This is a genomic window from Lactiplantibacillus sp. 30.2.29, assembly GCF_018991255.1.
Classification (GTDB): domain Bacteria; phylum Bacillota; class Bacilli; order Lactobacillales; family Lactobacillaceae; genus Lactiplantibacillus; species Lactiplantibacillus pentosus.
The window spans coordinates 1-53,605 of record NZ_JAGYGU010000022.1 but is presented as its reverse complement, the minus strand read 5'-3'; the positions used below and the strand labels follow the sequence as shown (position 1 = coordinate 53,605).

Here is a 53,605-nt window from a genome sequence, read left to right as displayed (position 1 = left end):
AGTCATCGTGTTTAATTCTTTAGCGATGTCTGGAGCCCAACGGAAGTCTTGCTTAGCTAACTTCTTGTTGAACATTGGGGTTTGACGTAATAATTGCATCAATTGCGTTACTGATAATTCAGCAATCGCATTTGGTGAGTATGCAGGTACGTTAGAAATGTTTAAGCCACGTGCTTTAACAGTAGGAACGTCCAAGTTATCAACACCAACGTTACGAAGAGAGATGTTCTTAACCCCTTCGTCGGCTAACTTGTTTAATACTTCAGCAGTATAGTCCTTTTGTTGGTATACATCGGCACCGTCGAAACCTTTAGCTAAGTCAACGTTGTCTTCAGTAAGTAATTCTGGAACTAATTTTACTTCAACATCTGGGTTTTCTTTCATCCAAGTATCGAAGAATGGACGTTCGTCATCACGTACAGCATATGCAATAATTTTCATTACAAAAATTCCTCCTATATATTGATACATTAAACATTATAACAGTAAATGCCAGAAATAAAATCATAAATTGTGAAAACTTTGCTAAATTTTTACATCGTGTGCTGACAAGTATTTTAGCTTGGCAGCTCTCGATTGATGTTTGAAGGCATATTCGGCCTTTAAGGCACTTGATTTATCATTGAAAGTTTCATGGTAGATCATTTTAACGGGCCGTCGTGATTTGACCCGCGTATACTTGGCACCCTTCCCGGCATTGTGGGTTGCTAGCCGCCGTTCCAGATTGTCTGTAAAGCCGCCATAGAGGGTCGCGTCAGCACAGAGTAGCACGTAAAAGTAATACTGCTTGACAGTCACTTGGTCAGCAGGATGTGTATCAGCAGTCTGTTCGGCCATTGACTCTGTGGAAGATTGTGAATCGACTGTCGCCGCGTTGGCCTTCAGCTTTTTTTGTTTCGACTTTGGCTTTACCGGCTTCAATTTTTGGGACTTCGACTTTGGTTGTGTCGACTGCGACTTTTTTGACCGCGGCTTTAGTGAGACCTGCTTACCTTTCGTCCGTCGCTTAGAAGCCGTAGTAGCTGGCGTCGTTGGTTCAGATTCAACTGGTTTATGCTTTTGTTTCGCCATAAAGTAACGTGTGCACCTCTTTTCCATAGGTGCCATCGGCGTGGTAAACGACTAACGGCGGTAAAATTCGAACGCCGTTTGGTTTGCCGTCCTTGATCATTTCGATCAGGACCATGTTCGCTTCCCGGTCAGCCTTGGGATGCACGAATCGCAGCCGTTTTGGTGCTAAACGGTGAGCCTGCATTAAGGTGAATAATTCATCTAGACGTTCTGGACGATGAACAAAGTAGGCTTTGCCATTCATTTTAAGTAAATCACTTGTCACCGCTAAAATCTGATCCAAGTTGGCCGAAAGTTCATGGCGTGCGATGGCCAGGTGCGGATTGGGATTTTTGACGCTCTGTGGCTGGTCCTTAAAATAAGGTGGATTACACAGCACCGTATCCACGGAATCTTTGGGTAGTTGCTGGGTAATTTTTAATAAGTCTTCATTAAGTATCGTCATCTGCGCCGTCAAATCATTCAAAATAATGCTCCGTTCAGCCATATCCGCAAGACGCGGTTGGATTTCGACAGCGGTGATGTGGCCGCGCGTCTTGGCACTGACAAACAACCCAACGGCACCATTGCCAGCACACAGGTCGACAATCTGACTCTTGGCCCCCTTCGCAACCTGGGCGAAGTCCCCCAATAAGACCGCGTCCAATGAGAAGGCAAAGACTTGGGAACTCTGAATAATTTGAACTTGTTTACTATATAGTTGGTCGATCCGCTCATCGGCGTGTAACGTGACATCTGCCATGTTCGGCCACCTCTCTTCTGAATTCACTGCAACGTTATCATACAATTAACTTGCAGAATTTATCAAATTTCGTCATACTGTGAGCAGTTAGTAATTGAAAGGAAGATCGTCATGTTTTATTCATTCATGCGCGGGCTCGTCCGGCTCATCATCACGGCAATCAACGGTCGCCCTCGCTATCAAGGACGCGAAAACCTTCCCGAAGGCGCTTATATCTTGGTTGGACCGCACCGTACTTGGTTCGATCCGCTGTACTACGCCCTCGCCGGCAGTCCAATGAAATTCAGTTTTATGGCTAAGGAAGAATTATTTAAAAATCCAGTCTTGCGGTTCATCCTGGTTCATGCCAATGCGTTTCCAGTCAACCGGAAACACCCCGGGCCGTCCGCCATCAAGACGCCCGTCAAATTTTTGCGAAGCGGCAAATTATCACTGATTATGTACCCTTCAGGAACGCGCCACTCGCAAGAATTAAAAGGCGGTGCGACCGTGATTGCCAAGATGGCGGGTGTGCCACTCGTTCCAACCGTTTATCAAGGCCCATTGACCTTCAAGCAACTGTTTAGTCGCCAACAAGTCACCGTACGCTTCGGCGAACCAATTTACGTTGACCGTAAGCTCAAACTCGATGATGCCGGTCAAAAACAAATTGAAACACAAATGTTAACGGCGTTTGATGACTTGGATCGGCAAATTGATCCATCCTTCAAATACGTTGATCCTGCTAGTACCAAGAAATAGGTCTAGCCATCAAAAAAGTGTCGGTTGCAACTTGCGACCGGCACTTTTTTGAATGCTTACTTTTTATCGTTTTTAGAAGCAGCCTTCATCGAGTTCAACATCTGATGAAGCTTCTTTTCGGATGGGCGCTGACCCATTTGCATCATCATGCTCCGAAGCATTTCTTCGCTAATCGGCGGGTTTTGCTTCAAGTAGTTTTGCATATAGTGTCGCGCACCAAAGAAACCACCGGTTAAACCGACCAATACACCGATCACGACGATTAAAATCCAAATTCCAGTAGACACAGTCATTCCCCTCCCTTATTACAGTCTTCATTAAACTAGTCTACACAAATTAATAATAAAAGAAAAGGAAAATTTGTCAGTTGGCAAATTTTCCTGAAATCGGTTAATCATCCCGGAGACCGCGATCACGTTGAACCTGGCGGACCTTTTCTGGGGTAACTTCCTTACCGTCCTTATCATAGACCTGAAGCATTTCGACTTGTTGCCGAAACCCAGCCCGGAATTCTTTTAAATATTTTTCGCGTAACTCTTGTCGTTCCGCTTCTTCTAACTCGGTGAGCCCTTCAGCTTTCGCCTTATGAGCCAACTCATTGATCCGAGCGATTAATTCTTTTGAAATCAAAGCAGCAGCTCCCTTCATCAAAGCAATATACACGAAAATGGACACTAAATCAATTAATTGTGTTTGTCAACCGAACATTTGTTTGAAAGCTGGCAAACGCTATGCTACAATTGGTTTAACCATTAATGACAAAAAAATGAGGTGCCAAGATGAGTAAAACATCGGAAAGCAAACAAATGGCCGTTCTCCGTTTTATTTATGAACGCGTCAATGAAAAAGGATATCCGCCAACCGTACGTGAAATTGGCGAAGCCGTTGACTTATCTTCGACTTCCACCGTTCACGGACATATTTCACGGCTTGAAAAGAAAGGGTTAATTCAAAAGGACCCGACTAAGCCGCGAGCAATCGAAGTCACGCCCGCTGGTTTTGAAGCCCTCGGAGTCGAAACAACGCCCCACCAGATTCCAGTGCTTGGAACCGTTACTGCCGGCCAGCCAATTCTCGCAGTCCAAGAAGCAACCGACTATTTTCCAATTCCAAAGGAACTCGAATCATTCGGCGGCGATCTGTTTATGCTGACGATTCGCGGTGAAAGTATGATCAACATTGGCATCATGAACGGTGACCAAGTCATCGTTCGCCGTCAAAGCTCGGCTGACAACGGGGACATCATCATTGCGATGACCGACGAGAACGAAGCCACTTGCAAGCGATTCTTCAAAGAAGCGAACCATTACCGCCTACAACCAGAAAATGATACGATGGCGCCAATTATTTTAAATAACGTCTCCGTATTAGGTAAAGTTGTGGGACTCTACCGCGATATGCTCTATCAATAAACACTAATTTAAGGTGGCCTTGTGCCACCTTTTTTATTTTTCAGTCAAACAATCACCACTTCGGAGACGTTTAATTGTAGGTCGTGCCAATTAATCTGGGCGATACGGCTGATTCCACTTTCCGGCCCCGCTACAAACCAGTACAAGTCATGGGTCATGTGATGATTTTGGCATTGCACTGGCTGCCAAAGATAAAATATTTGAATTCCACCGGAACTGGCCGATAGTTCAATGGTATAATGATTATACTATTTCAAACATTGGGAGTTGGTTACATGTTGTTCCTAGCCATTATGGGCTTGATTGTTTTTCTATTAGCATTATTTTCCGTGATTTACGCACGTCAAACCGGTGGTGGTTGGAAGTTTCTGACAGTCGTAACGGTTCTGAGCGCGGTGGTCACCATCTATGCGGTGATCAAATTGCCATACTGGCCTTATAACCAGTCACACGCCGCAACCACCAGCCAAACTGCTTCGAGTTCGACAAGCAGTTCAAGCACGAGTAAGTCTAAAACGACGAGTTTAAGTTCCTCACAAGTTGTTTTCAACGAAGGTAGCGCCAAGCGTGAGGCTGCCACGACTAAGTTGAATGAAGAAAACATTCTCAAACAGTTGCAGGAAAATTATAAGTCAATTGGTACCGTCGCCTTCACGAAAGCCACTAAGACATATACGATTACTCCAACTGGTAAAAAATACGTCAAATCGTTAAAAACGATCAAATCGTATCCTGATGAAAACCAGAAGGCCATCACGACAATCACTTCCAATTTCAAGTCCCTATCCAAGTCGCTTAAAAAGAATTTAGCTGCTGGCTATACGATTCAACTTTTGCAGCCAGATACGACGGATAAGACCTTGTTGAGTGTCAAAGATGGTGTCATTATCGCTAATAATTTCAAATAACAAAAAGCACTTGTCCTAGCCATCTTGCTAGTAACAAGTGCTTTTTTGTTAGGCCTCACGATCCAAGTACTGGCGTTGCTCATCCTTCTGACCAGTCAAGACGAATCGATGAGGATCATCGGCCACATCGATGGTCTGGTCATCCGCGCGCCAAGCTAACTGTCCCTTGAACAGCTTTTCGTACTCGGACACGCTGACCCGTTGTCGGCGTGCTAACCGTTGTGGTAACCCAACATCCAAGCCGGCTTCGTAATCTGGTTGCAACTCACCCGTGAAGAATTCGCCTTCAGCCCCGGAACCATAGCTGAATAAGCCTAGGCGGTCACCGGCCTTTAATTTGTCATCAGTCAGCAATTGTGACAACAAACTCAAATACAGTGAGCCGGTGTATAAGTTACCCACCTGTCGATTTAGTTGCCGAGCGTGCTCGAAATGGGCAAGCCAGCTCGCCTGCTTCGCATTATCAACTAATGGCAAGGCGCTTCGAAGTGCTTTAAGTCCCATTTTTGTATATGGCAAATGAAAGACGAGCGCTGCTAAATCTTCTGGCTGCATGCCTGTTTTCTGCAAGTATCCCTTGAAGACATCTTGAAAATAATCGATATAGATGTTTGATGAGTATTTGCCGTCCACCAAAGCAGTTGTATGATACAACGGTCGCCAAAAATCCATGACATCTTCACTTAGCACACATGATTCGGTCCCCAGCGCTAAGACTTGAGGATCAGCACTGACTAACATGGCGACTGCACCGCCGCCCTGAGTGGGTTCGCCAGGTGTGTTGAGTCCGTAGCGTGCAATGTCGCTACCAATAACGAGTGCTTTCTTATCAGGATGAACGCGGACGTGGTCTTGCGCCAATTGCAATCCTGCCGTAGCCGCATAACAGGCTTCCTTCATTTCAATGGTACGGACCCGGCGATTCAATCCTAACAGCCGGGCTACATAGATGGCACTGGCCTTTGAGTTATCAATGCCTGACTCCGTTCCAACAATCAGCAAGTCGATTGCTTCAATGTCAGCGGCTGTTAACATCGGCGCAGCAGCGTTTGCGGCTAAGGTCACCGTATCCTGGCTCGGTGGGATGACCGCCATCCGTGACTGACCGATCCCAATCAAATATTTGTCAGGTTCTTCCTGACGTGCCGTTGCCAATTCTGCCATATCGACGTATAGATGCGAGGTTGCAAAATGCAACTTGTCAATTCCAACTTTCACGTTCGTTCCTCCAATTTATTCAGACTGAAGCTAGCCTTAATGTGCCCGGCCTAGTGGTCCCAAATAATGAAAATCTGGGTCCTTGCCCACGCGGTAACAACTGAATGCCTGACTAATCTCATTATGAAAGGTTACCACAATTGCCGGTGTTGCCCAAGTGGAGGCCGCCCAGAAGACCGTATCATCAAATTCACGGTTATCATTTGGATAACGATGGTAACCCGTTGTACTGTCCCAAATCGTGCCATGCGTATTGAGCCAATCTTCTGCGAGTCCGGCTTCCACTTGAGCCATCACATCCTGGTTATCGCGAATCAGCCGTGCGAGTTTGTCCCAATCTAGCTGCCACGCATGTACTTTTGGCAACTGATTGCGCGTGCCAAGCGGCGTATGTCCTAAGGCAATCGGTGTTAAATCCACAAAATCCATGCAACCACCCTTTCAGACCATGTTCATTAACTATCCGAAGATTTCTCAACTATTATATCATGTTGCCACACATTTATGATTGCCCTAGCTTGACCTGAAACGGGTCCCATAAGTTATGCTTGGCATGAAAAGTTGAAGTAACCGTTAATCATTTAGTAAGGAGCGAGCAATCATGGGGTTATTCCGTCGTCAATATCAAATTCGTCTGTACCAACCCGTTACCGGTTCCGCCAGGACCATCCAGTCATTGCCATCGGTAGCGCATCAAACGCCATTGATGCGCATTCAGCCAAATGATAGAATCATCAGTGCGCCCCTCGATGGCGAGATTATCGCTCTTTCACCGCGGCATTTGACGATTACTGCATTGAATGGTCAACAGTTTGTCCTCCAAATCGAGACGACTGATTATCATGCCATGGTTGATTGGCAAGTGCGTATCGGGGATTCCGTCTCACCACTGACCATTTTAGGCCTTTTAGAGGGCTCGCTGACGGCGACCTCACTGGTGGTTTCCCGCGTGCATGCTGTGAGTCAGCTGACCAAAGCGGTGGTCGCGAATAGTTAAGATTTTTATACATTTCTTTTGCATCATTAGGTGACCAATCGAGTCAGTTTCGCGACCACAGATGGTGGATCAAGGCTAGCATCCGCGATTCAAAATTCATATTCCAACAAAAGGACCCACGTCGCAATTAAGCGTTGTGAGGCCTTGTTTTCGCGTGTTAATGATTGCGCTAGTGATCGTTCAATTTGTTAATCAGATCAATCGTCCGGGTCAGCTAGTTCCATTATTATTCGTTATTACAATTTTTGTCGTTTGAGAACTGATTGCTTTATGACTGAATTCAGGCTATGATATTCATACTGGTTGAAACTATCTGGCTCGTTTACCATTAGCGTGCAAACGTGGCCCACATTTTCAACTGACGACACGGCGTCGCACCTTTTACCCCGTGTGGTCATTGACTAAACTAATAATAATGCAAAGGTCGGATTCAATAATTATGAAAACCATGAGTCTAGTTGTTCCCTGCTACAACGAGGAACCTACGATTGAAATTTTCTACAACACCGTCGAAAAGGTGCTGGCCGATAATCCGGAAGCTTTTAATGACATCACCACGGAATACGTTTTCGTCAACGACGGCTCTTCCGATGATACACTAACCGTTCTTCGGAATTTAAACGCCGCCCATCCTGATACGGTTCATTACGTGTCATTTTCACGAAACTTCGGCAAGGAAGCCGGCTTGTTAGCTGGGTTGCAGCACACGATTGGCGATTACGTCGCAGTCATGGATGTCGACTTACAAGATCCACCGTCGCTCCTACCAAAGATGTTAGCAATGATTGAAACCGGCGATTATGATTGTATCGGTACAATGCGGGAAAACCGCGCGGGCGAACCATTCATCCGTTCCTTCTTGTCTCGGTCCTTCTACTCGGTCGTCAACAAGATCTCAAAAGTCCAAATTATTCCGAACGCCCGTGACTACCGGCTGATGACCCGGCAAATGGTCGATGCCATTTTGGAGCTTCCGGAATACAACCGGTTCTCAAAGGGAATCTTCAACTGGGTCGGCTTTCGAACAACTTATTTAAAGTTCGAAAATCAGCCCCGTTCCGCTGGCGAAACCCACTGGTCAATGTTGCAACTCTTTAGCTATTCAGTAGATGCAATCGTTGACTTCTCCGACGTGCCACTAAAAATTGCAACTCTGACGGGTGGTCTCTTATCCGCCGCTTCAATTATTAGTATCTTTGTCGTTATTATTCGCAAACTCTTGTTTAATAACAGTGTCGGTGGTTGGGCTTCATTAGTCACGATCTTCCTTTTCATCGGCGGAATTCAGTTATTCTGCTTGGGAATCATCGGCAATTATATCGGTAAGATTTATATCGAGTCGAAGCATCGGCCACATTATATTGTGCAGGAAAAGAAGTAAAACCTGTTTTTGATATAAATTGAATTTAGAAGGAAAGCTGCTGTCGGATGATGGCGGCTTTTTTTGGTGTGACGCAAAAAACCTAACAGTGCAGAAAACACCGTCAGGCCTATATTTCTTAAATGACACCTTACATCGACACAATCACAATATCTCGCCATTGGTCCCTGATTCGTTGGCCGTCAATCACATAATTCAACACTTCATCCGGATTATCGGTCTCAAACATATGCATAAAGTCACCATTATTCTTTGAAATCAATCGCTTACCCTGTAGCGGACCAATGTACCATTCAGTATCATGAATTTTAATCTGAATATCCATACCAATCTCGATGGTCACTCGCAATTGCTGTAATGACTGAAGCTTGTCCGAATATGGATCAATATGATCTAGTATCATTAATATTCACAATTCTTTCTGCGGGAGGCAACTTACTCACCGTATGATAGCATTAAACCAGCCTCTTGTAATCTTCTCATCTTTGTTATATATCCGCTGGGGACAATTTAGGCATAAAAATATCACTCACTCAAATTTGGTGATTGTTATTTTTATGGTTGAATTAAAGTCCAAATATTTGTTTAGCTTGTTCCATGGCTTTTTGAATATTTGCTTGTACAACAGGGTCATTATCCAGCTTACGTGTCTTTTCCATATCTTCCTTGGATAACGGCAAACTATCTGTATCATCACATACCAGATAGAGTTTTTCTTCTTTTGACATACCTAACTACCTCCCAATTATAAGCGGGACCAATCACGTTCAAATTAGCTTCTGACGTATGTTACATCTGTGCTGGAATAGATGATACCAATAACGATAGGGCCTTACCACTGTACGTTATGTTACACATGGCAGCTACCCTTAATCTGAGCTAACATGTTTGAATATGGGCTCTCATTCTATATTGTTACTGTTATAAGGCTGTTTTAGGATCTGTCACATCGATGACCGTTCAAAAACAAAAATGTTGCATTCGCTAATCAAGACTATATGTGCTTAATAGAACTATATCGACGCTTAAAATGGCAACAAAAGTAAAGCGCCTCATAAATTGTTATTTAATTAAAGACCAAATTTCCGTTTGAATTCTTCGATCTCTTTACGAATTTTAGCTTGTAAAATTGGGTCATTATCAAGTCTTCGATCATTTTCAATTTCTTCTTTCGTGCGCGGCTCACCAGGTGAATCGTCGCACACCAAATAAAGCTTTTCGTCTTCTGACATATCTAAGCGCCTCCAACTAATAAATACCGACATTTAGTTTCCAATTGGGCTTTCACCCATAAAAATCTTTCTTCTCGAAGTCATTGTATCAGAATCCATAACGTTTTACTACAGAATGCTATTTTCACTGGACGTAACCCCTTGACCCAGCTACCAAGATTGCTGGGTCGTCCTCACCTATATCTTCACTGCATCAAGGTGTCCATTTCTAATGGATAATCAAATCTGTACTACCAAGGCTTCTGAATCATGTTTGACTGATTACGACAAAATGAATTCAATTTGTCTGCTATTCCAACAACCAGTGCTACTGACATTTAGACTGCCTACTCGTCTATAGTTCACTCTAGGTTTGCGATTCTATCCTTGAGTAATGCATTACAACCACCAATTAATTAGTGTAGATATTATGATTATTTTCCAGAATAATTGTCAGAATTTTTGAATAAATATTTGTTATGGCCTCAAATTATGCTATACTAATTGAGTACCACATGGAGAGTTGGCAGAGTGGTAATGCACCGGACTCGAAATCCGGCGAACCGGCTAATACCGGCGCGCAGGTTCAAATCCTGTACTCTCCTTAAATTGATTATCAGTACCAACCTTGAGCGTCGTCAATCGTTGAATTGACGGCACTTTTTATTTTTCATAATCGCTTTAAAACTGTATAAATAGATATAATGGTGCACTTTTTGGTGCACTCTTGCTAAAAAATACTAAATTATGCTGACTTTCTGCACTTAAAAGTGCACCAAAAACATTTAAACGTGCCTTGACACCTTATTCCATAAGGGCTTTAGGCTCAAGCAAAAAGCACACTTACACCTAGGCGGGTAATACATAAAAAAATCCCCCACGCCGAAGCGCAGGGGAAATGTTGCAGAGTGATCAAGCTCCACAATGAATGAAACTCTATATCAAGTTATAGCCAACAATCATTATAGCACTATTTTGCTGCTTGTGAGGCGGATTCTGACGCCGTTTCAGTGTCAGATGATGCAGAACTATTCACTACAGCGACTGTAGACGTGGGTGCTTGTAATTCGTCAGCGGCCTGATTAGCGGTCGCTTCAATCTGACTTTCCTCATCGTTATCAGTCGTTGGTGCCGTTACTGTTTGAACGTCAGTAATAACGCCCAGCATACCAAGGATTGTTAATACCGTGTTGATAACAGCGACAATGGCTGACCAGTCACCAGTAAACTTAATACCAAACATGGCAAAGATTTGTTGAATCAAAACGATCAGCAACGAAATAATACCAGCAATCAACTTACCATTCAAACTTCCGTCAGCATTTTTAAAACTAATTTTTTTAATCATTATTTTCCCTCCTAAAGGAACTTTTCTGCGATATAAATAACTAACGTGACGAGCACGCCACTAACCAAGACACCGATCAACCAATTTTGAATGGTCGTCACACGGTCAATTTGATGGCTCCCTTCAATGGACTTGGCCAGTGCCTTGTCAGCTTTGTCACCAATATCGTCAACTTGATTCAGCTTTTCTTCGATGTTCTCAACTTTCGTTTTGGTGGCGGCCACATCCTTTTGAATATCCATTAATAACTTAGTTGTATCGTCGTATTGTGCCATTACTGCACCACCAATCGCTGGCCGGGATAGATAGTGGTGTAAATTGTCTTGCCGTTCTGGCTAGCTAACGTAGTCATGCTTAGGCCGTTGCGTTGTGCGATTGACCACCAGCTGTCGCCGGACTTGACTGTGTAATACGTATGACTAACCAGCTGACCAGTAGCTCGCTTCCCGTAGGCTGGCCCATTAGTTACGCCTAGCTTAATGAAGCCATACAGGCCATTTGAACGGGTGTAACGTGCCCATACATAGTCGTGTTCAATAATGACCGCATTGTAAATCACACTCTCATCCTTGTAATAGGTAGCTACTTGTCGTACTTTGTCTGAATCCGTGTAGCGAACAGCTAGTGTCCGGTTAGGGTAGAACACCCCTCGTTGGTCATATTTAACGACCTTAAAGGTGGCCTTCTTAGCTGCCTGTTTATGAGCCTGCTTAACGTCGGCCTGTGCTTTAGCCTTGCTAGCAGTCGTATAGCCTGATTTAGTAATGCCTGTTAGGTCAACGTTGCCATCTAATCCGCCGGCCTTATACATGCTAGTAAATTGGAAGATAGCCACGCCGTCCATGCTAGGGAACCAGTTATAATCAGGGCTAGTTCTAACCAAGTAGTCCGGATATTCAGCTAGCCATAGACAGCTACCATAGGCTTTAACAATGGCGCTCACATTAACATGAGCATTGAGGTAAGCTTTACCGGAATACAACATAGGGGTATAACCAGCCGCTTTAATGAGGGCCATTTGAGCTAGAATGACATTAGTGTTAGCTGTCACGCTATTAGAAGCCCCATCCTCATAGTCTAGTGCGACAATACTACCCTTGGGCGTCCTAACACGTGGCAAGTAATAGGCCATCATCGCCTTGGCATTGGTCATATTGCCACCAACACCGTCCCACAAATAGGTGTGCACTCGTTTACCAGCTTTCATAGCTGATTTAACTTGGCTAGCATAAGTGGTTTGAGGAATGTTAGTCCCACCATAAAAGCCACCCGCCTGTGAGAATACGAACTTATCGGTACTATAGCCGAATGTCCCACTATTACCGTTATACTTAGACCAATCAACCCCTTGGTCACGACTAGTTGCCGCCTGACTGGTAACATTGACCATTAAAAAGGCCATAAAAATAGCCCCCACCATTAAGATGAGTGCCTTTAGCTTGTGCTTATTCAATTGTCTGCCTCCTATTTTAATGTGTTTTCCGGCGCAGACGTCTGATTTTCCTCTTGCTGCTGTGCCTTATCTGCTGATACCTGCGCAGCTTTGTATGCTGTAATCGCATCGGATACCTTAGACTCCCCCAATTTTTTCCAAGCAGTTTTACCGGCTTTAATAGCAGCGGCAGAATCTGCTCTATAGTATGCACCACTATAAAAAGTTAGGAGCAATTGAGCCATCCAGTCGCTATCTTTATTTGGCCCAAACACTGAAAGAATGGCCCCTTGGTCGCTTCCAGGTATCGGGCTGTTTTTAATTTGTTTAAGCCACAGATTGTAAACACCAGGTGTTGCTAACTGGTTAAGGTCAGTACCATTCGGCAATCCGGTTGTCGTTAATCCGCTTAGTCCTTGTGGGCCAGTGTCACCTTTATCACCCTTGGCAATCGTGCTTGCGGCTTTATTCATTGCTGCCACAAAGTCATCAAAAGCAATTGTTGTAATAACTGAGCCATTGGCACTTTGAATGTTATTAGTAATGGTAAAACCAGTTGACCCATCACTAGGGTAAATTGACGTCCCGGTAGGATCAACCACCCACACTTCAATGGCATAGCTACCAGCGGGTAAACTAGTCATCAAGTCAGCGTTAAAGGTAACGGTAACTTGACCAGTCGTTGGGTCGGTTAAACTAGCTGGGTCAACTGTGGCCGATTTAAGATAGCCACTAGCATTACCCAGTTTAACAGTAATTGAAGTGGCCTTAGTTAAGTCCGTTGCCACATTATCATTACCACAAATTAACGAAAAACTAGTGGTGGTATCGCCAATCTTAACCGTTTGTGGTGAAGTATCAGTAAAACTAAGCGTTTTCGCCATCTTTATCTGCCTCCTTCTCAGCCAACTTGGCATTGAGCTGGTCAATTTGAACTTGAGCCATTGCTAATTGCTGGTCTTTAACGGCAATTGCTTGGGCATAGTTACTCGTTAGCTTGTTAATTAAAGCTTGTGCATCGATATTCATAATTTAAGCCTCCTGTGTGTTTGCTGTTCTAGTATTCTGTAGAAAGGTACGAGATACAATGTTCTTCTGGATACTCTGGTTGTATCTAAAAATTCTTGTTCTTTACGTGGCTGAATCTTTAGACCTTGACCGCTCTTAATTGGATTACCGTCATCATCACGGGCAACAACAGCTTCAATAAGTTCCTGAGTAGATTCTGAATAATCTTTGAGCGGATTCTCTAATACCTTAAGCATTCTTGTACGAGCAATAGATTGCATTCCTGATAATGGCGCTCTCCTAATAATTATTCTGCTTTAACTGTAACACTATCATCAGTAGTACCTACAGAATCTATAGAAGGTGACCCTTTTGATAGTTCTGAGACAATTTTATTGCTAACGTAGTCTGGTAAGTCTCGCATCCTCATATTGTTCATTTCATCTTGAGATACATATACAAAACCCTCAATATGAAGGTTGTCATCATAGGTTGCACTATAGCTTACCTTCCATGTCCCATCTGCTTGTGGATTGTTTCCTGTAATTTGAATTGCATTCATATTTTAGCTACCTTCCTTGTTTTAATTCTTCAATTTCAGATCCTAGCTTAGCTATTGTCATTTTATTTTGAATCTGGTCGTTAGACAATTGGCGTATCTTTGGAATAAGAGTAATCCATAGGCGGTCATATTCAATACCTTCTGCTTGACCCTTGTCTCCTTTAATCACAAACTCATCTAGTCCGGCTTTAATAAGGTCTTCTGCAATTAGACCATAGTGTCTATTAACATTTATTTCTGGCTCTGATAGCTCAGTACCATTTGTTTTTGAGTCTGCCAGTAACTCGGCTGAGCTCTTGTCAATCCAGCTAGACATATCAATAGAAAGAAGCCTATTGGCTGGTGATATACTAGTTTCTTTGGTGATGTCTAGTTTGTACTTACTTGCAGATGTGATACGTCCTAAAGTCCCACAACTTGTGACATTTACACTTGAACCACTAGAATATGTCCTGTTATAAATAGAAGCAGATACAACCTGAGCACTTCTGCCATCTTTTCTAAATATCATTTGACCCGTGCTACCACTAGTTCCATTATCATCGCCATGAATAAATAGAGCGTGACCGTTACTAGAGGTGAACCCACCTATCTCATCGACAAATAGTGGCCGATAAAAGTTAATTGTACCTTTGTCACCTGTATCAATACCAAAGCGTGCCGTAACTCCGCCACCTGAATTACTGTTACCTGCTTTAGACACTTGCCAGTAAGCAGATGAACTCTTACCGACAATGTTTCCGTAAGGGTTCATGTACATACCGGCGAAATCAATGTTGGAATTGGGACCGCTCAACATCAACCCACCGCTGGGCGTTAAACTGATATAGGAGCTACCTGTTCGTTTAGCGTTAAAAGTGCTGTCTTTGGTGTCTGTGTGGCCAGATTCAATGGTTACCCCTTGACCGTTAATCACGGTATTAGAATAAATATATTTTCCATTATCGTTTGGAAGCATAGAACGATAATCATAAATGATGGCACCTGATTGTACTGACGCCCTTAATGCTATTACATTGTTAATAGTGGTTGAATTATAGGTTCCTGAGGAGTCAATGCTCATTGGATAATATTTAGCGGTGTTATTGGAATTGCTAATAATGTCGCCACCGTGGAACGTTGTCCCGTTGATAGTTGAACCATTAATCGTACTAGCATTGATTGTTGGCGAGGTTAATGTGCCACCAATAAGTGTCATATTTTTAGCTGTTATGGCACCATTCTTATCAACGGTGAAAGTTTCGTTATTGGTACTAAATGTGTTGGCCGAAATGTCTGCCGCCCTTAGTTTCTTGCCAACAAGGAGTGAGTCAATGTTTGCACTAGGAATTATTACGGGGTTAGCCGTATCAAAGTAGATAGTTTTACCAGATAATGTCAGTTGACCACTAGATGAAATTAAGGAATTACCGGCTTGAAGGTTAATTTCATCAATTAAGTCCTTTTTGATTACTCTAAGGTCAATATCATTAGCTGTTTGCGTTTTATAAGTTGAAAAATCGCTATTAGCTACCTTGCTAGTAATTGCGTCAGCAGTCTGCTGTTTATACGTGTTAAAATCACTAGATTCAACCTTGCTCTCAATTGCCTTGGCAGTTGTAGCTTGATAGGCTGAGAAAGCACTAGTAGACACCTTCTCGGAAATCAAGTCAGCAGTAGTTTGTTTATAAGCCGAGAAAGCTCCGTTAGTAACTAGCTCCCCTATCTGACTGGCCGTCTGATCCTTGTAACTAGCATAGTCTGAGTTTGCAACCTTAGTTCCTAACCCATTTGCTAGTTCAGCAATCGTCATAGTTGAACCGTCTTTTAGGTCGGTCACTGCTTGACTAGTGGCGTTACCAGTATCAATAGCTGTTTTTGCTTGGCTAAAAGCATTATCGGCAGCGCTTTGAGCCTTAGCAGTAGCTGTAGATTGTACGGCTATCTCTGAATTGGCATAAGCGTAATTACTATCTGCGGCTGATTTAGCAGCATTAGCTGTTGATGCTGCCTGACTTGTAGCGCTTGCGGCGCTATTAAATTTATTGTTTGCGTTATTTTGCAAAGCACTTTGAATCTTTGCTAATTCTTCATTGTAAGCGTCCTGATATTTCTTATATGCTACACGATCAACGTCACTGGCGTGGTTAGGGTCTGCCAGAACGTCAGCCATGAACTTGTTTAAGTCATTGTAAGCTGTAGTTACAGCAGTTGTGTCAATCCCGTCATCTTTAGCGTTCTGTACAAGAACGTTATATTGAGATGTTAAACCAGCAAATTGCGTGATATTGTTTTGCTTTTCAATGACGTTCATTAAATTTGGATCGTTTAAATTGGTAACACCACCAACGGCATTATCGGCTGTATTTTGAGCCTTGATAATTTTAATGCCGTCATCAGTTAAGATGACTTGAGTTGCATTAGATTCAGCCATTTAATTCACCTCCTTTCTTTAATCTCCTGTATTAACATTGTCATTTATCGTCCCCTTATCAATCGTGCTAGCTGCTGACCGTTTTATCATTGGAATGGTATACACCTTTTCACGTTCCATCGAAGCCGGATTAATTAATAAGGCATTGGTGTTAAACGTGAACAGCATATAAGACTGACCATTTTGATAAAAGACATTGCAAGTTTCAACTTCACGGTTTTCATCGGTCAAGTTAGGAAAGTCTAGGTCATTATCCAGATAAACCTCAAACTCAGCACCTTTATGCACGACATTTAATGCCCATACCTTATGTGGGTCCTCATTTGTTTCTTCACCACCACCGGCAGCAAAGTAAAAGTAAGGGAAGTCTAAGCATTCAGATTGGTAAGTATTCTTATTAAAATCAATCCCATAATCCGTGATATTAAAGTTGTATAACACGTTGTAATTACCTGCTAACAGGTCACTAGCTTTGAGAATATCGGTACTACCATCGTTATAACCGATTGAGACCATATCGTGTTGACGGTCATAGTTAATGCGGCCATACCCTTTAAGGGGCATAACCTGTTGCACTCGCTTGTCGGTAGGCTGTAAAGTAACGCCAGCTACATATGGGAACCGCACGAGAATATAATTATGGTCGTTCTTTAAGCTGACAATCGACCAAATATAGACCGTGTTATTAACCTCCTGCACGCCGAACGTCCCACCATGTTGTCCATGGATTTGTAACATCACCGACTGCACGGCAAACTTGCTATCCTGTAAAGCAAACATGGTATCACCAGAGCCACCGTCATCACGAGCACGACTAGTTAGGTACTGACCATTGCTTAAACGTGCCATATATTGAGTTGCTGAATGCGCCCCATTATCATCAGGGCCATAGACGCCTAAATAGCTGATACCAGTGGTGTCTAGCTTAATCTCCGGGTCATCTTGGATATAGTCGGATTCAATCGTGCCATGTAAGGTACCAACATCATCACTGTCCGCATTGATTAAGTAGCCCGTTTGTTTATAGCTACTATCAACTGTGCCATCAGTGTTATAACGGCGCCAGATAAAGCCCTTGCTGTCAATGTATGATGAGATATTGGTGCTACCTTCCCAAGCCTGTAAGATTAAGCGCTTAGTCTGGGTGGTATCAGTGAAATTGTTACCGTCAGGCGTTAAAGCGACCGGTTTAATCGAACTAGCGTCCTTCTTAGCTTCATCAACCGCCTTACTGAGTGCATTTTGATACTGCATCATCCATGCTGGGGTGGCTGCTTGAACAGTTGTATACTCACCAAAGCCGACCGTGTTGCCATAAGGGTTAGCAAAGCTGATTGTCCGTTGAATAACCCGGCCACTAGCGTCTAATACGGGCTCAATTAACTCATCTTTAAATCTAATTGTGGCACCTAATGGCGGATTAAAGTTGGGTGTTACATTCACCTCATAATACGTTCTAGGGTGGTTGTATAGCTTAAGCATATCCTTAGCCCATGACTTTAAACCGGCTGAGTTACTAATCTGATTAGCAGTAACAATGGCTTCATAGTACAGGCCAGCTTGCCAATCAGGGTTATATTTCTGGTTGGCCTCATCATCAACGATATAGGGCTTACCATCATTGACCACTGCGATCGTGCTACCGTTGGCCCCGTATGGAATCAATTTAGTGACAGGTGTTGAAACGGTTGTCCGTTTAATACTAGTCATATTCTTACCGAATACCGCCTCGTTATAAACCACATCATTATTCAACTGGTCAGTAATGACACACACCTTTTTCGTGATATTCCCTTGTGAATCAATCTCAACATAAGGGTCAATTTCAACATCATAGGTTTGAATGAGTGTCTGTACTAATGTACTAGCTTTCGTTTTACCATCAATGGTAATTGTCGGGGTCATGACATTAGTGGTCTGATAGTCTAGTGTCCAACCAGTGGCGTTAAAACACTGATTAAAGGCTGTTTGAATCGTGCTTGCACTGGCAGTAGTAGCTATAGGATAATGATGAGCTAAACTGTACAAGCATAAATTGGTAAAGTTAGCCGTTGTGACGTGTTTAACAGCTGCGGTATTGTTCTCTTCCACACTGTATATGCGCATGACATACCAATGGCCTGATAGCTCGTCATAATAGGCAAGATTGTTACCAGCCACGACTTTGTCACTGTCTGGTTGGCCTTGAATCACGTCTAATGAGCCTTGATGGTCGAACTTCTTAGACTGGGCATTTAGGTTAATCGTGCCGTTAAACGTGTCATTAGTACCCACATTAACGTCATCATCATAGCTAGTGCTAGTTGTGTCTGAGTCGGCTAGTTGAATCTTGACGCTGTCGTTAGAGAACTTAGTGGCACCATCAACGGTCAGGGTACCAATCCGCTTTAAATTTGAATCTAGGATTAAATACTGGTTATTTAAAGCCATCTGTTAACCTCCTTATTTTAGTTATGTAAAAAGGCCACCCTTAATTGGGAAGCCTTTAAAGTGTTGCTATAGTAATCTGGGTAGATATTTAAGCGTTATTTGTGCGTCATCTAAGTCACCAATCATCGTCAGGTTATTAACCCCCGGGCTTAATTTAGGATAGTCCGTTGACCAGATTGGACTAGCTAGCTTACCACCCACTGTGGTGCTATCTGTCTCACAATTCAGCACAATCTCTTGACCGGCATTAGCAATGTACTTAGGTGCGTCCTGAGCCACATCATTAACTCGGTAAATGTCTAGATGAGTGATTGATAGATAAGGGTTTTCATAGCCCACCTTTTGGTCATCCTCGGTAATCGAGTGCTTAAAGAACACCCCACCGATACCACCTAAATCTGACTGATATTTTGAATCCCTATCAACAAATGTGCCGTGTACAATCAGGAACCGTTTAGGGTCTTTACATGGTTGACCATTATGCCTGCCGCTGGTGTAGTATTGCGTGATTGACCAGCTAAACACCTTGCCATTTTTGATTAAATCGAGTTCTAGCCAACTAGTGCTTAGCGCCGACTTCTCTTCTTTGTTGACCACCGTTGTATACTTGTTAACTTTACGCTTAATCGTCCTAGTGGTTACTTTGCCATGCCTGTTGCGTGACCGTTTAACCACTGTCTTGGTCGTGGTGCCAGTCTTAATTTTAATCTTCTGGTCACGGCCGTTCCTAGAGCTACCTGAGGGGCCTTTACCCATAAATAGTGTCTTATGCTTACCATCACCACCAGCAAAAGCACCACCCGGCTTAGTGATTTGTAAGTAGCACGTTGGTGTACCACCTCCAGCACTGTCAGCTAGACCAAATCGGCCTATCGTAGCCCCATTAGGGTCTAACAACAGGACTTCCACCCGCCCCATTGCACGCCCATTATGAGTACCTGAGTGCTTGATATGGTGGATTCTAGTCTTAACTCGGTAGTTAGTCAGACTATTAGTCATGCCAGTAAAGCGAACACCGGGGCCATACCAGCCTGGTTGATGACTACCATATTGTTTAACCCCATTAGCTAGCTTGACCATTAACACTTGAGTATCTCGGTTACTATCAGCTTCACCTTGATAAATGTAGTCACCAGCGGTCTTCATTTGAGCAATGGCATTGGCATCATTAGTCCATTCAGCCATGGTATTTAATACGTCACTGTTAACAACCTGCGTATAAGGCTGTACCGCCACTGCTTGGTCTTCATCGCTATCTGGCCCTAGCCCGTATTCACCACCATTTAGGGTAAAGCCAATGTGCTTTAAATCCCGTTTAGGTACGACCTGAATAACCGGTGCTGTTCGTGCGGTGCCCTCAACAGTAATCGTGTTTAAGCCATTATTTAAAGGCTTCTCAACCTGTGGTAAGGTTGCCCGTGGGTCAGACTGAACAAAGGTAATGGTTAGTGACATGTCATACATACCCGGGTTAATCGGGGCCGGGTCACTGATCGCGGTAATATGCCCCCAATAGGTTACTTTAGGTTCAAAGCCAAATACTAGTGGGTACTCTTTGCCATTATCACTAGGGTCATCGCTTAACAACAACCCGCTTAAATTGTGCATTATCTGATTAAATCTGTCTTGATTATCAGCACAGTAGATTGACACTGGAATGCTAATTGTTCGACTGGTAAAGTCCGTGCCATTAAACTGGTTACCATACATGGCCGGTATATCAGTCACTTGTTCAGCCATGGCCGGTGCACTAGGTAATACCACGTTACCCATTTCAACCTGTAAATCGTCCCGGCTATTTAAACCGGCATATTCAAAATCATCTCGTTGTAAGGTCACGATTTAACCTCCTTTTTAGCTATGTAAAAAGGGCGCCCATTTAAGGACTACCCTTTGATTACTGGGATATTAGTACCCCATCATTTGACTATACTGTGAAGCTGTCTTATTATCCGATTTAACGGCATTAACTACGTCTGACTTAGCAATGACTGCTTGAACACTGCCCATGTTGCCTAGAATGGCTGACATTAAGCTGATTAGTTTATCAAGCTTCTCACTACTTTCACTGCTATTAGACGCAATCTGACTACCATTGTTACCATTTACAACCTGACTAGCCTGTGCGATTAGCTGGTTAGCCCGACTCTTGTTAGTCAATGGCAAGACCATTTCAGGCTTGTTATGTTCAGCAACCTCAATCAACTGGTTAGTGTTGATAATGCCACCATTCTCAAACCGCTTATGACCTTGTGGACCACTATGAAGCCAGTCATACTTAGCATGACCCCAAATTGAGGTATTACCAGTGGCATTAAGATAGTCACTGTTGTTAAGAAACGCCAGCACTTGGTCGAAGCTTGATCTAAAGTTATGGTGTCCCGGAAAGGCAAACGCATCAAAGGTTGTCTTGGTAAACTGCAATGGGCCACCGGCTGGGTTACCATTAGCAGAGTTGACATCTGAGATAGTTTGCATGATATTTCGGTTACCAGTTTCACTATCAGCAGTCTTGATAATGGCTGACTGCATCTTAGACCAGTATTCACGAGGAACCTTAGTCATTTTAAGGGCTTTGTTAATCATGCTATGAGTGATAGCGCCGCCCTCAATGGATCCACCACCATCATCGCCAAACATGTCAGCTAGCTTACTAATAAATGACCAAAAGTCACCACCAACCTGCTTTTTAATGGTACCTAACAGGCCACTAGATTTAGAAGAACCACCATCTAGACTATTGCTGACACCGTTCCATAGGGTTGACCACCACGTCTTAGCTTGCTTCTCAACGCCATTAAATAGGCCGTGACCAATGTTACTCATGACACCTGAGATGCCCTTAGAAGACCAGCTAAATAGGTTTTTAAGTGACTTAATCGGGTGAGCAATGATATTTTCAGCGGTCTTAAAGAACTTCTCTAGTCCCTTAACCTTTTTACCGACCCAGCTAGTCACGCCTGAGATACCATTAGTAACACTGTTTAAAATATCACCAAAGAAGCCAGTACCTTTAGCGTACTTAGTCACGTCTTGCATACTCATCAACATAGCTGTCTCACTAGCGCTTAACACTTCTGATCCAGCGGGTAACAGCATTTTAGTGTTACGTCCTTGAACAATGCCTGAGTCACCGTTAGGCAGCATGACCATCTCTTTATTGCCAGTTTGTGGGCTGTCATTACCATCATTTAGCATTGCCATAGTAGGCTTGGTAATTGGATTCCGTGACCCACTAAACATACCAGTACCTTCGGCAAAATGAACATGATGCAAGTCAGCAATAGTCTTCTTCTTGCCACCAAATGTATGGATAACACTATCAACCGCATTGATACCACCATTGATAAGGTCGATAACATCGTTCATACCGTCTCTAGCAAACTTCTTTAGGTCTTTCCATAGGCCTTTAAATATGTTACGAACGCCGGTTCCTAAACTAGACCAGCCACCCTTAAATGACTTTTTGAATTTTGATAGCCAGTGACCCATGGATTTACCAAATACTCTAGTATGGCTCAGGTCTTTATTCCAGTAGCTATGCAAGTTAGACCGCATCTTGTTCCAATGACTATTCCAACTATGTGACCAGCTCTTTTTCCAGCCAACCCACTTCTTACCCATGTTACTAAAGAAATGCTTAGTGTGCTTGTATGAGCCATTCCAGGCATTGTGTAAGCCAGATTTTGTACTGTTCCAGTGATTTGACCAGCTCTTCTTAAAGCTCTTCTTCCAGCCGTTCCACTTCTTACCAACACTACTGAAGAACTCTCTAGTATGCTTATATGACCTATTCCATGCACTATGCAACTTACTAGTCATAGCATTCCAGTGTTTGTTCCAGCTCTTTTTAAAGCCAGATTTAAATTTGTCAAATTTCTTTCTAATGTTTTTAACAGTGTGTCCAACTGTTTTAACAGCCTTAGAGCCCCATTTTAGCAAGCCTTTGCCAAAGTTAACTATAGATTTAAAGGTCTTATTGACCCATTCTCTGAACGGTTTAATGTGCTTATAGGCTTCGTAAAAGGCTGCACCTAGGGCGACCACAGCAGTTAAAACTAGTCCAATTGGGTTAAGTAGTAACAACCTGCCCAATGATAGAAATGATTTACCTAGTGTTTTAATACCAGCACCTAGCACACTGAATGCCTTAGAAGCACCCTTATAAGCAATCTTAGCCGTCCACTTCAAGCCCTTGCCAATCAGTTTGCTAGTGCCTTTAGTAGCCTTCCATAATAGGCCGACTGCTTTAGAAGCACCCTTCCAAGCGACTTTAGCCGTCCATTTCAATCCTCTGCCAATCTTGCTGCCAACTGATTTAGTGTGGGCCCATAAACCACTGATTAAACTCTTGGCTTTACCAGTGGTTACTTTAGCAGCCATCTTTAACCAGCGACCAGTGCCAATACTAGCTTTTTTAACCCAGCCTGCGAATTTAGTTAGCTCTCGTTTACCTTCGCTACCATCAACCCTAGGCTTAAACACAATCCGGCTAAGCTTGCCACCTAGGCCCTTAGCCAAGTCTAAGCCACTGAATGCTAGCTTTAATGCAGATATACCCTTACTTGCTACAAAAGCACTAGAAGCTAAACCAGCGAATACTTTAGGGTGTTTCTCAGCAAACTCACCGACAATCTTCAATATTGGTTCAATATCCTTTAGCGATTGCACAAACACATTAAATGATGTCTTAGAAGCAGTCTTCATTGAGCTAAATAATGATTTAATATCTTTTTTATGAGCGACAATGTTAGCACCTAATTTATCAATGCCTTTTGCTAGATTAGCCAACATTTTATCGAGACTATTACCAACATTAAATTTTTTACCAGCAAACGCTTTAGTTATGTCTTTGATTTGTAAGGCTAAAGCACTACCAACGTCTTTAAACTCGGCTTTAGTATCCTTGTTGCCAATCCGCTTGGTAAACTGGCCCATCAATGGTGACTTCATATTCGCAATTGGCTTGTATACTGCTCTTAGTAAGGCCGGCATTTGAGTTTTAATGGACCGTTCCATACCGGGTATGGTCTTCATTAAGTTCTCTGAGGCGTCCTTGTATTTGCTACCAAGTGAGTTCATAACTTCTTCGGCATCTTTAGCACTAATCTTACCGGCACTCATCTGGTCACGTAGTGTTGACATGGTTAACTTGCTATTATGTTGTTGTTTCTTTTCAAACTCTAACATTTTGCCAGCATACATTGGTAACTGGTCATTAATCATGTTAAAGTCACCAAGTTGCATTTTGCCACTTGATAGCATATGAGTGAAGTTAGTGCCTAATCTAGTAACATTCTCATCACTTAAATTAAGCGTGTCACCCAATGTCAAAATAGACTTAGTTAACTCTTTAGTTCGTGGCGCGTTGTCAAACACATGGTAAAAACTCTGGTTAAGTTCATCAACCACATTAATGTTCTGGTTGAAGGCTGAAGCTAACTCATTGCCAATGTTGACCATTTGTTTACCTTTTCCGTTAGATCCAGTTAAGGTAGTCCAAGTGGCCGTCATTGTACGTTGCTTATTATCATATTGCACAACGGAATCTTTTAAAGCACCAAAACTAGCAGTGATTTGGCCAATAGCGTTAGTAATTCCGTTTGCGACTAGATGGGCACCTAGAATTGTGCCAAATAAATGAGATGTCTTTTTAGTTTTATCATCAATGCTATCAAGCTTAGACCGAACACCGTGCATGAACGCATGTGGCTCTTTTTCCATCGCCTTAAGTAGCTCGTTTTGGCTAGTCTTAGCTTTAGCCATGGCTGTTGCGGTCTCATTAACACGCACTTGCTGACGTTTATAAGCGTCACTAGTAGCTCCACTGGCAGTCCTAATACGTTCAAGTTCGCTAGTTTGAGCCTTATATTGAGCCTCCATGTTCGAATAAGCCTGTTTCAAACCGCCTAAACGTGCTTTGTTAGCTTCAGTGGACTTGCCTTCGGCTTCTAGGCGTTCAACATAGGACTTAGACAATGCTGTGCTTTGTTTATAGCCCTTTTGTAAGTCTGCAAGTCCGCTGTTGTAATACTGTAATTTAGACTTAGCCCGATCTAGTTGACCACCCATTGAGTCATATGACCGACTAGCCTTGTTAATCTGGTCAGTCAGCTTTAAATATTGTTCTTCACCATCTTTAGTGTTTCTGTTTAAGCCTGATTGACGGGACTTTAACTCATCAATTTTAGCCTTTTGAGCTTCCATTGATTTGGCTAGCCCATCTACCCTAGCTGCGGCTGCCTTTTGATACTCACCGGCTGACTTTAATGCCGTCTCTTGGGCTTTCCAACCACTAGTATTGGCTTTAACCTCAGCAGTTAACTGCTTGAGTGATTTAACAGCCTCAGCGCTATCTAAGCCAACTTTACTGGTCATCTCACGACCGACTACTTTCTTAGCCATTTATTTAACCTCCTTGTTTTAATATGTCTAGGCACAAGCGCTTATAAGCCATATGTTTGATTAATGGCTTCTAGTGGATCAACCAGTTCAGGTCGGTCTTCCTTCTTACGAGCGTTCAAAGTTGCCATCATACTAAAAAAGGAGCTATCATCAAATTCTTTTGGTGATAACCCCTCGGTTAGTAGTTGTTGCGCTAGCAGGTTAAAGTCCTCCTGCTGGTTTTTCAACTTTAGAACTTCCTTTTTAATCTCACTGTTACGCTTGTGCCGGCTTATTTTGACGACTTAGCATCTTCAATTGCCTTGCGTTGCTTTTGTTCAGACAACTTAATGTCATCGTCTGAGATACCATTTAACCGCATGATTAGGTAACCAACACCTTCGCCAAACCGTTCGATTGAGACGGTATCATTAATCGTTTCCATCTGCTTGTCAGTGTATCCCATTACCAGTTGCACAAAGTCAGCCATTTCTTCCTGTAACTCTAAACCATCTTTCATCGCGTCTAGTTCAGTGATCTCTTTCTCAGTATCCTGCGATTCTAGCATGCCAATTTGAACCTTAGTAGCCAGTTTGATAATGTTGTTAGTTGGTGTTACATCGGCTGTCTTGTTGATTTTGAAATAGTTTTTAGCATTAATTTTCATTTTATTTGTACCCCTTTAATTTAGTTTGTATGTATTAAAAGGCCACCCTTAGTGGGAAGCCTTTAAATGTTACTAGCCTTTAACGGTCGTTGTAGTGGTCGTTGACTTAGTGTAGCCACCGAATACTTCGGCATAAAGCTTGTCCAAATCAAACTTGTCATCATTTGATTTGGCGATCATATAAGGCTGTTGTACCCCATTGGCAGCTAAGAAAATGTTAGGCTTCAATGGCGTTAAGACAGTACCATTTAGGGCTGTTGAGTAGGCAGCTTCATTGTTGGTATCGGTGCTGTTGTTAGATGCTTCTTCAACGAATTCGATATTGTTAAAGCATTCATAAATTGAGATGTCACCGTCCAATGATTGAGATTCGGCAATCATCGCAACGTGTGGCTTAGGCAATTGTCTTACCCATGCACCGGTATTAGCGTTTTGTGTGAACCCCTTTAGCATCTGGTTAATCTTGAAGTCTAAGTCTAAGGCAGTTAAGGCCAAGGTAGGCATAGACTTACCATAAGCCGTCCGCTTGATTTGTCCATTACCCCAACCAGGTGTCCCGGCCGCTTCAATGGTAGACACGTCGATTTTGCTGAAACCTTCACCTTGGTGGTCAGCAACATAAATCCCGTCAGTAGATAGACCTTTGACAGCGTCTTTAATTAAGTCGCCATTATCGTCTAGCAAGGCAAAAGTTGCTTTTACAATGTTGTGTTTTGACATTTATGAATCTCTCCTTTAAATCATTTCATTCTTAGTTACATAAATTGTTTTGGTTATCTGGTTCGTATCCGGGTCAGTTGTGTGGTGCTGACTAGATACAATTAACCAGCCGGCCGCTTTAAAACTCTTCATCAAAGCTATTTCAGCTTCCAATGGATTAAAGTCATCTTCTAGGTCAACCTTATAAAAGATTTGAATTTCAACACCCATGGATAGGCCTTTAAACGTGCTGTTTGCAAGGTAGGCCGGGCTTGAATCGGTCTCTTGCAGTAGCATGACTGTACTATCAGTGTTGTCTAAATCTTCGTTAGGTATCTCATTCAGGTAAACTTTATCAACCCACGTTAAATTGAGGGCGTTAACTAGGCTGGATACCTGTGATACTGGTAATAACACTAGTCATCGTCCCCCTTCTTATATTCTTCTAGCATGGCGTTAAAGACATCATCTTGTGAGTCGGCTAGGTTCTGGTCAACAAAGTGATCAGCCTTGATGTACTTGGTACCATCGTTTAATCGCATGGCATTCATGTCATGGAACTTGTTAGTCCACCCTACAATCGAGCTTCCATCATGCTCACCGTCTATATCGTTGCTGTTATAGCTTATATTATCAGCCATGTGTCCGTACTTCTTGTCTTTGTGGCTCGAATAGTGTTTCTTTCTCGTGGCTTCGGTTAAGTTATCAGCTAACTTCTTAGCACCAGCTGCGGTTATCTTCTCTTGTTCAGATTCATCGGGGACTAGCTTGTGAACATTCTTAAGCCAACTTTCTAATTGGTCGGCCATATCATCGTTTGCCATCGCTAGGCCCCCTTAGTAACCTGCTTTAGCGTCAAATAATCGCAAGATAGATAATTACTAGAATCATCTATGCTGTCATTGATGACATCGTAAAGTTTACCTTTATACTGACACTTAATGCCTTCATAAACTTTAGGGTTATGCCTAATAATGACCACTACTTGCTCCAATTGTTCAGCTGTGAGTTGATACGAAGACGCAATTGATCGTGTATAGGGTGCACAGTATAAACTAAACTGACTAACAAATGTCTGTTTACTAGTCCCATTAATAGGATTTTGAACAGTTTTAACAGTGCCAATCTGTATACGTTGGTTAAAGTCAACTGGAGTTAACCTATTAATTGCCATTGTCGTTCACCTCATCTTGCTTTTGGCTATACAATCCTCGCAATTGACCAATGATCGAATCAACAACTAAATCGACTGGATTAACAGTGTTTGAAGTAATTGATGTCCGATAATACCAGTATGAACCAGCTAAGGCGTAAACAGCCGTTTCAAACAAGTCATTTACGCCTTCCATTTCATAAAAACCAGTAACACCGTTTTCATCACCAATGGACTGCTTAATGTAGCTAGTGGCTGCAGACAAGTAGTCTTTTAGCAGCTCGTCATCATCATTACCGTCAATTCGCAAAGATGATTTTAATGTTTTTAAATCGGCTGCCACTTTAATCACATCCTTACTTAGCCGCCCAGATTGTCACTGTACTGTGTATTTATTGGCGACATAGTTGGCTAATTACTTCCCGTCAGTCGTTGTAGCAGCACTCGCCGCAAAGTTGGCCGTTTGGTCAGCAATTTTACTAAACGAACCTGCAACAAAGGCTTCCGTATCAGTAGCTTCAACATCAAAACGATCAATCACACGAATCTTAGTTTGGTCCTTTTCAAAGGCGCCAGCTCCGATATTAGTCGTTAACAATGACGCATTTTCTCGATCAAATAAAGTAACCGCTTGTGATAAGTCACCATAATACAATGGGTAAACTGGTGCCGCTGCCGTCCCAGTATTTGGCAACCACTTGTCAGCAATCATAACCACTCGCTTACCGCGGACAATCATGCGGTCCGGCTGGGTTGGATCTGGTTGCAATAGGTAATTTCCCATAGCGTCCTTAACCTTGCATAACTCATTGTATCCTGACGTGTTCGTCAACAAGAACGATGTTGCCTTAATTGCTGGGTCAACAGCCGTGTTGATCATATCAATGATGTCATCAAACTTAGCTAAGGTTGGCTTCTTTGGCGCATTATTCATGGCTTCAATAATCTTAGTGTTACGACTAACAACAACCTTTTTAGCAATCCATTGGGTAAGCCATGCCATAAGGTTGTCAGCAGTATCTTTCAATAATGAATTTGTTGCCGTCGTAATTCCACCATAACGATGAATTACATACTTAATCAAAGTAAGCTTTGGATCATCATTATCACCAATGGTGGCTGTTTCATCATCTAAATCAATCAATGGAGTGACATCTGACCATTTTTCAAAAACTCGTGATCCCGTCTGGGTGCTAACAGCTTCCCGATTAACATATTGTTGAAGGTTGTCATATTGACGAACCAGTGTATTAATTGCAGTTTGAATATCTTGAGGAATAGTCAAACCAATTGCGTTACCAGCTTCGTCGGTAGAGGAGGTTACCAAGTTCATAACTTTCGGGTCACCTTTAATCATGCCTTGGAAGTTCTTGATAAACTTAGCTTTGATGTCTTCTTCGTCATCATCAAGTCGAGTCTTGTCCTTATCATCCATATTGGCAATTTCTTGAGCCTTGCGTTCTTCTTCCAATTGTTCATGTAAAGCATCACGCCGGGCAACCGCATTGTCGCGATCTTGTTTCATTGCTTTAAATTTTTCTTGGTCAAAGCTGTCGTCAAGGACAGCTGCGTTTAACTTGTCGTTCAAGTCTGATACCTTTTGCCCTTGGGCAATCCAAGCATCATTAATTGTATTAATATTAGCCATTAGTTGGCCTCCTTTTGATTTTTTCCAAATAAAATAGCCAACTTGCTGTTTCGTAATTCAGCAGATTGACTATTAGTAGTATTTTCTTCTTTAGACGGCTTAGTTTTATCTTTGTCAGCCTTGTAAATGAGATTCAGCAGCTTATTAACTGCAGATTTAGGTGGAATGTGTGAAATAGCGTTCACCGGTTGCAATTGTTGATCATTAGCAAACATAATTTCGTCAGCGAAGCCTTTATCGACGGCATCACTAGCGGTTAACCATGTTTCATTTGCCATTAGCTGTAGCAAGTCAGCTTGATCCATGCCAGTTTTAGCTTCATAAGCACTGGCAATCGATTGATCAATACCATTTAAAATACTGGCCTCATGTTCCAAATCGTCAGCATTGCCAGCTGGCTGTGACCAGGCTTTATGGATCATAATCTGAGCAGTTGGTGAAATGTTGATATGATCGCCAGCCATAGCAACCACGCTTGCCGCACTAGCTGCTAAGCCTTGAATATTAACTGTTACATTGCCAGCATAATTCTTTAGCATAGTGTAAATTTCACTAGCCGCAAAAACATCGCCACCATTGGAAGCGATGTCTACTTCAAGTGCTTCATCATCACTGTCGTCATCGTCATCGCCACTGTCATCATTTAAAATATCAGCAACACCCGAAGGTGATACTGCTGGCATTCCAAAAAACTGATAGAAACCGGCTGTTTGATCATCAACAATATCGCCTTTAATCATCACTTTCTTTGTCATCATTATCATCTCCTTTTCCTGATTGAATCACAACTTGTTGTGTCGTTGGATTCTTAGCATCAGGCATTTCATCCGGAAAATAACCAGTCTGCTGTAATAACCAAGTTGCTTGATTATTGGCAATCGTGCCATCTTTAGCTAGCCCTGATAGTGTGGCTGCAAATGAGTCTCCCAATGGGTCTACAGCAGTCCGTATATTAGCCGTAATTTTAGCGTTAAGCTTATTATCCAGCTCAGCTAAAATCGCCTGTAAATAGCGATTAAGGGCATTTGTGTACATGCCTTTAATTTGGTCGATATTACTTTGCTGGTCACCTTGGCCATTCAAATAGCTATCAGGAATGCCAAAAACTTTAGCAATTTGCTTACTCGTCCAATCCGTTTGGCTTAACAGCTTAGTAACATCGGCTTTCATTTCTAGCGGCTTGTAATCTTCAAGTTGATCAATAACTACCGGGCCACCGTTTGACTTGTTCACCTGTTTCATGAAGTTACGTGAACGGCTGGCCTTCATCTTCTCACTTAGCAGCCCACCGTGCTGAATAGACAGGACACCAGGAGCGCTAATTGAACGTGCTAGTGCAGCCAGCGTTAAACTGTTAGATGAACTCTTGACTTGTAACTCATTCGATAATGCTTTTAATGGACTGTTACCCGTCATACCGCCATCAGTACTAGCCCAGCGAATATGAATCATGTCAGACTGTGGTACATATTGAAGAACGCCCAAGTTAGGCTCATCAAAAGTAACCGTATAGGTTAAGCCACTACCGTCATCCAATAAGTAGGTTTGCACTTGGCTCGGTCGCAAATATTCCCAGCGTAGATCTAAGCCATTAGGATTACGCCAACGATATGCAAAGCATTCACCACCCAATAACAATTGTGAATACATAGACTGCCAAAACGTGTGACCGTTAGCTGTCGTACTAGGGTTGTTTAGGATTCCCTGCGCTCGTGGCATATTAGCCATTAATTGTACCGTGGCTAAGTCTCCAGATATTTGATTAACCGCTGAATAAATATCTGAATTTTCCAAAGCATCCTTGGCGCTAACATACTCATTACTACCAGTTGGCGACAAAAAGTTGACAATATTATCGTCTTCTACTGGCACGCTTTGAATACTAACTGAATTATTTTTTGCCGTTGGTGGTTCAAAAAAGGGCATTATCAATCACCCCCTTTTTGGCCAGCTGTTACGACTTCTGAAAGCCAGCCTACTAAAAATAAAGCTACGGCAATCGCTAGAACGCCCTGTGCCTGCCCAAATAAAAAGGCTGCATATACCCCAGCAATCATACCTAGAATGAAACATAGTACATCAAAATAATGCCAGATAGTTGCAAAAAATTGTTTAAAAATCATCAATATCATCTCCTAGCAATCCTGACTCCGGGTTATTAAACCATTCAAGAACTTGTTTTTCACTCATACGTTCGACCTGTTTGTCAGGATTGTTTACGTCTGAAAAGTCTTCAAAGTGATACATGGCTTGGAATAAGGCGTCAATTAACGCATCAACTACATCAATTTTCAGTGTGGCCTTGGCTTTATCGACTTGAATACCAATTTTGTCTTCATAAATTTCAGCATTTAATAACGCCTTTTCCATAATTCGATCATCGAAGCGGTCAACTGACCCTTCAACAAACATTGTCTGCAAAAACTTAGTTGGATCCTTCAATTCACTAGTCCGCTGCCGAACGGCTTGCAACGGCCAACCAGAATTCAAATTTAGCTGCTTGATTGTAGGTGTTAGCCCCCACGCATCATAGCCAAAGAAAACAACTTCCAGCCGATGCCGTTCAACAAAGTTGAGTAACCACTGATAAACTTGCTCATCATTGATTAGTCCTTGAGGATGGCTACTAATTGTGCAAAATCCCTTTTGAGCTAAGTTCCGATAATTAATACCGTCTTGCTTTTCTTTAGCTTCAATCGAACCAGCTTTCTGCCAGGGGATAAAACTATGCTGATAAATAAACCATCGTGGTTTGTCATTATTATCACGATAAGGAAATACAAACGCTAGCGCCGTGTTATCACTAAACATCGAGTAGTCAAAGCCAATATAGACTTGCCGATCATCAAAACTAAATGATGATATAATAGCTCGCTCAACGTCGGGTAGTTTTAAGAAGCTGTCGGCCGATTGTTCTAGCCACAAGTTGAGGTTTTTATTTTGGAAATCGTTGAGCGTACCCGACAAAGCGTCAGAATCACGCTTATCTGTCAAGCCGTTTAGCAGCACTTCTCGTTGGCTCGGTAAATCTAGCAAGGGATTGCTTTTAACCCACATATCAGGCTTATAAGTTTCGTCCAGATTGTCCTGCGACCAAATAAGCCCCAAATATGTATCAGCATCGCGCAAATAATCTTGTTCCATAGCTTGCTGAATCATACGTTCATCATCATGGAATGGCACAGTTGGATCAGGATATGCAGTCGAGATTTGAATAAATTGCTTATTACGCACCTTAACTTGCCCTGATACAATCTTAGAAATCTTCTGTCGTGTCTTAATTTCGCCAATTTCATCAAAAATAGCCGTTGTGAAATGAAAGCTATCGTACTGGCCGGCTTCGTGACTGATTGCCCGTAACTTATTATTAGTCTTGCTCATTGTGACTTGATCGGCCTGTGAGGAAAGTGTCCGTGTATCCAATCCACTATCTTTAATTAGTGTTTTAAATGGTTCAATCGTTGCAATCTTGGCTAGCATCGACTTAATGTAGCCTAGAATCTTGCTCGTTTGTTTGTAATTAATAGAAGATACTAAGTAATCTTGGTTAGATAATCCCAATGACTCAATTAAATAACTATAGGCAGTGATAATCGCCATTAGATAAGTTTTACCTTGGCCACGTGCAACGGAAACAATTGCTCGTGAGAAACGCTTGCCACCGTCATCATTACGCCAGCCAACCAGCATAGCCATAATGAATTTTTGCCACGGCATAAGCTTAGTTGGCTCACCCGTATCAACGTTCGGGCAGATGGCAGCAAATTTAAGCACTTGATCTACTTTCTTAACCGAATAAGTAAAGGGAAATTCAACGCTACCTTGCCGTTGTAAGTCTCGAATATGGCGAAAAGCCGCTAGCTTAATCAGATAGCCAGTGGTTACCTTCTCATCGAGGACGTCAAAGGCATACTTTGTGCCCGGATCAGTGTATTGCTGGCGAATTGCTGAGCAGTCTAATGATTGATAAGCCCCAATAACATCATGTGTTTGTGTTAAATCAATCTTCATTATCAGTCTCCTAGAAATTCTTTCATGCGATCACTGATACTTCGCTCGTCTTTGTGATCATCTAAGTTCAGCTTCAACAAATCACTGCGCGATTTTGGCGACAATCCTAATTCAGCGCCTAGTTTAGTCAGGTTTTTAACCGCTGAATCGTAAATTTGTGTCATGGGATTACGCTTGTAACCCACGAAGTCTCGACCAATTTTTTTACCGGTCTGATCTTGTAACGTTTTATAGATCGCTTGGACTTCACCGTTTTCCTGAATATGTTTATACGCATTGCGATAAATCTCATATTGGGAAGCATATTGCTCTACAAGCCCACTATCAATGCGCTTAACCGGGGTATTTTCTTCTAAAAAAGGCACTAATCGACGCCAAACGACCTTAGCTTGCCGTCCTAAGTAAGCTGGAGGTGTACGTGTTAATTGACCACCGTTGACGTCTTTATCTGTTTTTTTCATTTTATCTACCTCCTTTCATTATTGGGTGACCCCCCCCTACCTAAAAATTTTCAAAAATTGTTTCTATCACAAAATGACGCCAATGTGTGTGCTCTTCCTGGGACGTGTTAGGGGGCGGGGGTTGTTTTAATTCTCATCGTGACTAACTACATTCATAAAATTAAAGCCGCTCAAATCGAACGACAAGTGCCAATAAATTGATTTAACTTATTTCAAACTTTATTTCTCATTTATTTAATCCATGACGCCGGATTAACCTTTTTAGTAATCGTCTCTGCATCCAAGTAAGCTTGCCACTAATCACTTCTAAAGGTGCAATGGTCTTATCTAATACCACAACTTTATCAGTGGCACCTATTTGCTTATGCCACATGTTTATAATCGCATCCTTTTGCTGTTGGTCTAGGATACCATTGAAGTGAATAATCCACAGATTGATTGATTCAATATAATATGATTTCAATACCTTCACTCCTTATCCATTAACATAACGATTGACGATACATCATTGATCGGCGTTACGCTTTGCAACTCGTTGCCTTGACCAGTGCCATAGTATGCCTCTTCCCAGTCCGTCTTGGCACGATGGCATTTACTGCAGATAACAGCTAAGTTATCAACATTAGCTTTCAGTGTTTCGTCAAACTCAATCGGTACAATATGATCCACAGTCTTAGCAGGTGTGATGACGCCTTGCACTTTGCAGTAAGCACACAAGTAATGGTCACGCTCTAGGACTTGTTGTCTTAGATGTGACCATTGCCTTGTCCGATAGAAGTTGTATTGCTGACGCTTATCCTCATTGCGATAACGCGTGACCGTGTTGTACTTGTGTGTGTATTGTTTGTCATTGCTACGTGCCCAACGCTGCCGACTAGCCAAGTACTCAGCTTCGTGCTCATAGTGTTGCTGACAATAGTGGTCAGGGAAAGCAACCATCGCATGGCAGTTAGGATAGCGGCATCTTCTTGTCCTTGGCATGCTGCTTCCTCCGTTTCTTTTCCAAACTAAAAGCGCCATGCTTATTAGCACGACGCTTCTTATCCTTGTACCACTTATCTAGCCGGGAATCAGCCTGCACCCATTCAGGCGGCTCGTACCCGTACTTGCTGTGAATTGGTCTTGACACGATTATCACCACTTAATTTAGAAAGCTCTTTTATATAATTAGATCATAAATATCGCCGGTAGGACTCGAACCTACATTCCATTGTGGCTTACCAATTAGCCCACAGCGACTACCAGTCTGTAATTTGGAGGATTACTTCATGCACGTCAATCACATTTGGCATACTACCAATTTAGCACGATTTCAAGCCTAGTTTTTCCAACTTTTTTCCAACTAGCCAAAATCAGATACGTCATACAAGTTAAGCTTGCTTGCTACTTTGGCAATAAACTTATCAACTAGATAATAAGCTTTGCTCTTGCTAACAAATATCATTCCATTAGTTACTAGGCTTTCAACCGAGTAACGCTGGCGTTTTCTAAAATACAGTTCGCATATCAGTGTTTCGGTATCTTCACCGCATTCGTCCAAACACTGATCAATTACATCTCTCCGATGCTGAAATGCTCGAATCGTTTCGCTGTCCACCACGGAGATAGCAGCATACTCAGTTGGAGCGTTTTTCTTATATTGAGCACGACCACCACCAACGTTTTCGTCAGGTTCTTGATAAGGGTACATGATATTGAGCTCCTCACGAGCAATTAGGCCATCAATTAGTGGATATTCGCGTAGGTACTTCTCGACCATTTTCTTCGTCGTTCTTTCCAAGCCAGCCACTCCTCTGTGATATAATTAACTGTCAGTTTAATTATCATAGATGTCAGTAGCCGCTCTAGTAGGCGGCTTTTTGTTTACTCTCGCGATCACTCAACTCCGCAATGTCAGCAATGAAGTCCTGACCAATTTGTGCCTGTTGCTCAGTTGTTAGTGCCGCGTTCATTTCCAGGTTGGCAACTGTGGCTTTCACTTTGATTGCTTTGGCGTATTCGGTGTCAGTCATTTGTGTCCCTCCTGTTTACGTTTTTATAAAAAAGATGTAAAAATGGAAATTTGACGCTTGCTTTCTATAAATGTCTTAAAATCAGCCTTTCAGCAGTTCTGGGTTAGCGTGAACGTTGCCAATAACTTTTGAACCGTGAATTTCACCTATAAGGTCAAATCTGCTGATAACTCCAACTACGTCAGCTAAAAATTTGCCTCTAGCAAATTTAACAATTGACCGATACTTCCGATTTTCTAAAATATCGCCTTCATAGATATCCTTGCCGTTCACGTCTGTCAGACCGGTAAACTGTTCCAGCTCAAATACATCCAGGTCACCTTCATCATATTCACCGTCTAAGCTCCTAGCCTCAACATAGAAGATGTTGCCATCTGAATCAGTTTGCATGTCTCTAGGAACCATCATGACTTTCTGAACTTTGTCCCACGCTCTAAACTTAATCATCGTCCGCCATCTCCTTGCTTAGTTTCATTCCAAGATACTTTGCTTATGGTAAGGAACAGTCATAATTGACGTGTTCTGCCCCTTTTCTCTGAAATGTTTCGCATCTTTTCTAGCGGCTTGTCTATTGGAATATACAGCTGCCACATCACTATTAATCATCAATATATAAGCCATTTTCAGCCCTCCCCGAACGCTTCAAACGCCCGCTTGCGAATGTTGTACGGCCCATATTCCTTGGCCAATTGCTTACTATCCAGCGTCTTAGCTTTGTTTGCTTCGGCATGTTGCTTCATGCGCCGGTGCTTCCGTTTAATCGTTGAACGTTTCTTAGTGTGTTTAGGCATCTTTGTCCTCCGTAATGTAGTATTTGTTTTCGTCAATCGCACGAATACGATTATCAAGCCAAGCGTTACTGTGTTTTAGCTCCCGAGACGTCCTAGTTTTACCTTGCTTGCCTTTCATGACTAATTTAATGGCATTATACTGGGTACGCGTAATCTCCGTGTAATCGCCTGATACGGCCTTAATTCCGGGCATCTTATGCAGGTTAGCTAGTTTGCTTGGTGGCACGTTATCCATGCTGCCATATCTCGCTTCTAGCTTATGAATGGCTTCCAGCTCTTTAAGCCAATTTTTGCTTGCCATAGACTAACTTCCTTTCAAGCTCCTGCTCGTAATGAGCATGTATCTCATTCGTACAATTCGGGCATGGTCCAAACGTGAAACCATAACTCCCAAGTGGTTGCTGAACGACTTTACTACCATGACATAATTCACAACTCATACACTTCTGACTCCTTCCATATTGTCAAACAGCAATTGACAGCTAGTGTCCTTGGTATATAAACGATCAATTGTTTTGCCGTCGTACATACTTTCTAATTGCTTACGTGTGTTGTTAGTCGTAATGATGGTTATATGTTTGACTTCGTTATGATCAAAATCGCAACGTGCATTCGCCACTTGATACATCAGTGTCTGCAAATCTTTGTGTACTGGCTTGTAGAACCCCTTTTCAGTTGGCTTACCGCCTTCAGTACCAAAATCGTCTAAAACTAGAACATCAACGTTTTGCATATCTTTTAGAATGTATAGTAAACGTTGACGTACATCCGGTGCTTCATACTTTTCATTAACCAGCCGTAGCAACTCAGCTGTTGAGACAAACATTGCTGTCTGCCCTACGCTCATTAGCTGGTACATAATTGCTAGCGCTAATGATGTTTTGCCAACGCCGGGTCCGCCTGCAAGTGCTACGTTGAACTGGTTAGTCTCTAATTGCCTAGCTAACTTAAATGCTTGATTACCAAGTTCTCTAGCTTTAGCTTGATTAGGCTGTTTATCGACTTGCCAATCATTAAAGCTAAATCGTAACGGTACACCGCCAGACCACACTGACATACGATAGTAATATCGTTTTCGGTTAGCAATCACGCTAGCATTGGCACGGTCAATCGTTTGATGATCCAATTCTTCTTTGGTCGGCAACTTAGTTGTATCAATTCCTCTAGCCGCTACTACTTTCTGAATCGTGGTTTGATTGAATAACTTCGTTACATTTTCCATTAGCCAAACCAGTCCTCTCGCGTTTGTGGCGCAACATTAGTCGGGCGATCACGTTCAGCCTGACCAATGAGCGTGTCATACTGCTTTCGTAACTTCCCTGCCGACAAAATGTTTGCTTGCCAGAATGAATTATCCTGTGACCAATCTACTAGCCAATCTAATTTTCCATAATCACGATGATCACGTTCATGAGCTAGACGGATGTCATTAGCCCATTTCTGTAAGTTTGGTTCTTTAAAGTCAGGTTGCCGTTGCTTAATTCTGGTCAACAAATGGACTGCTACTTTGTAGGGTGGATCATCGGGTCCATACTCGGTTTTTGAGTTGGGACGTTTATTATTTGTAGTCTCTGTAGTAGTCTCTGGTAATCTATTGGTATTGGTCTGCTCATTTTGATCACCTGCATGTGATCGATTTGAGCACCTCGTATGATCATTTTGATCACATGCTTTGCTCATACGCTGATAATCAATCCGATACCATTTAGTCTTGTCAAAACCGGCTTTATTATAATTTCCACTGATCAAGTATCCTTGCTTTTCTAAGCTATTGATTGTCCTTCGTAGCGTCACCTTGCTAAAGAACGGGAATTGTTTGTGCCATTCATCATAACTGTTATAAATCCATTTATACCCATCTCTGTTATTACCAGAACGCTGTAACCAGTAATGGAATTGTTGCAATACGATTGCCTCTTTTAACCCAACTCTTACTGCCAGTGTAGGTAGAACTTGTAATGGTGGTTCACTAATTAAAAGGTTATTCATCTATATCACCTCAATTCAACTTAGCACTGTGACAAAACGGTACAGCTGTAATCTTTATTTCTTGGTCTCTAAGCTTTTTTCTGGCGGTACGTGCGTTCTCTTTGTTTGAGAATACAGCGATTACGGCATTATTATCCGATAATACAAACACCATTTTGTCCTCTCCTCTCACGCGAACATTTAAAAATCTTCCATGACTATCTCTGATATAAAAAGTTCTGTCTTGCTCAAACGACACATTTTCTTTGGAAGTCACCCACATCAAATTATCTGCACGATTATCACTTTTAACATGGTTTATGTGATGCACTTGTGGCTTGTTGTATGGATTTTGAATAAACGCTTCTGCAACCAATCGGTGAACCCTTTTAGTGTTATGCTTCTTGTTTTCTGTCAAGACTACATACAAATATCCACGATCTGACACACAGAGCTTTAATATTTTGGATGGCAAGGTCATCGGATGACCATTTGATTGAATGATTTTTCTCCCATTAGATTTGATTCTCCCTAAATTTGATACTTCGTAACCTGTGTATCCTCTTATTTTCTTCCAAACTTCTTTCAAGATTCTCACCTCATCCCGGTGTATTAGTCACTGCTGTATTTACCTTTCAAGCCAATTCGTTTCAACGTTTCTTTATCTAGTTTTATGCCATCTACTGGGACGTGGTATTTTGCACTAAATGCCACGGAGCCAATTTGCTCAATCTCGCTGTGATGGACTCGACACAATGCCATAACGTGCCGTTTGGTGTGGTCAACGTGTGTTCTGTTCAAGCCGGCTCCGATAACGTCTACATGATGGATATCAGCACGATTACCGCAGATCATGCAAACTCGATGGCGGCAACACTGGAACAGGTAATACTCTTGCTCACGTGGCAATAGCTTATAGCCTTCCTTGAACGGCACGTGCCACTCAAACATGAAGTCGATGACTAGGTCGAGTAACCGGTTAGCATCGCTCACAGACGATTCTGTGGTGTCTGACAGGCTAATCTGCTTGCCAAACGTATATGACTCATACTGCAAATAAAACAAGTTTTTCAAGAAGTCTGTCGGCATACCTGACCACGTATAGATGTCACTAAGCAACGCGAAGAACAAGCGTCGTTGTTGTGGCCTAGCTTTACGTGTGTCAGCTAATTCCGAGTACGTGTAGTATTCGTCAGCAGAACCACTTACCGTCTCAACATGGTCAAGATTAGGCTTATGGATGAGCTTCTGAACCTGATACCACTCGCCATCTTTTTCAATTAACTTAGTCGGTAGCAGTTCCACACGATCACCTCAACTTAAAATGGCAAGTCATTGTCCGTAATATCAATTTGGCCGCCAGCTGAAGGCACTGGTTGCTGGTGTGGCGCTTGATTATTTGACTGTGATTTACTCTGGTTACTTTCACGATCCGGTAAATCAAAATCAGTGACGTTCACTCCTAGCTGTGCTTGTCCGTTGTATTCATCAACTTCAAACGTACCTGTTACCAAAACATGATTGCCTTTATGGAAATATCGCTCAATCGTTCCAGCCCGCTTACCCCAGACAGCACATCGAAACCAGTCAGTGCCATAGTTGCCTTGATCATCCGGGTGATTCTGCCTTACTGCTAAACTAAAGTTAGCAACTTGCATACCGCTTTGCGTTTGTCGCACTTCGGGGTCCTTACCTAAGTTTCCTGAAATAGTGATTTGTCTCATGCTGATTGGTCCTCCTTGTCAACGTACGAATTTAATTTATTAGTGACCAACTCAATTAACGTGTTAGCACTACTGTGTGTCAGCTTATCAACGCTGCCAACCTTCTTGAGGTAAGCTTTAGCAACAAATTCCTTATCCTTGTTTGTCACTCCCGCCAGAGCCTCAAACAGTCTGTCTATGCGGTTCTTTTGCTGGCTATCAATAAGCGGCTCACCATCAGTTGCATTGCTGTTAGTTGTATCTGGATCTTCTTCCTGGTCAGTGATGTTAAAAAGCTGTTTGTAGAAGTACTTCTGAGCACTTGTACAAGCTTTAGCTATCGCTTTCTCACCGTTATCTTGGCCACTTCCGGGCATTGAACCTGTCTGTGACTCTGAACCGTCTGTGATTAAGAACGTCCCCATGACGTCAACAAAGTGGTTTGAACCGCCCTTCTTGCTGGCTTTATCATATTGATTGATAATCTCGTAATTCGGGATAATTCGAATTCCAACACCTTGAATTGCGTGCTCAACCGCAGCTTTGATAGCTCCTTCGGATTGAAATTCATAGTTCTGGAAACTATTCTTACCGTCTTTATGAACCGCGCCAATTGACTTAGCAGCCTTATTAAGTTTCTGCATCAGATTAAGCTTCTCATTCATCCTTAGTCCTCCTTAGCTTTTACGGAAATTTTGGGCTTCTTGAGTGATCCGGAGTATCCCGGCAGTGCATTAAGACTTGAGTCCATAATTTTACCGTCAGGCGTTACATAAAACTCGCCATTTGCTAGCCGATTCTTGATTTCGGTCTCATTCACGCTTCGGGTCGTCTTGATTAATGTATCGTCAAAACGTTCAAAGACTGCTGTAAGCTCTTTGGGTGTCGCGTCCTTATCTCGTTCAATGTTCCAGTTACGAGACGTACTAGGGTTAACGGTGCCCATTTTGAAGTGAAAGAACTCAGTATCAACTTGTTCTTGATCACCCATTGCCATTCGCTGTAATTCTTGTAGTTGGTCAATTTGGTCATCTACCGTCTTGATGGCCTTTCGATACTTATCAACTTCCATTTGTGGTTTTAGCATGGCCTTTTTAAAGGCCTTCTTATCTCGGGTAGCCTGCTCAAGCCTGGCTTCCATTTCATCGAGCGTCATGCCCGCAGTCTCTTCTTTAATCATTCTCATCTTTCTCCTCATCAGCAATGACGCCACTTTCAATCAGCTCGTCCTCGGTAGGCTCATCATCGCGCCAGCCTTCCACAGCTTCTTCTTGGTCAATTAACCAGCTATCGTAGCCGTTCATTTCGCCCACCTCCATGCGAAACGTTGTCTTAACGACAGTTTTGGGGTACAATTGAACTCGAAAATAAAATTATTAAGCGTCTTCGCTACACGGGTACTACCAATACTCAAGCAGCTTTTTTCGTACTCAAATTTAGGCTTTAGCGATACATATTGCGCAATGGACGCCTGCAATCCTTCCAAGTTGTTAATTTTGATTGGTACCGGTTGATAGTCCACCGTGTAGTCTGGCAGATTAATTACTTCGTTCGCCATTATTTAAGCCCCCTATTAAACATCCATGAATTCAAGCAAAACGCCATTGCCATATTACTTTCGATTAGACACAATTCTGGAGTTAATTCTTGTGGATCGATTAATGCAATCCGTGTAATACCATGAAGAATACAATCCTGTTGTTCTTTGTAAGGTAATGGATTATCCATAACTACTGTCCTCGCTTTCTTAGTACTTGCAAACATTTCGAGTTAGCGTTAATATATACGCACACCTTGAATTGTTTTCTTTCTCCCTACTCTTGTAATTCACTCCAGTAGGGAGTATTTTTGTCTTTTAGCTTGCAAACGAGACTGCTTTGGAATAAAGTAAATGTTGGTACTAATCATCTCTTCCATTAGTCCATCGTTAGCCGCTACTAGCGATGGCTTTTTTTGCGCTCGTTTCCACTCGTGGAGTGGTAAAATTGATACTTTTTGCATGATCATTCCTCCTACTTAATTACTTGAATACCATTAGTAATGATTTCAAATTGCTGGCCATTCTCTTTTACTACAGCTACATCTTTTTTTGTGCGCAACGTGAACGGAATTGACTTGATTTCAACTACTCTGCCAACGCCGGCTTCTCTTATCAGCTGACCACAACTATATTCAGCCTTGTAACTCACTCGATCACCTACATGAACTTTCATGATCATTCCTCCTAATACATTGGTGGCAATGTGAACGTCCAGTTCTCATCAGAATTTTTATCTGGCTCGCAAACGTTAATATCGTGTTCTTGCAACTCACCAATAAATTCTTCCGAATAGCCAAAGCACGGGCGCCGCTTAATGATTCCGTCTGTATCGTATGTGATAGCGTTAATCAGCTCACGTTCATCTGCACGAATTGCGTTATACTTACGTGCTCTTAACGCGTGCTCAATGTCTTCTTCATACATATTGTTTCCTCCTAAATTCCAAACCAGTTTCTAATCTCCCGGCGCTTGTACCATACGGATGTTAGCGCCCAGGTTAATACTGCTACTTCTACCATGGCAATTCCTCCTTATGAATTGAATCATCATCTACCCGCCTAGGTTTTAGTTACTTAAATTCTGATGATTCAATAACCATTTTCGACTGCTGGGGCGTACCATTTGCCATCTTCTTCTGGCTTTGGGAAGCCCTCTTTGTCGCGATAGTGCTTGTCGAATGAATCAACCTTGATTCCAAACTCAGAGTAGAAATCTTTGCGTCCAATCATCTTGTGATCAACAGCCTGCTGATTACGCCCGTCCGCAACTCCCTGTTCATATGCTTGCGTGAAAAGCTTCGACAAAGCACTTACCAAACTGTCCATCCTGGCCACTCCTTTCGGTGTATAATTTTGTTATCCCAATTAATCGAGGTGATAAATATGAAAAGCTCTCATCGCGAACATGAAATGGCACTATATGCCGCTCAAGCCATGACCATTTCAGATATTGCTGAAGAAAAAGATAAGGCTAAATCTCATCACTATACGTACGATGCTCGATTAGGAATCGAAATATTCGAAGATAACTATAAGCATGCCCTCGAACATTATTCGGGACGCTTTCCCGATTAATTAACCTTTTCTTCTTCCTGTTTGGCTTCAAGATCTGATTGGATAGCGCCTATTAGCTGAAAGGCCTCCTTATACGACAGATCATTGCTAAACAGGATTTTTTCTATTTCTGATTTGGCCTTTGAAAACCTATCAGATTTTAAAAATGCTCGCGTGTCCCATTTACTCATATTTGCTTCACCTCCTATGCTGGCTGCTCGTTTAAGTAAAGGCCGCTCATACCAAGCATGTCAGCTGCTTGTGCTAAAGCGTCATAGTTCGTCGCTTGAACTTCGCTAACTGCGCTCGGCTCCCACTTACCACCATTAACCCGAGATTTAAGGTTAGGGTTCAACATCGTATCGTTATACTCAAGCAAGAATTTCAGTGCTTCACGTACATTTTCAAATTCCATTGTTTTACCTCCTATGCTGGCTCCTTGTCTAATCGAAGTGACGTCTGTCGAATGATTGTCTTAGTTGCTGTAGACGGCTCCCAATCATTAATGAAGTCCATTACCATCTGGTAGTCCTTCTTGCGTAGCATTGACCGAGCGCTCACGTTAGCAATCTTCTTGATGCCACCGTTAATGTCTTTAAACAGCTCGCCACGCTGCTTCTGTGTGATATGCCCATAACTGTGAGCCACTTCTGACACCCGTTGATTAACCCGACGGCTAAGTGCACTATATTCAGGATTAGGAATAACTTGGTTCTCTTTGAGGTCTTTCACATCGCCCTCCACGCTATCTAGGCGCTGATTAGTTTCCTCATTGGCTTGCAGCGCCAATCTGGCAATCTCTCGTGGGGATGTTGGCAATTTTACTTGTTCTTCCATAAAGTTGAAGGCTTCAATGTACTGAAGTTTAAATTTAAGTGCTTTAGTACCAGTGAATCCCATTGCTAACAAAGTAAAACCATCACGGTTCATATAATAGATTGGGTAAGATTGACCGTTCTGTTCGTTAATATATGTCTCCTTTGCGAACATGTGTTGGGTATGCTTATTTTTAAGCAGACCCCCAATTGTTGCTAATACATTACGATGTTCTTTCTCAAACGTTTCAGCCACTTGCAAGCTACTAGTAACAGCTTGCTGGTTCTTCATAATTACTAAATCATTCATGTGATCATTCCTTTCATTGAATTCCTAAAATTTTGGCCATTTGTGACCGAATCCGCCTTGACTTGGGTTCGTTACCACCTTTGATCGCACGGTTAACTTGTGACGGTGTGACCTTTTCAGACTTAGTGGTAAGCATTTCAGCCATTTCTTTTTGAGAAATTTTGTGGCGGCTCAATGCATTTTTGTATTTAATTTCAATTTCCAATGCGACATCCTCGATTGTTTGTTCTGGCATTTTTATTCCTCCTTTCGTAATTTATTCATCAAGTTATTGACTTATATTTAGACTTAGTCTAAAATGAGTGCATACGAAATAAGCAATTTAAAACCTACTACTATCGCAATCTCTCGCCAAAGTTATTGTTTTGATAGGTATATTTTTTGTTGCTTAATTACTTGATGAATCAATAATAAGTCTTAGTCTAAAAATAGTCAACAATTAATTAGTCTAAGTCTAATTGTTTTGTCATAGAATTTGGAGAAATCATTGATATGACAGTATTGGATAGAATAAAAAAAGTTTCAAAAAAACGCGGATTTAGTCTAACCCAAGTTAACGACAAGGCGAATTTAGGCAAAAATACTATTTATTCATGGAAAGTCAAAGAGCCTAGTATCAATAATTTAAAAGCCGTTGCCGATGTTCTAAATGTTTCTGTTGATTACTTATTAGGAAAAACGGATGACAATTCTACTTCAAAAAAACCAAAACACGTTGATATTGCTGATGATGATGTCATTATGACATTTGAAGGTAAGCCAATACCTCCTGAAGACTTAGAATTGATGAAACGTCTTTTGAGAGGTGGTAGAAATAATGATTGACTATTTTAGAGAGGTGTTAGACTACGTATTCGATCACGGAATTGGAATTACTTTGTGTGGTGATTTTTCTTCACACACCCCATCTGGGTCAAATCCTCATAACAGGCAAATAGTAATTAATACGAAATGGTACAAGCAACGTCAACTACCGTATATAACTGCACATGAAGCCTCACATGTGTTGAACCAAGATTCTGGGGTATTATATTACAGTGGGACTGCCAAAACCCCAATTGAGGCTAAGGCTAACCGCGGAGCTATCGATATATTGATTCCTATTTATTTTCGAGATATGGAAAGAGAATTTGCAGATCCATACACTTTTATGGAGGAATTCGAAGTTCCATCGTTCATGGAGGATTATGTAATCATCAAAATTAGAGAGTATTATGCTGATTAGCTAACTATAGACCAGATACGGATGTCGGTAAAAGCTGAAATTTATTGGAGGTATTGTGTTGTGTCAAAAAAAATAAAGGGAGCAGACGGTCAAACCTATAAGATGGTAAGCCCATCAAATAATGAGGTCAGAAAAAGGACTATAGAAATAGTTTTATCTGTAGTTAGTATGATTGTTTCCGTCATCTCGCTAGCATCTGGTTTTGGAGCGGCTGCGTTTGTCGATGCTTTCGGGGGCGGTGGTATTTATACAGGAAAACTAGTTCTAGGAATCCTGTTATCAGTTCTCGCTTTTTCTTTTGTCTTCTTTCTAAACAAAAAGCATACTTTATTTAGCTGGGCAATAATCGTTGTCGGCATTATCCTACTATTACTTTGTGGAGATTTCGGTATTGCTGGCGGAATCCTGTTTATTATTACTGGGATTATTGCACTTATTAGAAAGTAGGGACTGAAATGGCTAAAAAAATTCAAGATGAAAACGGGAATACTTATGTAGCAGTGAAACCATGGTACAAGAAATGGTGGATCTGGGTTATAGTTGTAATTCTAGTAATTTTTGGAATTGCTGCGTTTACCGGCGGATCAGATGATTCTTCTTCCAAAACTACGACCACCAGTTCAAAAGCAACTGCTCACAAAACTACGACATCCGAAACTAAGCCTGCCGCAACAGCTTCAAAAACTATCAGCGTTGACTATGATTCATACAATGTAGCAAATGAAAAGACGTATAAAATTAATTATTCAGATACATCATGGAACGCAGCCACTGTTAAAGTTGATAAAGTAACGGTCTACAAATTAGCCCATTCGTATAAATATAAATCAGCAAATGATGGTACTTTCCAAGCTTCTGGATTTGTTCGTATTCACTTTGTAATTTCGCCTACTAGAGACATATCCATCTATCCAACACAAGGGACGGCAATTTATAGTAACGGTGAACAACATGAAGCAGATTCTTTAGAATCGTGGGACGGTGACATCGCCAAAGGTGCTACAAAATCTGGAAATGTAACCATTCCTGTTAAGAGCTTAGATTCCACTTCGTCACTAAAAAGTATAAGGTTTAAGTTTGATGCCCATTATGACACCGATAATATGGATGATAACAATTCTGATAAGACCTTCGACATCACGTTAAATATGTAAAATGTTTTTAGCCCGTTACCAGCCTAGCGGGCAACATGCGAGCGTAGTTCAACGGTAGAATAGTACTCCTTTGAGTTGCTGACTAGATACTAACAGATGCAGGTTCGACTCCTGCCGCTCGCGTTGTAACAAAAAAGCACTTAAATTCCAGTTTTAAGTGCTCTTTCAAAATCAAACTCTAAGTTTTTCGGATCTTCATAATCTAAGGTTGCCTGTTCGTATGCATCTTCGCTTGACATTCCCTTATTTTGAGCTTTAAGCAGTGTAGACCTCAAATTAATGCTTTCCCAGTAACTTAATGAGTTTAGAAAGGAGCTAATTTGGTTACTAGACAAATTTTTAGTGTCCATAATTTCACCTCGCTATGAAAAAATTGATACCTTTGAAAAAGATAAATAGTCTTGCTATTGGAATTATTACAATCATTGGATTCGTTGCTTTGGGGGGATTCCATATAAACTTTTTACTGCGTTTTATTATACCATCAATGCTTGCACTGTGGGTAACAGTCATCTTGGTAGCACAATGGTATAACACCACTGTTTTAAAATCTGAGATTAACGATTTAAAAGGTGACGTTACACAGTTGGGCGATAGTAATCAAGATTTAGTCAATCAAAATAAATCTATCGAAGATAATTTAGCACTTTCAGACCAAAATAGACAGGGATTAATACGTCAAGTAAAACAAAATAAGTTGGAATTTGACAAGTATAATGATCAAATTAAAAATCTTGAAGAACAAAATGACAAATTATCCAGAGAATCTTTGTCAATTATTGTTAACATGCTGGCAGAATCTCCCAATACGGATTTTTTGTATCAACAAGTAGAAAAAATATTAACTTCATCTATAAAAGATGAAGTTCTTACACAACCATTTTTGATGACACAGCTTACTCCATTTATTGAAATGAAGCAAAAATTATTAGAACGGGAGAAATGAAAAATGAGTAAGGATTTACGAATTGTTAAAATAATAGATGATACTACACTTGTTGGTAAAGGAGGGAAAGATGCAGATATTATTAAAGGTACCAAATATAATGTCGTTGGTAAAAGCGACGGTGAAGATATTATTGACCCTGAAACACACGAATCACTAGGATTCTTGGGACTAAAAAAGGCAATTGTCACGGCAACGCAAGTTGAAGAACATTTTACTGTATACAAAAGCCAATATGTAGAAGAAAAAAAGACTTATACGGGGCTGTTAGGAATGAGTTCTGCATTATCTAACATTAATAGTCAAAAATATCTTGGCACTCCGGAAAAAGTGCCAGCTCACTATCATCATCTAGATGTTGACTTAAATGCAATAACTGGCACTGAGCTAAGTTCAACCATCGAGGTCGGTGACTATTTAGAAAAAGCATAGACTAATGTTTATGTTACAAAAAGCACATCCGCTCCCGCCAAGAAGATGGATGTGCTACCAATAAAAACCAGTGGATTACTCCGCTCTTTTTACATACATAATATTATCACAACTAAGGAGGTGATGCCTACAAGTCCTTAAAATTCTACCCGCCTAGGTGAAATTTAAGGAGGAAATTAAAATGGCAAGTATTAAAAAGAAAAATGGCAAATGGGCTGTTCGTGTTAGTTACTATGATGAGTTTGGCAAACGGCACTTTAAAAATAAGAGTGGCTTTTCTCGTAAAAAAGAAGCTGAACAGTGGGCGACTAAATTGGAACAAGCTAAGTTTGACCAATCCATAGGGAAAACTGACACAACGACTTTCTTTACAGATTACTACGAGAAATGGTTAGAAACCTATAAATTTGGCAAAGTTGCACGAATTACAGAGCAAGAATATCGATATACTCTTCGTCAAATTGTGGAGCTACTACCCAACATTCAACTATCGTCAATGACCAGGTTACGTTATCAACAATTTATTAATGAATTTGTGCACGGTAACACTAAGCAGCGTGCACAGCGACAACTGGCAGATGATCAACCATATCACAGCAAATCATCTGTTGAAAAATTGCATGGCCATATTCATGCTGCAATTATCGATGCTGTAGCCGATAATTTAATAAAGACTGATTTCTGTTTGCATGTTGAATTAGGTGGCCACGCTGGTAAATCTGCGCAACTAAAATACCTTGACGCAAAAGACATGCAAACGCTAGCTATCGAAGTCAATAAAAATATCAAGCTAATTTCTACTGGAAAATCAATGATCTATACTGGCCTACTAACTGGTATGCGAGTAGCCGAAGTTTCTGCTCTGACTTGGACTGATATCGATTGGCAAAATAAGACTATCCGTGTTAATAAGTCATGGGATTATGTTTATGGCCAAAAATTTAAGAAAACAAAAACTGAATCTAGTATTCGTACAATAACTGTAACTGACGATCTTTTAAATCATCTTAAAACACTGCATGCTTTACAGATGGCAGCTAAATTGGATAACCCAGATCATCTAGTTTTCATGAACAAGCGTGGTCGTATTCCATCCCCTGGAGCGTGTGATAACTTGCTTAAAAAATACTCCGATTCATTGGGAATTAAACGGATTAGTTTTCACGGGTTGCGGCACACCCATGCTAGTTACCTGCTCTATTGTGGCGTGAAGATGGAATACATTTCCAAACGGTTGGGCCATAAGAACAGTTCCATCACTCGTAACGTCTACGCTCATATGATTAAAGAAGACCAACAACAGGAAGACGAACGGACCTTAAAAGCACTCTCTCAGGTCAATTAATACGGTGCACTTTTGGTGCACTCACCAAAAATGATGACGCTAAAAGGCTTGATATCAATGATACAGTAGTACACTCGAAAGTCTGTACTCTCCTTTTTAAAGCAGTAGAGACCAGTCAGTGAAATAAGAACCCCGACAAATCAACGTTTGTCAGGGTTCTATTTTTTTAGAAAAGGCTAAAAAGGGCTAAAAAAGAAAAGCATTTTGCGCATATTTTGCGCGCGGTATCTAACAGTATGCCTAGGATTGACGATTGTTTGAAATTCTTCTTTTGCGCAAAGGGCTGAGTACAGGATTTCTGGAGCTTGATATAGCGCCGTTAGTAGCACCCTTGCGCAAAATATGCGCAAAATTATTTTTGCTTTTGAATAGGTGATTTCGCGATTGGTTCTCGGAGATTGCTTAAGGATTTTACAATTTGATCATCTGTCTTAGCTTTATACTCGTCAATTAGATACGAGTACACGTTGGCGGTGATAATAATATTACTGTGACCAAGTCGCTTAGAAATTGCATAGAGGTCAATGCCGCGAGCTAAAAGGTAAGCGACGTGAGTATGACGACACGAATGAAAATGAAATCCCTTAAGCACAATGTTGTTATGCAAAGACTCACGTAAGGTTTTATTAATAGCTGATGAGGTTGGAATAGTACCGTATTGATTGACAAATACTAAATCTTGACTGCCACGTTTTGGTATTTCAGATAGTATACCAATCAGCCATTTGTCAATACGAACGGTCCGATGGGATGACTCATTTTTTAAGTCTTGAAAAGCCTGGTTGGCTTCGTTCCAGGACTGGGTGACTTGGATGGTATTGAAAAGTGGGTTGATGTCTTGCCACCTGAGTCCTTGAATTTCACCGGGACGCATGCCAGTCATAAGTGCCGTGATAATCATATACTTGCTAGTGAAGTTCTTATTACGCGTCTTAAGTAGATAATCCAATAGTGTTTGTAACTGGGTTTCATTAAGGAGCCATTAAGTCCTTTAGCGATTTAATTCAGGTTGAGCCATATCCCAAACTTTGGTCGGTTGGAGGGTATGGTTCTTTTTATTTTAATTTACTAGCTGTGTACAAACATTTGATAGGTATCCTTTTTGGTGTTGATAACAAAGGTATAATTTATTTTACCTGACTTTTTTGTGATATATTGATTTGGCTTTTCAGAAGCAGATTTGACACCAGCTTCTAGTGTGGCGGTATCTGCGTTCAAACTATCTCCAATGACATACACAATCTCGTTGAACCAAGAATAATCGTATTGAGTATAGACGTTCAACCCCAACAGTTTGCCATCATCTGTATGGATTGAAAAAGCATTGTTTTTGGTGTCATCAGCATAATTTTTATCAGCTAATGGTGCAGTTGGCAAAAAATTGATACTGTTGCCGTCGTGAAAATCATAAGCATCATAGAAAGTTGAATATTCTGCGATGGCAGTTTCGCCTTTAAAGTCAATAGTTTTTGCGTCACTCATATCTTTATTATTAGAGATATCAATTGTAAATTTATGAGCTTTGCTGGGGATTTCAAATGAGAACTTTCCATTTTTGGTTTTTACTTTGCTTGTACCATCGGCATCTGTATTCCAATAGATGGCAGACTCACTACTTTTTCCAGTTACAGGAATGGTAAACCCATTATGTGAGTCATGCGACTCTGCAGATAGACTTTTTCCACATCCAGACATAACCATTCCGATTGTCAACATGGCCCCGAACGTCACAGCCTTTTTCAAGTTCATTTACATGTCCTCCAATGATATAATAATATTTGTATATCAATATCATTGGTTATCACGTCTTACTGTTAACGGCAGTGAGACGTTTTTTATTTGTTTTGGTTAGCTATTCGCTCAAAGAATTCGGCAATTGTTCGTTGATCTTGCTGAGTCAGTACGTTGCCTTGATATACCAGGTCTTTGCTATCATGGTATTCTTCTAATTCCACTTTAGTCACCTCACAAATTAAAACATTAATTCGTAAAACTCATCAGGCAAGCCATACGCCATTTGAATGGCATTAAAATCGGCAGGCGCCATATTGTTCTTTATATAGGGCGGTAAGTTCGCTACAAGCGAACAGATTAGCTTCGCGTTCCATTGCCTTCCCAATGATTCCCAATAGTATAAAGTGCAGCGCAAGAAGTATGGTCAATGCCATGCTTTAACTCGTGTGCCATCACTGCATACTTGCCTTGTGTCTCCCGTAGCTCATCTGATATACCGATGTACACATCGCCACTCTAGGCAGTGGTACATATTCCTTCTAAGTCGCCAAGGTTTGCGTATTCAACGTGGTATCCTAGGCTGTCCGCGATCATAAAAGGGTCGAAAGTTCCGATTTCTTCGGCAAGTTGATGAACCTGTAGATACAATTTGTAACTACTCATCAACAACACCTACTTTTTATTATCATTATTCCGATGCTTTTGTTTATCCCCCCAGAACACGCCTTCCAGGAAAGCCCGTACCTTGATTTTAGTTTTCTCGTTCATATCCATGCCTTGGAAACCCATTGGGACATTTGACTTAAGCCACTCGTCAAGGTCGATTTTATCGTTCTCAGTTGCCCATGATGGAGCTGTAGTCTCCCGGCCAAGCAAATAATCGGTTGAGACATCGAAATAATCTGCAATCTCTTCCAACTTTTTGGCACTAGGATTGGTTTTCTTCAAACGATACAGTGTATTCTTCGAATATCCTAGTTCCGATTCCACATCATTAACAGATTTTCCCTGTTTTTTTGCAAGAAATTTTATTCGCTCAAACAGTGTCATAACAGCAATCCTCACATTCTCAAAAATAGCATTTAAAACAAATGCATAAAATAGTTTGGCACAATTATGCAAATGTTTTAATATTAATTTAGTAAGCTAATTGAATAACCAAACACGCAATATTAAAAAGTATTGATTTAACAAGTATTCGACGTTCCCCAACGTTTTATTGCTTATCAATGGCTTTATATAGGCTTATTTAGCTATGCCTTAACATTAAAACATTTGTGTAAAATAATCAACAATTATTAAAACTATTTTGAGATGGTTATTGAACTGGCTTACATATTTATAGCTAGGAGGAGATGAGCTTAATGCCAACAACATTAGCAGGTCGCGAATTAATCAAGAAGTACATTGACGATCGCAACATTAGTATCACAAGTTTGACCACCACGTTTGGAGTCGGAAAGATGTACATGACACAAGTACTTGCCGGTACCAAGAAGTCAGCAGCAGCAAACGAGCTAGTTTTGAAAATTATTGAGACTTTTAAAATTCGACCGAACGACAACGATTAGTTAGGAGGTAAATAGATGAGATTACCGCGATGGTTAACAAATCTGTTTCTAAAGAAAAATGGATACGTGAAATGCCCTAATTGTAGGAGTTACACGCATCCAGGTAATTATTGTGAGCAGTGTGGTACTAAACTTCCCAGATAGATTTTTTGACTGCTTCAGATGCGATGTCAACAAGGATATCACGTAGTCCCTGAGCAACTACTGTACCGGCTTTAGCTGCATAAATCTTAAATTTAGTGCTAGCTAATTTTGTTTTAGGGGTATCGGACAGCAAGTCAGGAATAGATTCTTGAAAGTCCTTAACTTCATCACTACTTAACTCGGAGTAACTAATTAGGTCCTGTGCTGACTTGATGGCCGATTCAGTCCAAGGGTAAGGTTTGCCACAGTTTTTACAATATTTAGGGATTGGTACTGGACCAGTTGATAAAAATATGATTCCATTTCCGCTTGCATCATAATATCCAGCAATTGGATAATCACAATTTGGACATTTGCTAATGACTTTTGCACCACATTTCTCACAAAAACCATTAGCATCAGTTCCCCAGGTTAAAGATGATCCTACTTGATGGCCGTTCAAGCATACAGACTGTGCATGTTGAG

Annotated in this window: 78 protein-coding genes, 2 tRNA genes and 2 pseudogenes (1 of these 82 cut by a window edge); 16 read left to right on the top strand and 66 right to left on the bottom strand. The window is 41.6% G+C overall.

Translation table 11 applies throughout. From position 1 onward, the window contains the following. The 3 genes from KGF65_RS12330 to KGF65_RS12320 form a co-directional block, all read right to left on the bottom strand. Nucleotides 1–441 carry the start of a D-2-hydroxyacid dehydrogenase gene (locus tag KGF65_RS12330; protein ID WP_050338482.1) on the bottom strand. The gene continues 558 nt to the left of window position 1, outside the view, so 441 of the gene's 999 nt are visible here — the first part of the coding sequence; it begins with the start codon at nt 439–441; its stop codon lies off the left edge, out of view. Nucleotides 442–525: 84 nt separating this feature from the next. Further along, nucleotides 526–837 carry a GIY-YIG nuclease family protein gene (locus KGF65_RS12325; RefSeq protein ID WP_101874307.1) on the bottom strand — a complete coding sequence of 104 codons (312 nt, stop codon included), beginning with the start codon at nt 835–837 and terminating at the stop codon, nt 526–528. A gap of 214 nt (nt 838–1,051) precedes the next feature. Then, nucleotides 1,052–1,813, bottom strand: coding sequence for a tRNA1(Val) (adenine(37)-N6)-methyltransferase (locus KGF65_RS12320; RefSeq protein WP_101873372.1), 762 nt, complete (start codon nt 1,811–1,813; stop codon nt 1,052–1,054). 111 nt (nt 1,814–1,924) lie between these two features. On the opposite strand from KGF65_RS12320, the gene KGF65_RS12315 reads away from it, so the two are divergent. After that, a complete protein-coding gene (locus tag KGF65_RS12315; RefSeq protein ID WP_050338480.1) occupies nt 1,925–2,554 on the top strand; it encodes a 1-acyl-sn-glycerol-3-phosphate acyltransferase in 630 nt (209 codons plus the stop codon). 56 nt (nt 2,555–2,610) lie between these two features. Here the strand turns inward: KGF65_RS12315 and KGF65_RS12310 are convergent, their stop codons facing one another. Continuing rightward, nucleotides 2,611–2,847 (bottom strand): YneF family protein, encoded by a 237-nt coding sequence (locus tag KGF65_RS12310; RefSeq protein ID WP_021336711.1) that lies wholly within the window; start codon nt 2,845–2,847, stop codon nt 2,611–2,613. A gap of 97 nt (nt 2,848–2,944) precedes the next feature. Then, nucleotides 2,945–3,202 carry a DUF896 domain-containing protein gene (locus KGF65_RS12305; protein WP_031267439.1) on the bottom strand — a complete coding sequence of 86 codons (258 nt, stop codon included), beginning with the start codon at nt 3,200–3,202 and terminating at the stop codon, nt 2,945–2,947. A gap of 131 nt (nt 3,203–3,333) precedes the next feature. Between KGF65_RS12305 and lexA the strand changes: the two genes are divergently transcribed. Both lexA and KGF65_RS12295 read left to right on the top strand, forming a co-directional pair. Beyond that, nucleotides 3,334–3,966, top strand: coding sequence for a transcriptional repressor LexA (gene lexA, locus KGF65_RS12300; RefSeq protein WP_216788202.1), 633 nt, complete (start codon nt 3,334–3,336; stop codon nt 3,964–3,966). Nucleotides 3,967–4,241: 275 nt separating this feature from the next. Further along, on the top strand, nt 4,242–4,874 hold the full coding sequence (locus tag KGF65_RS12295; protein WP_088771155.1) for a hypothetical protein: 633 nt from the start codon (nt 4,242–4,244) through the stop codon (nt 4,872–4,874). Between the two features lie 48 nt (nt 4,875–4,922). Here the strand turns inward: KGF65_RS12295 and KGF65_RS12290 are convergent, their stop codons facing one another. Next, nucleotides 4,923–6,092, bottom strand: a complete 1,170-nt coding sequence (locus tag KGF65_RS12290; protein ID WP_105924038.1) for a hydroxymethylglutaryl-CoA synthase — start codon at nt 6,090–6,092, stop codon at nt 4,923–4,925. A 36-nt stretch (nt 6,093–6,128) separates the two neighbouring features. Continuing rightward, complete coding sequence (locus KGF65_RS12285) at nt 6,129–6,521, bottom strand: hypothetical protein (RefSeq protein WP_216748575.1); 393 nt, start codon at nt 6,519–6,521, stop codon at nt 6,129–6,131. 172 nt (nt 6,522–6,693) lie between these two features. Between KGF65_RS12285 and KGF65_RS12280 the strand changes: the two genes are divergently transcribed. Then, the gene (locus KGF65_RS12280; RefSeq protein ID WP_101873369.1) at nt 6,694–7,089 is read left to right on the top strand and encodes a hypothetical protein; all 396 of its coding nucleotides are present in this window, start codon (nt 6,694–6,696) and stop codon (nt 7,087–7,089) included. Between the two features lie 439 nt (nt 7,090–7,528). Continuing rightward, the gene (locus KGF65_RS12275; protein ID WP_101873368.1) at nt 7,529–8,470 is read left to right on the top strand and encodes a glycosyltransferase family 2 protein; all 942 of its coding nucleotides are present in this window, start codon (nt 7,529–7,531) and stop codon (nt 8,468–8,470) included. Between the two features lie 130 nt (nt 8,471–8,600). Here the strand turns inward: KGF65_RS12275 and KGF65_RS12270 are convergent, their stop codons facing one another. The 3 genes from KGF65_RS12270 to KGF65_RS12260 form a co-directional block, all read right to left on the bottom strand. Continuing rightward, complete coding sequence (locus tag KGF65_RS12270) at nt 8,601–8,873, bottom strand: hypothetical protein (RefSeq protein ID WP_225083784.1); 273 nt, start codon at nt 8,871–8,873, stop codon at nt 8,601–8,603. A 163-nt stretch (nt 8,874–9,036) separates the two neighbouring features. Next, the gene (locus KGF65_RS12265; RefSeq protein WP_158296983.1) at nt 9,037–9,198 is read right to left on the bottom strand and encodes a hypothetical protein; all 162 of its coding nucleotides are present in this window, start codon (nt 9,196–9,198) and stop codon (nt 9,037–9,039) included. A gap of 342 nt (nt 9,199–9,540) precedes the next feature. Next, on the bottom strand, nt 9,541–9,702 hold the full coding sequence (locus tag KGF65_RS12260; protein WP_158296982.1) for a hypothetical protein: 162 nt from the start codon (nt 9,700–9,702) through the stop codon (nt 9,541–9,543). 496 nt (nt 9,703–10,198) lie between these two features. Between KGF65_RS12260 and KGF65_RS12255 the strand changes: the two genes are divergently transcribed. Continuing rightward, nucleotides 10,199–10,286, top strand: a tRNA-Ser gene (locus KGF65_RS12255). 365 nt (nt 10,287–10,651) lie between these two features. Here KGF65_RS12255 and KGF65_RS12250 read toward each other — a convergent pair. The 47 genes from KGF65_RS12250 to KGF65_RS12025 form a co-directional block, all read right to left on the bottom strand. Then, entirely contained in the window at nt 10,652–11,029 is a 378-nt protein-coding gene (locus KGF65_RS12250; protein WP_216748574.1) for a phage holin, read from the bottom strand. A gap of 11 nt (nt 11,030–11,040) precedes the next feature. Continuing rightward, nucleotides 11,041–11,304, bottom strand: coding sequence for a hemolysin XhlA family protein (locus KGF65_RS12245; RefSeq protein WP_216748573.1), 264 nt, complete (start codon nt 11,302–11,304; stop codon nt 11,041–11,043). Next, on the bottom strand, nt 11,304–12,482 hold the full coding sequence (locus tag KGF65_RS12240) for a GH25 family lysozyme (RefSeq protein ID WP_216748572.1): 1,179 nt from the start codon (nt 12,480–12,482) through the stop codon (nt 11,304–11,306). Before KGF65_RS12240 ends, KGF65_RS12245 begins: the two co-directional genes overlap by 1 nt. A gap of 11 nt (nt 12,483–12,493) precedes the next feature. Further along, complete coding sequence (locus KGF65_RS17095) at nt 12,494–13,345, bottom strand: hypothetical protein (protein ID WP_253954439.1); 852 nt, start codon at nt 13,343–13,345, stop codon at nt 12,494–12,496. Then, on the bottom strand, nt 13,329–13,490 hold the full coding sequence (locus tag KGF65_RS12230) for a hypothetical protein (RefSeq protein ID WP_164886062.1): 162 nt from the start codon (nt 13,488–13,490) through the stop codon (nt 13,329–13,331). The genes KGF65_RS17095 and KGF65_RS12230 overlap by 17 nt, the downstream gene beginning before the upstream one ends. Nucleotides 13,491–13,776: 286 nt before the next feature. Beyond that, the gene (locus tag KGF65_RS12225) at nt 13,777–14,031 is read right to left on the bottom strand and encodes a hypothetical protein (protein ID WP_105920816.1); all 255 of its coding nucleotides are present in this window, start codon (nt 14,029–14,031) and stop codon (nt 13,777–13,779) included. A 7-nt stretch (nt 14,032–14,038) separates the two neighbouring features. Further along, nucleotides 14,039–16,444, bottom strand: coding sequence for a gp58-like family protein (locus tag KGF65_RS12220; protein ID WP_216748571.1), 2,406 nt, complete (start codon nt 16,442–16,444; stop codon nt 14,039–14,041). 18 nt (nt 16,445–16,462) lie between these two features. Then, a complete protein-coding gene (locus KGF65_RS12215; protein WP_216748570.1) occupies nt 16,463–18,874 on the bottom strand; it encodes a phage tail spike protein in 2,412 nt (803 codons plus the stop codon). A gap of 66 nt (nt 18,875–18,940) precedes the next feature. Further along, on the bottom strand, nt 18,941–20,713 hold the full coding sequence (locus KGF65_RS12210) for a phage tail domain-containing protein (protein ID WP_216748569.1): 1,773 nt from the start codon (nt 20,711–20,713) through the stop codon (nt 18,941–18,943). A gap of 69 nt (nt 20,714–20,782) precedes the next feature. Continuing rightward, entirely contained in the window at nt 20,783–25,279 is a 4,497-nt protein-coding gene (locus tag KGF65_RS12205) for a tape measure protein (protein WP_216748568.1), read from the bottom strand. A 41-nt stretch (nt 25,280–25,320) separates the two neighbouring features. Continuing rightward, nucleotides 25,321–25,506 (bottom strand): hypothetical protein, encoded by a 186-nt coding sequence (locus KGF65_RS12200; RefSeq protein ID WP_065674490.1) that lies wholly within the window; start codon nt 25,504–25,506, stop codon nt 25,321–25,323. 44 nt (nt 25,507–25,550) lie between these two features. After that, nucleotides 25,551–25,925 carry a phage tail assembly chaperone gene (locus KGF65_RS12195; protein ID WP_088770043.1) on the bottom strand — a complete coding sequence of 125 codons (375 nt, stop codon included), beginning with the start codon at nt 25,923–25,925 and terminating at the stop codon, nt 25,551–25,553. Nucleotides 25,926–25,997: 72 nt separating this feature from the next. Then, on the bottom strand, nt 25,998–26,645 hold the full coding sequence (locus KGF65_RS12190) for a phage tail protein (protein WP_065674488.1): 648 nt from the start codon (nt 26,643–26,645) through the stop codon (nt 25,998–26,000). A 15-nt stretch (nt 26,646–26,660) separates the two neighbouring features. Further along, a complete protein-coding gene (locus KGF65_RS12185) occupies nt 26,661–27,041 on the bottom strand; it encodes a DUF806 family protein (protein ID WP_216748567.1) in 381 nt (126 codons plus the stop codon). After that, nucleotides 27,041–27,448, bottom strand: coding sequence for an HK97-gp10 family putative phage morphogenesis protein (locus KGF65_RS12180; RefSeq protein WP_216748566.1), 408 nt, complete (start codon nt 27,446–27,448; stop codon nt 27,041–27,043). Before KGF65_RS12180 ends, KGF65_RS12185 begins: the two co-directional genes overlap by 1 nt. Nucleotides 27,449–27,450: 2 nt before the next feature. Then, entirely contained in the window at nt 27,451–27,798 is a 348-nt protein-coding gene (locus tag KGF65_RS12175) for a phage head closure protein (RefSeq protein WP_063494096.1), read from the bottom strand. After that, nucleotides 27,788–28,120: a head-tail connector protein gene (locus tag KGF65_RS12170; RefSeq protein WP_216748565.1), complete on the bottom strand. Its 333-nt coding sequence runs from the start codon at nt 28,118–28,120 to the stop codon at nt 27,788–27,790. The genes KGF65_RS12175 and KGF65_RS12170 overlap by 11 nt, the downstream gene beginning before the upstream one ends. 72 nt (nt 28,121–28,192) lie before the next feature. Further along, on the bottom strand, nt 28,193–29,425 hold the full coding sequence (locus KGF65_RS12165) for a phage major capsid protein (RefSeq protein WP_172637685.1): 1,233 nt from the start codon (nt 29,423–29,425) through the stop codon (nt 28,193–28,195). Next, on the bottom strand, nt 29,425–30,180 hold the full coding sequence (locus KGF65_RS12160; protein WP_216748564.1) for a head maturation protease, ClpP-related: 756 nt from the start codon (nt 30,178–30,180) through the stop codon (nt 29,425–29,427). Before KGF65_RS12160 ends, KGF65_RS12165 begins: the two co-directional genes overlap by 1 nt. Next, nucleotides 30,158–31,351 (bottom strand): phage portal protein, encoded by a 1,194-nt coding sequence (locus tag KGF65_RS12155; protein ID WP_216748563.1) that lies wholly within the window; start codon nt 31,349–31,351, stop codon nt 30,158–30,160. The genes KGF65_RS12160 and KGF65_RS12155 overlap by 23 nt, the downstream gene beginning before the upstream one ends. Before the next feature lie 2 nt (nt 31,352–31,353). Next, nucleotides 31,354–31,548 carry a DUF1056 family protein gene (locus KGF65_RS12150; protein ID WP_003644528.1) on the bottom strand — a complete coding sequence of 65 codons (195 nt, stop codon included), beginning with the start codon at nt 31,546–31,548 and terminating at the stop codon, nt 31,354–31,356. After that, on the bottom strand, nt 31,538–33,436 hold the full coding sequence (locus KGF65_RS12145) for a terminase large subunit (protein ID WP_065674481.1): 1,899 nt from the start codon (nt 33,434–33,436) through the stop codon (nt 31,538–31,540). Before KGF65_RS12145 ends, KGF65_RS12150 begins: the two co-directional genes overlap by 11 nt. 2 nt (nt 33,437–33,438) lie before the next feature. Next, a complete protein-coding gene (locus tag KGF65_RS12140; protein ID WP_216748562.1) occupies nt 33,439–33,897 on the bottom strand; it encodes a phage terminase small subunit P27 family in 459 nt (152 codons plus the stop codon). Between the two features lie 226 nt (nt 33,898–34,123). Continuing rightward, on the bottom strand, nt 34,124–34,360 hold the full coding sequence (locus tag KGF65_RS12135) for a hypothetical protein (protein WP_216768179.1): 237 nt from the start codon (nt 34,358–34,360) through the stop codon (nt 34,124–34,126). A 5-nt stretch (nt 34,361–34,365) separates the two neighbouring features. Beyond that, a complete protein-coding gene (locus KGF65_RS12130) occupies nt 34,366–34,878 on the bottom strand; it encodes an HNH endonuclease (RefSeq protein WP_216746966.1) in 513 nt (170 codons plus the stop codon). Then, nucleotides 34,847–35,026, bottom strand: coding sequence for a hypothetical protein (locus tag KGF65_RS12125; protein WP_216746964.1), 180 nt, complete (start codon nt 35,024–35,026; stop codon nt 34,847–34,849). The genes KGF65_RS12130 and KGF65_RS12125 overlap by 32 nt, the downstream gene beginning before the upstream one ends. Before the next feature lie 50 nt (nt 35,027–35,076). Continuing rightward, nucleotides 35,077–35,136 (bottom strand) — tRNA-OTHER (locus tag KGF65_RS12120). A 103-nt stretch (nt 35,137–35,239) separates the two neighbouring features. Continuing rightward, a complete protein-coding gene (locus tag KGF65_RS12115; protein WP_180895702.1) occupies nt 35,240–35,677 on the bottom strand; it encodes a transcriptional regulator in 438 nt (145 codons plus the stop codon). Between the two features lie 64 nt (nt 35,678–35,741). Continuing rightward, entirely contained in the window at nt 35,742–35,909 is a 168-nt protein-coding gene (locus KGF65_RS12110) for a hypothetical protein (RefSeq protein WP_216746962.1), read from the bottom strand. An 81-nt stretch (nt 35,910–35,990) separates the two neighbouring features. Beyond that, entirely contained in the window at nt 35,991–36,356 is a 366-nt protein-coding gene (locus KGF65_RS12105; protein WP_159259118.1) for a YopX family protein, read from the bottom strand. Between the two features lie 24 nt (nt 36,357–36,380). Further along, complete coding sequence (locus tag KGF65_RS12100) at nt 36,381–36,530, bottom strand: hypothetical protein (RefSeq protein WP_015640520.1); 150 nt, start codon at nt 36,528–36,530, stop codon at nt 36,381–36,383. Between the two features lie 2 nt (nt 36,531–36,532). Next, nucleotides 36,533–36,700 (bottom strand): hypothetical protein, encoded by a 168-nt coding sequence (locus KGF65_RS12095; protein WP_128531230.1) that lies wholly within the window; start codon nt 36,698–36,700, stop codon nt 36,533–36,535. Next, nucleotides 36,693–37,001 (bottom strand): hypothetical protein, encoded by a 309-nt coding sequence (locus KGF65_RS12090; protein WP_050339967.1) that lies wholly within the window; start codon nt 36,999–37,001, stop codon nt 36,693–36,695. The genes KGF65_RS12095 and KGF65_RS12090 overlap by 8 nt, the downstream gene beginning before the upstream one ends. Before the next feature lie 135 nt (nt 37,002–37,136). Further along, nucleotides 37,137–37,922 carry an ATP-binding protein gene (locus tag KGF65_RS12085; RefSeq protein ID WP_216748561.1) on the bottom strand — a complete coding sequence of 262 codons (786 nt, stop codon included), beginning with the start codon at nt 37,920–37,922 and terminating at the stop codon, nt 37,137–37,139. Continuing rightward, nucleotides 37,922–38,689 (bottom strand): replication protein, encoded by a 768-nt coding sequence (locus KGF65_RS17090; RefSeq protein WP_253954440.1) that lies wholly within the window; start codon nt 38,687–38,689, stop codon nt 37,922–37,924. Before KGF65_RS17090 ends, KGF65_RS12085 begins: the two co-directional genes overlap by 1 nt. A gap of 10 nt (nt 38,690–38,699) precedes the next feature. Beyond that, nucleotides 38,700–39,257 carry an NUMOD4 motif-containing HNH endonuclease gene (locus tag KGF65_RS12075; RefSeq protein ID WP_050480189.1) on the bottom strand — a complete coding sequence of 186 codons (558 nt, stop codon included), beginning with the start codon at nt 39,255–39,257 and terminating at the stop codon, nt 38,700–38,702. Between the two features lie 23 nt (nt 39,258–39,280). Then, nucleotides 39,281–39,973 carry a putative HNHc nuclease gene (locus KGF65_RS12070; protein ID WP_216748560.1) on the bottom strand — a complete coding sequence of 231 codons (693 nt, stop codon included), beginning with the start codon at nt 39,971–39,973 and terminating at the stop codon, nt 39,281–39,283. 14 nt (nt 39,974–39,987) lie between these two features. After that, complete coding sequence (locus KGF65_RS12065) at nt 39,988–40,392, bottom strand: single-stranded DNA-binding protein (RefSeq protein WP_216748559.1); 405 nt, start codon at nt 40,390–40,392, stop codon at nt 39,988–39,990. Beyond that, nucleotides 40,389–41,036, bottom strand: coding sequence for an ERF family protein (locus tag KGF65_RS12060; RefSeq protein ID WP_216748558.1), 648 nt, complete (start codon nt 41,034–41,036; stop codon nt 40,389–40,391). Before KGF65_RS12060 ends, KGF65_RS12065 begins: the two co-directional genes overlap by 4 nt. A gap of 2 nt (nt 41,037–41,038) precedes the next feature. Next, the gene (locus KGF65_RS12055) at nt 41,039–41,551 is read right to left on the bottom strand and encodes a hypothetical protein (protein ID WP_209042703.1); all 513 of its coding nucleotides are present in this window, start codon (nt 41,549–41,551) and stop codon (nt 41,039–41,041) included. Continuing rightward, nucleotides 41,544–41,675 carry a hypothetical protein gene (locus tag KGF65_RS17295; RefSeq protein ID WP_279489459.1) on the bottom strand — a complete coding sequence of 44 codons (132 nt, stop codon included), beginning with the start codon at nt 41,673–41,675 and terminating at the stop codon, nt 41,544–41,546. The genes KGF65_RS12055 and KGF65_RS17295 overlap by 8 nt, the downstream gene beginning before the upstream one ends. Then, a complete protein-coding gene (locus KGF65_RS12050) occupies nt 41,672–41,929 on the bottom strand; it encodes a hypothetical protein (RefSeq protein WP_065674638.1) in 258 nt (85 codons plus the stop codon). Before KGF65_RS12050 ends, KGF65_RS17295 begins: the two co-directional genes overlap by 4 nt. Continuing rightward, on the bottom strand, nt 41,929–42,099 hold the full coding sequence (locus KGF65_RS12045; protein WP_164906264.1) for a hypothetical protein: 171 nt from the start codon (nt 42,097–42,099) through the stop codon (nt 41,929–41,931). Before KGF65_RS12045 ends, KGF65_RS12050 begins: the two co-directional genes overlap by 1 nt. A 99-nt stretch (nt 42,100–42,198) precedes the next feature. Continuing rightward, nucleotides 42,199–42,372 (bottom strand): hypothetical protein, encoded by a 174-nt coding sequence (locus tag KGF65_RS12040; protein WP_164906263.1) that lies wholly within the window; start codon nt 42,370–42,372, stop codon nt 42,199–42,201. An 11-nt stretch (nt 42,373–42,383) separates the two neighbouring features. After that, nucleotides 42,384–42,584 carry a hypothetical protein gene (locus KGF65_RS12035; protein WP_050339960.1) on the bottom strand — a complete coding sequence of 67 codons (201 nt, stop codon included), beginning with the start codon at nt 42,582–42,584 and terminating at the stop codon, nt 42,384–42,386. Between the two features lie 11 nt (nt 42,585–42,595). Then, the gene (locus KGF65_RS12030) at nt 42,596–42,835 is read right to left on the bottom strand and encodes a hypothetical protein (protein ID WP_056953061.1); all 240 of its coding nucleotides are present in this window, start codon (nt 42,833–42,835) and stop codon (nt 42,596–42,598) included. Nucleotides 42,836–42,999: 164 nt separating this feature from the next. Continuing rightward, the gene (locus KGF65_RS12025) at nt 43,000–43,236 is read right to left on the bottom strand and encodes a hypothetical protein (protein ID WP_253954441.1); all 237 of its coding nucleotides are present in this window, start codon (nt 43,234–43,236) and stop codon (nt 43,000–43,002) included. A 57-nt stretch (nt 43,237–43,293) separates the two neighbouring features. Here KGF65_RS12025 and KGF65_RS12020 point away from each other — a divergent pair, with 57 nt between their 5' ends. Continuing rightward, entirely contained in the window at nt 43,294–43,485 is a 192-nt protein-coding gene (locus KGF65_RS12020; RefSeq protein ID WP_021336779.1) for a hypothetical protein, read from the top strand. Here KGF65_RS12020 and KGF65_RS12015 read toward each other — a convergent pair. From KGF65_RS12015 to KGF65_RS12000, 4 genes are read right to left on the bottom strand one after another with little or no spacing between them, the layout of a single operon-like run. Then, the gene (locus tag KGF65_RS12015) at nt 43,482–43,655 is read right to left on the bottom strand and encodes a hypothetical protein (RefSeq protein WP_003638300.1); all 174 of its coding nucleotides are present in this window, start codon (nt 43,653–43,655) and stop codon (nt 43,482–43,484) included. The two genes, KGF65_RS12020 and KGF65_RS12015, sit on opposite strands and share 4 nt — an antisense overlap. A 14-nt stretch (nt 43,656–43,669) precedes the next feature. Beyond that, nucleotides 43,670–43,879 carry a hypothetical protein gene (locus KGF65_RS12010; RefSeq protein WP_216748557.1) on the bottom strand — a complete coding sequence of 70 codons (210 nt, stop codon included), beginning with the start codon at nt 43,877–43,879 and terminating at the stop codon, nt 43,670–43,672. A gap of 11 nt (nt 43,880–43,890) precedes the next feature. Next, nucleotides 43,891–44,589, bottom strand: a complete 699-nt coding sequence (locus KGF65_RS12005; protein ID WP_216748556.1) for a Rha family transcriptional regulator — start codon at nt 44,587–44,589, stop codon at nt 43,891–43,893. Between the two features lie 13 nt (nt 44,590–44,602). Beyond that, nucleotides 44,603–44,824, bottom strand: a complete 222-nt coding sequence (locus KGF65_RS12000) for a hypothetical protein (protein WP_216748555.1) — start codon at nt 44,822–44,824, stop codon at nt 44,603–44,605. Between the two features lie 257 nt (nt 44,825–45,081). Between KGF65_RS12000 and KGF65_RS11995 the strand changes: the two genes are divergently transcribed. From KGF65_RS11995 to KGF65_RS11975, 5 genes and pseudogenes are all read left to right on the top strand, one after another. Then, a complete protein-coding gene (locus KGF65_RS11995) occupies nt 45,082–45,414 on the top strand; it encodes a helix-turn-helix domain-containing protein (RefSeq protein WP_216748554.1) in 333 nt (110 codons plus the stop codon). Next, nucleotides 45,407–45,814, top strand: coding sequence for an ImmA/IrrE family metallo-endopeptidase (locus KGF65_RS11990; protein WP_027822122.1), 408 nt, complete (start codon nt 45,407–45,409; stop codon nt 45,812–45,814). The genes KGF65_RS11995 and KGF65_RS11990 overlap by 8 nt, the downstream gene beginning before the upstream one ends. Nucleotides 45,815–45,874: 60 nt before the next feature. Beyond that, nucleotides 45,875–46,261, top strand: a complete 387-nt coding sequence (locus KGF65_RS11985; protein ID WP_053338951.1) for a hypothetical protein — start codon at nt 45,875–45,877, stop codon at nt 46,259–46,261. An 8-nt stretch (nt 46,262–46,269) separates the two neighbouring features. After that, entirely contained in the window at nt 46,270–46,968 is a 699-nt protein-coding gene (locus tag KGF65_RS11980; RefSeq protein ID WP_015380507.1) for a hypothetical protein, read from the top strand. A 37-nt stretch (nt 46,969–47,005) separates the two neighbouring features. Next, nucleotides 47,006–47,091, top strand: a pseudogene (locus KGF65_RS11975). Between the two features lie 17 nt (nt 47,092–47,108). Here the strand turns inward: KGF65_RS11975 and KGF65_RS11970 are convergent. Beyond that, a complete protein-coding gene (locus KGF65_RS11970) occupies nt 47,109–47,318 on the bottom strand; it encodes a hypothetical protein (RefSeq protein WP_072536200.1) in 210 nt (69 codons plus the stop codon). Between the two features lie 14 nt (nt 47,319–47,332). Here KGF65_RS11970 and KGF65_RS11965 point away from each other — a divergent pair, with 14 nt between their 5' ends. From KGF65_RS11965 to KGF65_RS11955, 3 genes are all read left to right on the top strand, one after another. Beyond that, nucleotides 47,333–47,914: a hypothetical protein gene (locus KGF65_RS11965; RefSeq protein ID WP_216748553.1), complete on the top strand. Its 582-nt coding sequence runs from the start codon at nt 47,333–47,335 to the stop codon at nt 47,912–47,914. 3 nt (nt 47,915–47,917) lie between these two features. Next, complete coding sequence (locus tag KGF65_RS11960; protein ID WP_105960648.1) at nt 47,918–48,346, top strand: hypothetical protein; 429 nt, start codon at nt 47,918–47,920, stop codon at nt 48,344–48,346. A gap of 181 nt (nt 48,347–48,527) precedes the next feature. Beyond that, entirely contained in the window at nt 48,528–49,691 is a 1,164-nt protein-coding gene (locus KGF65_RS11955) for a site-specific integrase (protein WP_105960649.1), read from the top strand. A gap of 352 nt (nt 49,692–50,043) precedes the next feature. Here KGF65_RS11955 and KGF65_RS11950 read toward each other — a convergent pair. The 3 genes and pseudogenes from KGF65_RS11950 to KGF65_RS11940 all read right to left on the bottom strand — a co-directional run. After that, a pseudogene (locus KGF65_RS11950) lies at nt 50,044–50,655 on the bottom strand (site-specific integrase); the annotation flags it as partial. A 104-nt stretch (nt 50,656–50,759) separates the two neighbouring features. After that, nucleotides 50,760–51,440 carry a hypothetical protein gene (locus tag KGF65_RS11945; RefSeq protein WP_101873337.1) on the bottom strand — a complete coding sequence of 227 codons (681 nt, stop codon included), beginning with the start codon at nt 51,438–51,440 and terminating at the stop codon, nt 50,760–50,762. Between the two features lie 657 nt (nt 51,441–52,097). Beyond that, on the bottom strand, nt 52,098–52,475 hold the full coding sequence (locus tag KGF65_RS11940) for a helix-turn-helix domain-containing protein (RefSeq protein WP_216748552.1): 378 nt from the start codon (nt 52,473–52,475) through the stop codon (nt 52,098–52,100). A gap of 314 nt (nt 52,476–52,789) precedes the next feature. Here KGF65_RS11940 and KGF65_RS11935 point away from each other — a divergent pair, with 314 nt between their 5' ends. After that, entirely contained in the window at nt 52,790–52,996 is a 207-nt protein-coding gene (locus tag KGF65_RS11935) for a transcriptional regulator (RefSeq protein WP_101873335.1), read from the top strand. Between the two features lie 127 nt (nt 52,997–53,123). Here KGF65_RS11935 and KGF65_RS11930 read toward each other — a convergent pair. Further along, a partial coding sequence (locus KGF65_RS11930) for a DUF2321 domain-containing protein (protein ID WP_216786820.1) occupies nt 53,124–53,605 on the bottom strand: 482 nt, incomplete at its 5' end.

Bases quoted from the DNA above. Each gene is read 5' to 3' on its own strand.
- KGF65_RS12095 (WP_128531230.1), bottom strand. From the start codon at position 36,700: ATGCCTAAACACACTAAGAAACGTTCAACGATTAAACGGAAGCACCGG.
- KGF65_RS12025 (WP_253954441.1), bottom strand. From the start codon at position 43,236: ATGGACAGTTTGGTAAGTGCTTTGTCGAAGCTTTTCACGCAAGCATAT.
- KGF65_RS12130 (WP_216746966.1), bottom strand. From the start codon at position 34,878: ATGCCAAGGACAAGAAGATGCCGCTATCCTAACTGCCATGCGATGGTT.
- KGF65_RS11995 (WP_216748554.1), top strand. From the start codon at position 45,082: ATGACAGTATTGGATAGAATAAAAAAAGTTTCAAAAAAACGCGGATTT.
- KGF65_RS12045 (WP_164906264.1), bottom strand. From the start codon at position 42,099: ATGGATAATCCATTACCTTACAAAGAACAACAGGATTGTATTCTTCAT.
- KGF65_RS12315 (WP_050338480.1), top strand. From the start codon at position 1,925: ATGTTTTATTCATTCATGCGCGGGCTCGTCCGGCTCATCATCACGGCA.
- KGF65_RS12145 (WP_065674481.1), bottom strand. From the start codon at position 33,436: ATGAAGATTGATTTAACACAAACACATGATGTTATTGGGGCTTATCAA.
- KGF65_RS12140 (WP_216748562.1), bottom strand. From the start codon at position 33,897: ATGAAAAAAACAGATAAAGACGTCAACGGTGGTCAATTAACACGTACA.
- KGF65_RS17095 (WP_253954439.1), bottom strand. From the start codon at position 13,345: ATGGCGAAAACGCTTAGTTTTACTGATACTTCACCACAAACGGTTAAG.
- KGF65_RS12085 (WP_216748561.1), bottom strand. From the start codon at position 37,922: ATGGAAAATGTAACGAAGTTATTCAATCAAACCACGATTCAGAAAGTA.
- KGF65_RS12220 (WP_216748571.1), bottom strand. From the start codon at position 16,444: ATGGCTGAATCTAATGCAACTCAAGTCATCTTAACTGATGACGGCATT.
- KGF65_RS12190 (WP_065674488.1), bottom strand. From the start codon at position 26,645: ATGTCAAAACACAACATTGTAAAAGCAACTTTTGCCTTGCTAGACGAT.
- KGF65_RS12325 (WP_101874307.1), bottom strand. From the start codon at position 837: ATGGCCGAACAGACTGCTGATACACATCCTGCTGACCAAGTGACTGTC.
- KGF65_RS12225 (WP_105920816.1), bottom strand. From the start codon at position 14,031: ATGAATGCAATTCAAATTACAGGAAACAATCCACAAGCAGATGGGACA.
- KGF65_RS12010 (WP_216748557.1), bottom strand. From the start codon at position 43,879: ATGGAATTTGAAAATGTACGTGAAGCACTGAAATTCTTGCTTGAGTAT.
- KGF65_RS11960 (WP_105960648.1), top strand. From the start codon at position 47,918: ATGAGTAAGGATTTACGAATTGTTAAAATAATAGATGATACTACACTT.
- KGF65_RS12295 (WP_088771155.1), top strand. From the start codon at position 4,242: ATGTTGTTCCTAGCCATTATGGGCTTGATTGTTTTTCTATTAGCATTA.
- KGF65_RS12205 (WP_216748568.1), bottom strand. From the start codon at position 25,279: ATGGCTAAGAAAGTAGTCGGTCGTGAGATGACCAGTAAAGTTGGCTTA.
- KGF65_RS12020 (WP_021336779.1), top strand. From the start codon at position 43,294: ATGAAAAGCTCTCATCGCGAACATGAAATGGCACTATATGCCGCTCAA.
- KGF65_RS12060 (WP_216748558.1), bottom strand. From the start codon at position 41,036: ATGAATGAGAAGCTTAATCTGATGCAGAAACTTAATAAGGCTGCTAAG.
- KGF65_RS12015 (WP_003638300.1), bottom strand. From the start codon at position 43,655: ATGAGTAAATGGGACACGCGAGCATTTTTAAAATCTGATAGGTTTTCA.
- KGF65_RS12195 (WP_088770043.1), bottom strand. From the start codon at position 25,925: ATGAAAATTAATGCTAAAAACTATTTCAAAATCAACAAGACAGCCGAT.
- KGF65_RS12055 (WP_209042703.1), bottom strand. From the start codon at position 41,551: ATGATTAAAGAAGAGACTGCGGGCATGACGCTCGATGAAATGGAAGCC.
- KGF65_RS12165 (WP_172637685.1), bottom strand. From the start codon at position 29,425: ATGGCTAATATTAATACAATTAATGATGCTTGGATTGCCCAAGGGCAA.
- KGF65_RS11990 (WP_027822122.1), top strand. From the start codon at position 45,407: ATGATTGACTATTTTAGAGAGGTGTTAGACTACGTATTCGATCACGGA.
- KGF65_RS12000 (WP_216748555.1), bottom strand. From the start codon at position 44,824: ATGCCAGAACAAACAATCGAGGATGTCGCATTGGAAATTGAAATTAAA.
- KGF65_RS12280 (WP_101873369.1), top strand. From the start codon at position 6,694: ATGGGGTTATTCCGTCGTCAATATCAAATTCGTCTGTACCAACCCGTT.
- KGF65_RS12160 (WP_216748564.1), bottom strand. From the start codon at position 30,180: ATGACAAAGAAAGTGATGATTAAAGGCGATATTGTTGATGATCAAACA.
- KGF65_RS11965 (WP_216748553.1), top strand. From the start codon at position 47,333: ATGAAAAAATTGATACCTTTGAAAAAGATAAATAGTCTTGCTATTGGA.
- KGF65_RS17090 (WP_253954440.1), bottom strand. From the start codon at position 38,689: ATGAATAACCTTTTAATTAGTGAACCACCATTACAAGTTCTACCTACA.
- KGF65_RS12285 (WP_216748575.1), bottom strand. From the start codon at position 6,521: ATGGATTTTGTGGATTTAACACCGATTGCCTTAGGACATACGCCGCTT.
- KGF65_RS17295 (WP_279489459.1), bottom strand. From the start codon at position 41,675: ATGAACGGCTACGATAGCTGGTTAATTGACCAAGAAGAAGCTGTGGAA.
- KGF65_RS12320 (WP_101873372.1), bottom strand. From the start codon at position 1,813: ATGGCAGATGTCACGTTACACGCCGATGAGCGGATCGACCAACTATAT.
- KGF65_RS12040 (WP_164906263.1), bottom strand. From the start codon at position 42,372: ATGCAAAAAGTATCAATTTTACCACTCCACGAGTGGAAACGAGCGCAA.
- KGF65_RS11980 (WP_015380507.1), top strand. From the start codon at position 46,270: ATGGCTAAAAAAATTCAAGATGAAAACGGGAATACTTATGTAGCAGTG.
- KGF65_RS11945 (WP_101873337.1), bottom strand. From the start codon at position 51,440: ATGAACTTGAAAAAGGCTGTGACGTTCGGGGCCATGTTGACAATCGGA.
- KGF65_RS12310 (WP_021336711.1), bottom strand. From the start codon at position 2,847: ATGACTGTGTCTACTGGAATTTGGATTTTAATCGTCGTGATCGGTGTA.
- KGF65_RS12270 (WP_225083784.1), bottom strand. From the start codon at position 8,873: ATGATACTAGATCATATTGATCCATATTCGGACAAGCTTCAGTCATTA.
- KGF65_RS12030 (WP_056953061.1), bottom strand. From the start codon at position 42,835: ATGTATGAAGAAGACATTGAGCACGCGTTAAGAGCACGTAAGTATAAC.
- KGF65_RS12230 (WP_164886062.1), bottom strand. From the start codon at position 13,490: ATGAATATCGATGCACAAGCTTTAATTAACAAGCTAACGAGTAACTAT.
- KGF65_RS12150 (WP_003644528.1), bottom strand. From the start codon at position 31,548: ATGATTTTTAAACAATTTTTTGCAACTATCTGGCATTATTTTGATGTA.
- KGF65_RS12180 (WP_216748566.1), bottom strand. From the start codon at position 27,448: ATGGCAAACGATGATATGGCCGACCAATTAGAAAGTTGGCTTAAGAAT.
- lexA (WP_216788202.1), top strand. From the start codon at position 3,334: ATGAGTAAAACATCGGAAAGCAAACAAATGGCCGTTCTCCGTTTTATT.
- KGF65_RS12305 (WP_031267439.1), bottom strand. From the start codon at position 3,202: ATGAAGGGAGCTGCTGCTTTGATTTCAAAAGAATTAATCGCTCGGATC.
- KGF65_RS12090 (WP_050339967.1), bottom strand. From the start codon at position 37,001: ATGGCAAGCAAAAATTGGCTTAAAGAGCTGGAAGCCATTCATAAGCTA.
- KGF65_RS11970 (WP_072536200.1), bottom strand. From the start codon at position 47,318: ATGGACACTAAAAATTTGTCTAGTAACCAAATTAGCTCCTTTCTAAAC.
- KGF65_RS11935 (WP_101873335.1), top strand. From the start codon at position 52,790: ATGCCAACAACATTAGCAGGTCGCGAATTAATCAAGAAGTACATTGAC.
- KGF65_RS12110 (WP_216746962.1), bottom strand. From the start codon at position 35,909: ATGACTGACACCGAATACGCCAAAGCAATCAAAGTGAAAGCCACAGTT.
- KGF65_RS12155 (WP_216748563.1), bottom strand. From the start codon at position 31,351: ATGCCCTTTTTTGAACCACCAACGGCAAAAAATAATTCAGTTAGTATT.
- KGF65_RS12260 (WP_158296982.1), bottom strand. From the start codon at position 9,702: ATGTCAGAAGACGAAAAGCTTTATTTGGTGTGCGACGATTCACCTGGT.
- KGF65_RS12250 (WP_216748574.1), bottom strand. From the start codon at position 11,029: ATGATTAAAAAAATTAGTTTTAAAAATGCTGACGGAAGTTTGAATGGT.
- KGF65_RS11940 (WP_216748552.1), bottom strand. From the start codon at position 52,475: ATGACACTGTTTGAGCGAATAAAATTTCTTGCAAAAAAACAGGGAAAA.
- KGF65_RS12050 (WP_065674638.1), bottom strand. From the start codon at position 41,929: ATGGCGAACGAAGTAATTAATCTGCCAGACTACACGGTGGACTATCAA.
- KGF65_RS12035 (WP_050339960.1), bottom strand. From the start codon at position 42,584: ATGAAAGTTCATGTAGGTGATCGAGTGAGTTACAAGGCTGAATATAGT.
- KGF65_RS12245 (WP_216748573.1), bottom strand. From the start codon at position 11,304: ATGGCACAATACGACGATACAACTAAGTTATTAATGGATATTCAAAAG.
- KGF65_RS12100 (WP_015640520.1), bottom strand. From the start codon at position 36,530: ATGGCTTATATATTGATGATTAATAGTGATGTGGCAGCTGTATATTCC.
- KGF65_RS12265 (WP_158296983.1), bottom strand. From the start codon at position 9,198: ATGTCAAAAGAAGAAAAACTCTATCTGGTATGTGATGATACAGATAGT.
- KGF65_RS12175 (WP_063494096.1), bottom strand. From the start codon at position 27,798: ATGGCAATTAATAGGTTAACTCCAGTTGACTTTAACCAACGTATACAG.
- KGF65_RS12215 (WP_216748570.1), bottom strand. From the start codon at position 18,874: ATGGCTTTAAATAACCAGTATTTAATCCTAGATTCAAATTTAAAGCGG.
- KGF65_RS12105 (WP_159259118.1), bottom strand. From the start codon at position 36,356: ATGATTAAGTTTAGAGCGTGGGACAAAGTTCAGAAAGTCATGATGGTT.
- KGF65_RS12275 (WP_101873368.1), top strand. From the start codon at position 7,529: ATGAAAACCATGAGTCTAGTTGTTCCCTGCTACAACGAGGAACCTACG.
- KGF65_RS12065 (WP_216748559.1), bottom strand. From the start codon at position 40,392: ATGAGACAAATCACTATTTCAGGAAACTTAGGTAAGGACCCCGAAGTG.
- KGF65_RS11955 (WP_105960649.1), top strand. From the start codon at position 48,528: ATGGCAAGTATTAAAAAGAAAAATGGCAAATGGGCTGTTCGTGTTAGT.
- KGF65_RS12005 (WP_216748556.1), bottom strand. From the start codon at position 44,589: ATGAATGATTTAGTAATTATGAAGAACCAGCAAGCTGTTACTAGTAGC.